The organism is Streptomyces mesophilus (genome assembly GCF_040300965.1).
In the GTDB taxonomy this organism is placed as follows: domain Bacteria; phylum Actinomycetota; class Actinomycetes; order Streptomycetales; family Streptomycetaceae; genus Streptomyces; species Streptomyces mesophilus_A.
The window spans coordinates 1-44343 of the sequence record NZ_JBEPEW010000063.1; the positions used below are offsets into that span (position 1 = coordinate 1).

Consider the following 44343-nt stretch of genomic DNA (forward strand, 5'->3'; position numbering starts at 1 on the left):
CTGCGCGGGCAGCGGTCCGAGCGCGAGCACGCGCTCGCCCTCGACGTTCAGCGGGCGGCGCCCCGCGGTGAGCACCGTGAGCCCGGGGGAGCGGCGCAGCAGTTCACGCACCAGAGGGCCGCAGGCGTCGGCGAGGTGCTCGAACCCGTCGAGGACGAGCAGCAGTTCACGGTCGGCGAGATGGTCGAGCAGGACGGACCGGGGTGGGCGCCCGGTGTGGTCGGTCAGACCGAACGTCTCGATGAGCGCATGCTCGACCAGATCCGCCTCGCGTACCGACGCCAGCTCCACCAGCCAGGCGCCGTCGGCCTGCCCGGGGCACATCCCCGCCGCCCGCAGCGCGAGACGGGACTTCCCGACACCGCCGGGGCCGACCACCGTGATCAGCCGCGCCGCGCCCATCAGGGCGGCGAGCTCGGTCAGTTCGGTCGTGCGTCCGACGAAGGTGTCGAGTTCCAGAGGGAGATTGCCCGGGGGCGGGCCCGGCAAAGGGCGCTGAGACCGTCGCATGGGGAACGCAGCGTACTCAGCCATGCGCACTCCGTACAATCGGATCCCGCAACTCCCCTCGTGGTGAGCGGGAATCCGGTACGGTCCGCCAAGCGCGGCGCGATAAGGTCTGACGACGACTTATCCAATGGCCGACAAGGCTCGCAAGCCCCCAGGAGCTCAGCGCTCCGGGCCCCGACAGCAGAGAGCGGTGCAGCGTGACCGGTGGAGAGGTGGCCGGGATTCTTGTGGCCGTCTTCTGGGCGATCCTGGTCTCGTTCCTCGCCGTCGCGCTGGCGAGGCTCGCGCAGACGCTCAAGGCGACCACCAAACTCGTGGCGGACGTGACCGAGCAGGCCGTGCCGCTGCTCTCCGACGCCTCGGCGACCGTGCGCTCCGCGCAGACCCAGCTCGACCGGGTCGACGCCATCGCCACGGACGTCCAGGAGGTCACCTCCAACGCCTCCGCCCTGTCCACCACGGTCGCCTCCACCTTCGGCGGCCCCCTCGTGAAGGTCGCGGCCTTCGGCTACGGGGTGCGGCGGGCCGTCGCCGGGCGCAAGGGCGACGCGGACGTGCCGCGCAAGGCACCCAGGCGTAACGTGATCGTGGGCCGGGCGGTCCCTGCCGCCCGCCGGGGCAAGCGGAACGACAGGAACGCGAGGGACTGACGCAGCCATGTTCCGCCGTACGTTCTGGTTCACCGCGGGCGCAGCCGCCGGTGTGTGGGCCACCACCAAGGTCAATCGCAAGCTGAAGCAGCTGACCCCCGAGAGCCTCGCGGCCCAGGCCGCCAACAAGGCGATCGACGCGGGCCACCGCCTCAAGGACTTCGCACTCGACGTCCGTGACGGCATGGCCCAGCGCGAGGCCGAACTCGGCGAGGCGCTCGGCCTCGAACACGACCCGGACGCCGAACTGCCCGCGCAGCGGCGCGTGGTCGCGGTCGAGAACCGCAAACTCCTCGCTGCCAAACGCCAGGACAACCCGAACTCGACGTACGAGAACGGCTCGTACACGTACAACCGGAATGAGGACCACTGATGGAGTCGGCTGAAATCCGCCGCCGCTGGCTGAGCTTCTTCGAGGAGCGTGGGCACAAGGTCGTGCCGTCGGCGTCGCTGATCGCAGACGACCCGACGCTGCTCCTCGTCCCTGCCGGAATGGTGCCGTTCAAGCCCTATTTCCTGGGCGAGACCAAGCCGCCGGCCCCGCGCGTGACCAGCGTGCAGAAGTGCGTGCGCACGCCGGACATCGAAGAGGTCGGCAAGACGACCCGGCACGGCACGTTCTTCCAGATGTGCGGCAACTTCTCCTTCGGCGACTACTTCAAGGAAGGCGCCATCAAGTACGCCTGGGAGCTGCTCACCAGCCCCCAGGACAAGGGTGGTTACGGCCTGGAGCCCGAGAAGCTCTGGATCACCGTCTACCTCGACGACGACGAGGCCGAGCGCATCTGGCACGAGGTCGTCGGTGTGCCGAAGGAGCGCATCCAGCGCCTGGGCAAGAAGGACAACTTCTGGTCCATGGGCGTCCCCGGACCCTGCGGCCCCTGCTCCGAGATCAACTACGACCGCGGCCCCGAGTTCGGCGAAGAGGGCGGCCCGGCGGTCAACGACGAGCGCTACGTGGAGATCTGGAACCTGGTCTTCATGCAGTACGAGCGCGGCCCGGGCACCGGCAAGGACGACTTCGAGATCCTCGGCGACCTGCCCTCGCAGAACATCGACACCGGTCTCGGTCTCGAGCGCCTCGCCATGATCCTGCAGGGCGTGCGGAACATGTACGAGACGGACACCCTCCGTGTCGTCATGGACAAGGCCACCGAGCTGACCGGCGTCCGCTACGGAGCCGAACAGGGCTCGGACGTCTCGCTGCGCGTGGTCGCCGACCACATGCGCACCTCCGCGATGCTCATCGGCGACGGCGTCACCCCCGGCAACGAGGGCCGCGGCTACGTGCTGCGCCGCATCATGCGCCGCGCGATCCGCAACATGCGTCTGATGGGCGCCACCGGACCGGTCGTCAACGACCTCATCGGTGTCGTGATCGACACGATGGGTCTGCAGTACCCGGAGCTCATCACCGACCGCAAGCGCATCGAGACGGTCGCGCTCGCCGAAGAGGCCGCCTTCCTCAAGGCCATCAAGGGCGGCACCAACATCCTCGACACCGCCGTCACCGAGACCAAGGCCGCCGGTGGCACGGTCCTCGCCGGCGACAAGGCGTTCCTGCTCCACGACACCTGGGGCTTCCCGATCGACCTCACCCTCGAGATGGCGGCCGAACAGGGCCTCTCGGTGGACGAGGACGGCTTCCGCCGTCTGATGAAGGAACAGCGCGACCGCGCCAAGGCCGACGCCCAGGCCAAGAAGACCGGTCACGCCGACATGTCCGGCTACCGCGAGATCGCGGACGAGGCCGGTGCCACCGACTTCATCGGCTACACGTCCCTGGAGGGCGAGTCCAAGGTCGTCGGCATCCTCGTCAACGGTGTGCCCTCGCCCGCCGCCGTCGAGGGCGATGAGGTCGAGATCGTGCTCGACCGCACCCCGTTCTACGCCGAGGGCGGCGGCCAGATCGGCGACACCGGAAAGATCCGGCTGCACTCCGGCGCCGTCGTCGAGGTCCGCGACTGCCAGAAGCCCGTGCCCGGTGTCTACGTGCACAAGGGCGTCGTCCAGGTCGGCGAGGTCACCCTCGGCGCCCCGGCCCAGGCCGTCATCGACGTGACCCGCCGCCGCGCCATCGCCCGCGCCCACTCGGCCACGCACCTCACCCACCAGGCGCTGCGCGACGCGCTGGGCCCGCAGGCCGCCCAGGCCGGCTCCGAGAACCAGCCCGGCCGCTTCCGCTTCGACTTCGGCTCCCCGTCCGCCGTACCGACGGCCGTCATGACCGACGTAGAGCAGAAGATCAACGAAGTCCTCTCGCGTGAACTCGACGTGCAGGCCGAGGTCATGAGCATCGACGAGGCGAAGAAGCAGGGCGCCATCGCCGAGTTCGGCGAGAAGTACGGCGAGCGCGTGCGCGTCGTCACCATCGGCGACTTCTCCAAGGAGCTCTGCGGCGGTACGCACGTCCACAACACCGCCCAGCTCGGCCTGGTCAAGCTGCTCGGCGAATCGTCGATCGGCTCCGGTGTGCGCCGTATCGAGGCCCTCGTCGGTGTCGACGCGTACAACTTCCTCGCCCGTGAGCACACGGTCGTCGCCCAGATCCAGGAACTGGTCAAGGGCCGCCCCGAGGAGCTCCCCGAGAAGATCTCCACCATGCTCGGCAAGCTGAAGGACGCCGAGAAGGAGATCGAGAAGTTCCGCGCCGAGAAGGTCCTGCAGGCCGCCGGCGGCCTCGCCCAGGGCGCCCAGGACGTACGCGGCGTCGCGCTGGTCACCGGTCAGGTGCCCGACGGCACCGGCGCCGACGACCTGCGCAAGCTGGTCCTCGACGTGCGCGGCCGCATCCCTGGCGACCGCCCGGCCGTCGTCGCCCTGTTCACCACGGTCAACGGCAAGCCGCTCACCGTCATCGCCACCAACGAGGCCGGCCGCGAGCGCGGCCTCAAGGCCGGCGACCTGGTGCGCACCGCCGCCAAGACCCTCGGCGGCGGCGGTGGCGGCAAGCCGGACGTCGCCCAGGGCGGCGGCCAGAACCCGGCCGCCATCGGCGAGGCCATGGCCGCCGTCGAACGCCTCGTGGCCGAGACCGCCTGATGACGCTGGTGCGACGAGGTCGCCGACTGGCGATCGATGTCGGGGACGCCCGGATCGGGGTCGCCTCGTGCGACCCCGACGGGATCCTCGCCACCCCGGTGGAGACCGTGCCGGGACGCGATGTCCCGGCCGCCCACCGTCGGCTGAAGCAACTCGTCGAGGAATACGAACCCATTGAGGTGGTAGTCGGACTTCCTCGCTCCCTCAACGGGGGCGAGGGGCCGGCCGCGGCCAAGGTGCGGGCCTTCGCCCAGGAGCTCGCGAAGGGGATCGCACCGATTCCCGTACGTCTGGTGGACGAGAGGATGACCACAGTGACGGCCAGTCAGGGACTGCGCGCCTCGGGCGTGAAGTCCAAAAAGGGTCGTTCTGTCATCGACCAGGCTGCCGCTGTGGTGATCCTCCAGAACGCTCTGGAGTCCGAACGGGCGTCAGGTAAAGCCGCGGGCGAGGGCGTCGAAGTGGTCATCTGATCGCGATACGGTAACGTTCCGCGCGATGCGCCGGTGTTCGAACAAGAGGCGTGTGCAGGAGAGGCGGAAACGGATCCGGGCGCACAGCGTCCGGCGGCCGCCTCGCGGCTTGTAGGGGATCGATGACTGAGTATGGCCGGGGCCAAGGTCCCGAACCGTGGCATCCCGAGGACCCGTTGTACGGGGACCAGGGATGGTCTGGACAGCAGGCCGCCGGTGGCCACAGTCCGTACGGCGGCCAGCCGCAGCAGCACTACCCGCAGCAACCGCAGCAGCACCAGCAGTACGACACGGGTCAGCACGGCTACCCGACGTATGACACCGGTCAGCAGTCCGCGTACGGCGGGGGTTCGAACCCGTCGTACGACACGGGGCAGCAGGCCTCTTACGGCGGCGGTGCGCAGGGCGGTTACCCGCAGCACGACTACAACGGCGGCTGGGACACGGGTCAGCAGCCCGCCTACGGCGCGGAGCCCGACCCCTACGGGCAGCCCGCGCAGTACGGCGGCGAGCGCCCCGATCACTACCGCACGCCCGAGGCCTATCCGCCGCCGAAGCCTCCGGGCCGCCGGCGTGCGGTGCCCGAGCAGAAGCCCGACTGGGACCCGGGTCCCGACCAGGGCGAGCACGCGTTCTTCGCCGGCGGCGGGGACGACGACGATGACGACGGCTACGACGACAGCGGTCGCGGCGGCCGTGGTGGCGGCGGCGGTCGTGGCGATCGCAGAGGCCGTGGCGGCAAGGGCGGCAAGAAGCGCCGCAGCGGCTGCGCCTGCCTGGTCGTGGCGGCGGTGTTCGCTGGCGGTATCGGCGGCGTCGGCTACTTCGGCTACCAGTTCTACCAAGACCGTTTCGGGGCGGCCGAGGACTACTCGGGCAGTGGCAACGGCGAGATGGTGTCCGTGACCATTCCCAAGGGCGCGGGCGGCAACCAGATCGGCTCGATCCTCAAGAACGCCGGAGTGGTCGCCAGCGTCGAGGCGTTCGCCACCGCCCAGGCGGACAACCCGAAGGGCCTCGGCATCCAGGAAGGCGCGTACACCCTCCAGAAGGAGATGTCCGCCGAGTCCGCGGTCGCGCTGATGCTCGACCCGAAGAGCCGCAACAACCTGATGGTCATCCCCGGTGACCGTAACTCCAAGATCTACAAAGAGATCGACAAGCGCACCGGGCAGAAGGCGGGCACCACGGCGGCCTACGCCAAGGAGCACTGGAAGGAGCTCGGCCTGCCCAAGTGGGCCGAGACCCCGAACAAGGACGTCAAGGACCCGCTCGAGGGCTACCTGCGCCCGGACACGTACGCGGTGTCCGAGGGCATGAAGTCCGAGGAAGTCCTCAAGAAGATGGTGGCGGGTACGACCTCGCTGCTCGAGGGCTACAACCTCGAGACCAAGTCGAAGGACCTGGGCCTGCGGAACCCGATCGACGTCCTCACTGCGGCGAGCATCGTGCAGAAGGAAGGCCACAAGCAGGACTTCGGCAAGATCGCCCGCGTCATCTACAACCGCATGGACCGTGCCAACCCGGAGACCTACGGACTCCTGGACATGGACTCCACGGTCAACTACGTCAAGGGCGAGTCCAAGCTCGGCACCGGTTCCGTCGACGATCTGCGCCAGATCAAGGACCCGTACAACACGTACTGGGCAGGCGCCAAGGGTCTGCCGCCGGGTCCGATCAGCACCTTCAGCAAGGATGCGCTGGAGGCGGCGGTCAACCCGGTCAAGGGCAAGTGGAACTACTTCGTCTCGATCAATGCGAACGAAACGCTGTTCGCCGTGACGAACGAGGAGCACAACCGCAACCGCGAGAAGTACCTCAAGGGACAGAACGACTGATGGCAGATGTGCGACGGCGGGCCGCGGTACTCGGCTCGCCCATCGCCCACTCGCTCTCGCCGGTGCTGCACCTTGCGGCGTACGAGCGGCTGGGCTTGCGTGACTGGTCGTACGAGCGCTTCGAAGTCGATGAGGCCGGGTTGCCCGGCTTCATCGACGGGCTCGGCGAGGAGTGGGCCGGGCTTTCGTTGACCATGCCGCTCAAGCGGGCCGTGCTGCCGCTGCTCGACGAGGTCAGTGAGACGGCCGCGTCGGTGGAGGCGGTCAACACGGTCGTGTTCACCGAGGACGGCCGGCGCGTCGGTGACAACACGGACATCCCCGGGATCGTCGAGGCGCTGCGTGAACACGGCGTCGAGCAGGTGGAGTCGGCGGCGATCCTCGGCGCCGGAGCCACCGCTTCCTCGGCGCTCGCGGCGCTGTCCCGTGTCTGTACGGGTGAGGTCGTCGCGTACGTACGCAGTGAGGCGCGCGCCCTGGAGATGAAGCAGTGGGGCGAGCGGCTTGATGTCGAGGTGCGTACGGCTTCCTGGAGTGACGCGGCCGAAGCGCTCCAGGCGCCGTTGGTGATCGCCACGACACCCGCCGGGGCGACGGACGAACTGGCGGAGTCCGTGCCCGAGCGGCCGGGCACGCTCTTCGACGTCCTCTACGAGCCCTGGCCCACCGAACTGGCCGCGCGCTGGTCGATGTTCGGCGGTGCGGTGGTCAGCGGTCTCGATCTGCTTGTGCACCAGGCGGTGCTGCAGGTGGAGCAGATGACGGGGCGTTCGCCCGCCCCGCTCGGCGCCATGCGGGCCGCGGGGGAGCGGGCGCTGGCGGAGCGCTAGGATCCCGGGGTTCGCGTTGTGATCCCGTGGGGGGACGTTCATGTATACAGGTGTGTCGCTGGCCTCGATCGGCGGCAGGATTTTCGACGGGTTGCTCGGGTTTCTGCCCGACTGGATCCAGATCACCGTGGTGGCGCTGATCCTGCTCGCCTTCGTCGCGAGCTGGGTCGTGAAGATCAAGCGGAAGATCGACCGTCGTCGTGCGCGGAGGCAGGGACTGCCGGCTCAGACGGTCCCGCAGACCGGGCAGCGGTCCGGAGCCGACTACCTCGGCCCTTATGCACCGGGTGCCCAGCAGAGCGCGCCGCCGCAGCAGAGCCAGGGCAGTGGCGCCGACTTCCTCGGCAGCTACGCCCCGCAGCAGGACTCCGCGCGGCGCGAGGGCTGAGACGGGCGTCCGCCTGCTGGACCGGCGGCCGGTGCAGGGTGCCGGTCGTGGGAGGATCTAGGCAGGCGGGCCAGGGCCGCGCACCCGGTCGCGCCGCCGCTGTACCAGGCGCGAGCATGAGGAGCACCGTTGAGCAGGTTGCGTTGGCTGACCGCGGGCGAGTCCCACGGCCCCGCACTCGTGGCGACCCTTGAGGGGCTGCCCGCGGGCGTCCCGATCACCACCGAGATGGTGGCGGACCACCTGGCGAGGCGGCGGCTCGGCTATGGACGCGGCGCGCGGATGAAGTTCGAGCAGGACGAGATCACGTTCCTCGGCGGCGTGCGCCACGGTCTGTCGATGGGCTCCCCGGTCGCGATCATGGTGGGCAACACCGAGTGGCCCAAGTGGGAGCAGGTCATGTCGGCCGACCCGGTCGACCCCGAGATCCTCGACGGTCTCGCGCGCAACGCCCCGCTGACCCGCCCGCGTCCCGGCCACGCCGACCTCGCGGGCATGCAGAAGTACGGCTTCGACGAGGCCCGTCCGATCCTGGAGCGCGCCTCGGCGCGTGAGACGGCGGCGCGGGTCGCGCTCGGTGCGGTCGCCCGGTCGTACCTCAAGGAGACCGCCGGCATCGAGATCGTCAGCCATGTCGTCGAACTGGCCGCGGCGAAGGCCCCGTACGGCGTCTACCCGACCCCGGCCGATGTCGAGAAGCTCGACGCCGACCCAGTGCGCTGCCTCGACGCCGACGCGTCGAAGGCGATGGTCGCGGAGATCGACCAGGCCCACAAGGACGGCGACACCCTCGGCGGTGTGGTCGAGGTGCTCGCGTACGGCGTGCCCGTCGGGCTCGGCTCGCATGTGCACTGGGACCGGCGGCTCGACGCGCGGCTCGCCGCGGCGCTCATGGGCATCCAGGCCATCAAGGGCGTCGAGGTCGGCGACGGCTTCGACCTCGCTCGCGTGCCCGGCTCCAAGGCGCACGACGAGATCGTGCGGACCGACGACGGTGTGAAGCGTTCCACCGGCCGCTCCGGCGGTACGGAGGGTGGTCTCACCACCGGTGAACTCCTTCGCGTACGGGCCGCGATGAAGCCCATCGCGACCGTGCCCCGCGCGCTCGCCACCATCGACGTCTCCACCGGCGAGGCCGCCAAGGCGCACCACCAGCGCTCCGACGTGTGCGCCGTGCCGGCCGCCGGCATCGTGGCCGAGGCCATGGTCGCGCTGGTGCTCGCGGACGCGGTGGCCGAGAAGTTCGGTGGCGACAGCGTCCCCGAGACGCGGCGCAATGTGCAGTCGTACCTCGACAACCTGCAGATCCGATGAGCCCGACGAGTCCCCGCATCGTCCTCGTCGGCCCCATGGGCGTGGGCAAGACGACCGTGGGTGAACTGCTCTCCGCGCGGCTCGGCTGCACCTTCCGTGACACCGACGCGGACATCGTGGCCGCCGAGGGCCGGGAGATCTCCGACATCTTCCTCGAGGAAGGTGAACCGCACTTCCGCGAGCTGGAGCGTGCGGCGGTACGCGATGCGCTCGCCGGTCACGCCGGGGTGCTCGCCCTGGGCGGCGGCGCCGTGCTCGACGAGGGCACCCGTGCGCTCCTCGGCGAGCACACGGTCGTCTACCTCTCGATGGACGTCGACGAAGCCGTCAAGCGCACCGGTCTGAACGCGGCCCGCCCGCTGCTCATGATCAATCCGCGCAAGCAGTGGCGTGAACTCATGGAAGCGCGCCGCCCCTTGTACCAGGAAGTCGCCCGCGTGGTGGTCGCCACCGACGGCCGGGCCCCCGAAGAGGTCGCCGAAGCAGTCCTCGAAGCACTGGAGTTGAAGCAGGCATGACCGAGCAGCAGGTGACCCGGATCCAGGTCGGCGCGACGGCCGGGAGCGAGGCGTACGAGGTGCTCGTGGGCCGCTCGCTGCTCGGTGAGCTCGGCGGTCTGATCGGCAAGAAGGCGCAGCGGGTCGCGGTCATCCACCCCGAGGCGCTCGCCGAGACCGGTGACGCCCTGCGGGCCGACCTCGCCGAGCAGGGCTACGAGGCCGTGGCCATCCAGGTGCCCAACGCCGAGGAGGCCAAGACCGCCGAGGTCGCCGCGTACTGCTGGAAGGCGCTCGGCCAGACCGGGTTCACGCGCACCGATGTGATCGTGGGCGTCGGCGGCGGCGCGACCACTGACCTCGCCGGGTTCGTGGCCGCCACCTGGCTGCGCGGGGTGCGCTGGATCGCCGTGCCGACGACCGTGCTGGGCATGGTGGACGCGGCGGTCGGCGGCAAGACCGGGATCAACACCGCCGAGGGCAAGAACCTCGTCGGCTCCTTCCACCCGCCGGCCGGGGTGCTCTGCGACCTGGCCGCGCTCGACTCGCTGCCGGTCAACGACTACGTGTCCGGTCTCGCCGAGATCATCAAGGCCGGCTTCATCGCCGACCCCGTGATCCTCGACCTGATCGAGCAGGACCCCGAGGCGGCCCGTACGCCCGCGGGACGGCACACCGCCGAACTGATCGAGCGGTCGATCCGCGTCAAGGCCGAGGTCGTCTCCAGCGACCTCAAGGAATCCGGGCTGCGCGAGATCCTCAACTACGGGCACACGCTGGCCCACGCGATCGAGAAGAACGAGCGCTACAAGTGGCGGCACGGCGCCGCGGTCTCCGTCGGCATGGCCTTCGCCGCCGAACTCGGCCGTCTCGCGGGCCGGTTGGACGACGCGACGGCCGACCGGCACCGCAGCGTCCTGGAGTCCGTCGGGCTGCCGCTGACGTACCGCTACGACCAGTGGCCCAAGCTGCTCGAGACGATGAAGGTGGACAAGAAGTCCCGCGGCAATCTGCTGCGTTTCATCGTTCTCGACGGGCTCGCCAAGCCCTCGGTCCTCGAAGGTCCCGACCCGGCGATTCTGCTCGCCGCGTACGGCGAAGTTTCTTCGTAATCAAGCGATTCGGGCACTTCTGTCCGCCCCCGGACGTTCACACAACGGCGGCCGGGGGCGGTACCGTTCCGTAGACCCAGTCGCCGGAAAAGCGTCCGGCGGCCGCGAGGAGACACCCTGGGACCCGACGCCGAGTTCCGCCCGACCAGCGCCGGTCGCAGTTACGAGACGGAGTGGCACCGGATGCAGCACGCAGTGGGCAACCCGCTGCCGCCGCCCCATCAGCCGGGGCATGGACCGGCCGGACCGCACCAGGTTCCGCCGGGGGCCGGATCGGTGCCCCAGGGTTCCGTGACCCCGCCGGGGCCGCCGCCACCTGGGTCCGTGCCTCCGCCCGGCCCTGTCGGACCGCCGCCGCCCGTGGTGGCTCCGCCTCCGGCCGGCCCGCCCGCGGCGAACTTCCACAACGGTCCCGCGCCGCAGCCCGCCCCGGTTCCGCAGCGCGCTCCCGCCCCGCACCAGCCCCTGCAGCCTGCGCCGCCTTCGCGTGACACGACCGGACATGTGCAGCTGCCGCCCGGCGGTCCCGTCGCCGTACCGAGTCCGCCGCAGGGCCAGGCACCGGTCGACACCGGGGCGACAACGTTGGCCGTGCTCCTGATCGGCCCCGCCGGCGCCGGCAAGACCTCCGTCGCCAAGTACTGGGCCGAACACCGCCGGGTGCCCACGGCGCACATCAGCCTCGACGACGTACGGGAATGGGTGCGCTCGGGGTTCGCCGACCCCCAGACCGGGTGGAACGACCACTCGGAGGCCCAGTACCGCCTCGCCCGCCGCACCTGCGGCTTCGCGGCGCGCAACTTCCTGGCCAACGGGATCTCCTGCATCCTCGACGACGCGGTCTTCCCCGACCGGCCGGTCGTCGGCCTCGGCGGCTGGAAGCGGCACGTGGGGCCCGGGCTGCTGCCCGTCGTCCTGCTGCCCGGCCTGGAGATCGTCCTGGAGCGCAACGCCCAGCGCAGCGGCAACCGGCGGCTCACGGACGAGGAAGTCGCCCGGATCCATGGCCGGATGGCCGGCTGGTACGGATCGGGGCTGCCCATCATCGACAACTCGCACTACGACGTGCCGACGACGGCGCGGGTCCTGGACGAGGTCCTCGCCCGGTCGATAGCGAGCCCGCCGCAGTGGTGAACACCTGAGCCGAGCGGTCCGCGGCGCCCGGTCGGACGCGCTGACCGGGCAGCCGTGCGCCATCGTTCGTACGCTCGGCTCATGTCAGAGGTGTACGCGGCTCGCAGGGAGCGGCTGAGGGAACAGTGCACGGCCGGCGGCAGCGCCGCGGCCGTCGTTTCCCAGCCCGCCAACGTCCGTTATCTCGCGGGCGCTTCGCCCCAGGGAGCCGTGCTGCTGCTCGGCCCCCGCGAGGATCTGCTGCTCTGCAGCAAGGTGCCGACCGGGGAGCCCGTGGAGGGCAGGCCGGACGAGCACCTGAGGCTGCAGGTCCTCGGGGCGCCGGACGGTGACGCGGCCGTCGCCGCCGCCGACCTCGCCGCGGCCGCGGGCGCCGAGTCGCTCGCCGTCGAGGAGCACCATCTGACGGTCGCCCGCCACCGAGCGCTCACCTCCGTCGCGCCCCGGCTGCGCCTGGCCGACCTGGGCTGCGCGGTGGAGCAGCTGCGGCTCGTCAAGGACGACGAGGAGATCTCGTACCTCCGTATCGCCTCGGAGATCACCGACCAGGCGCTCGGCGAACTCCTCGAATCGATCCTCGTCGGGCGCACCGAACGCCATCTCGCCCTCGAACTCGAGCGCCGCCTCGTCGACCACGGCGCCGACGGCCCGGCGTTCGCCACCTCCGTCGGCACCGGGCCGAACTCGGGTCGCGGCGGCCACCGGCCGACCGACCGCAGGGTCGAGGAGGGCGATTTCCTCTCGGTCTGCCTCGGTGCCAACTATCGAGGCTACCGTTGCGAGATCGGCCGCACTTTCGTGATCGGTACGTCTCCGGCCGACTGGCAGATCGAGTTGTACGACCTGGTTTTCGCTGCGCAGAGGGCCGGGCGCGAGGCCCTCGCGCCCGGTGTGGCCTACCGGGATGTGGACCATGCGGCCCGGCAGGTACTGGACTCCGCCGGGTACGCGGAACAGCTCCCCGCGCTCACCGGACACGGTGTCGGGCTCGAAATCGGAGAGGACCCGAAGTTGGCCCCCACGGCCATGGGTAAACTGGACGCTTGCGTGCCGGTCACCGTCGAACCAGGGGTACACCTCCCGGGACGGGGTGGTGTCCGGATCGATGACACGCTCGTCGTACGCCCCGAGGCGGACGGCGGACCCGAGCTACTCACCATCACGACCAAGGAGCTGCTCGCGCTGTAGCGCGGCGTGCCCTCGGTCCCATCCAGTCCAGTCCAGGAGATCCGCAACCGTGGCTTCCACGAACGACCTCAAGAACGGCATGGTGCTCAAGCTCGACGGGGGCCAGCTCTGGTCCGTCGTCGAGTTCCAGCACGTCAAGCCCGGCAAGGGCCCGGCCTTCGTGCGCACCAAGCTCAAGAACGTGATGTCCGGCAAGGTCGTCGACAAGACGTTCAACGCCGGCGTGAAGGTCGAGACGGCCACCATCGACAAGCGCGACATGCAGTTCTCCTACATGGACGGCGAGTACTTCGTCTTCATGGACATGGAGACCTACGACCAGCTGCACGTCGACAAGAAGGCTGTCGGCGACGCCGCCAACTTCCTGATCGAGGGCTTCACCGCCTCCGTCGCGCAGCACGAGGGCTCGGTGCTCTTCGTCGAGCTGCCGGCCGCCGTCGAGCTCGTCATCCAGGAGACCGAGCCGGGCGTCCAGGGCGACCGCTCCACCGGTGGCACCAAGCCGGCGACGCTGGAGACCGGTCACCAGATCCAGGTCCCGCTGTTCATCACCACGGGCGAGAAGATCAAGGTCGACACCCGTGACAGCGGCTACCTCGGCCGGGTGAACAGCTAACCGTGGCTGCCCGCAATACGGCTCGTAAGCGCGCCTTCCAGATCCTCTTCGAGGCCGACCAGCGCGATGCCTCCGTGCCCACGGTCCTCGCGGACTGGATCCGGCTCTCGCGGTCGGACACGCGGCAGCCGCCCGTCAGCGAGTACACGATGGAGCTCGTCGAGGGATACGTGCAGCACGCCGCGCGTATCGACGAGCTGATCGCCCAGTACTCCGTCGGCTGGACGCTCGACCGGATGCCCGCCGTGGACCGCAACATCCTGCGGCTGGGTGCCTATGAGCTGGTCTGGGTCGACGGGACGCCGGACGCCGTCGTGCTCGACGAGGCCGTGCAGCTCGCCAAGGAGTTCTCCACGGACGAGTCACCGTCCTTCATCAACGGCCTCCTGGGCCGCCTGAAGGACCTGAAGCCGTCTCTGCGCCGGGACGAGGCGTAAGTTTTCGTCGCATCGGTCGGCACCGCAATAGCCCGCAACGCGTTGTGCGTTGCGGGCTCTTGTCGTACGAGAGGGGCTCGGCGTATCCGTGGTGCGCCCTGCGTCAGGCAGGTGCTGATGCTCCGAACGCCACCCATAACAGATGCCTTGGCGTACCAAGCTCTGGCCAAGGGGGTGTGGGGGTGCCGGTGAGTTCAGGCCAAAGAAAAGCCGCCTGGGCGGGACCGGTTGGTCCCGCCCAGGCGGTACGTTTCTGCAGAGAGGCTCAGGCCTCTTCGTGGGCCACTGCGCGGCGGGCGTCGGCGTCCAGGACGCCCCAGCTGATGAGCTGCTCGGTGAGGACCGAGGGCGACTGGTCGTAGATCACGGCGAGGGTGCGCAGGTCGTCCTGGCGGATCGAGAGGACCTTGCCGTTGTAGTCGCCGCGCTGCGACTGGATGGTCGCGGCATAGCGCTGCAGCGGTCCGGCCTTCTCCTGCGGGACGTGCGCGAGGCGCTCCAGGTCGAGGACCAGCTTCGGCGGCGGCTCGGCGGCGCCACCGGGGGTCGTGCCCGGAAGGAGCTCCTGGACCGGCACCCCGTAGAAGTCGGCCAGCTCGGCCAGGCGCTGCACCGTCACGGCGCGGTCGCCGCGCTCGTAGGACCCGACCACGACCGCCTTCCAGCGTCCCTGGGACTTCTCTTCCACGCCGTGGAGGGAGAGGCCCTGCTGGGTGCGGATCGCTCGAAGCTTGGCCCCGAGCTGTTTGGCGTATTCGCTGGACATATAGCTCCCGGACACCGATTCGATCTGCGGCCGGTCCAAGCCTGCCGCATGGCTGGTAACTCACTGTGAGGTTACGCAGCGTTACGTCCATGCGTCAAGCCGAAAGGTCCGGACCGCCCCTTCGGAGGGGGTGTGATCTGGGCTGTTGCCAGGTGCTGGTAACGTGGTCGGCGCAATTAAGACGTCCTTTAAGGTCCGTCCCGTGAGGCGGAGAAGGAGGTCCTTTTCATGGACTCAAGCGCGCACTCCGATGCTGCCCGGCCCGTTCTCGAGGGCCCTGACATCGCGCGGGTACTGACCCGCATCGCCCACGAGATCGTCGAACGCGCCAAGGGCGCCGACGACGTGGTGCTTCTCGGCATTCCGACCCGCGGCGTCTTCCTCGCCCGGCGGCTTGCCGCCAAGCTCGAAGAGATCACCGGACGCAAGATCCCGGTCGGCTCCCTCGACATCACCATGTACCGCGACGACCTGCGGATGCACCCGCCGCGGGCCCTCGCGCGCACCGAGATCCCCTCCGACGGCCTCGACGGCCGGCTCGTCGTCCTCGTCGACGACGTGCTCTTCTCCGGCCGCACCATCCGCGCCGCCCTCGACGCCCTGAACGACATCGGCCGGCCGCGCGCCGTGCAGCTCGCCGTTCTGGTCGACCGCGGCCACCGCGAGCTGCCGATCCGCGCCGACTACGTCGGCAAGAACCTCCCGACGTCGCTGCGGGAGACGGTCAAGGTCCAGCTCGACGAGGAGGACGGCCGCGACGCCGTGCTGCTCGGCGAGAAGCAGACCTCCCCGGCAGGCGAGCGCTAGCACCCCGCGGTCCTTTTGCGGACCGATGTGTGCTTCCGCACGCCCGCATGCCCGTGAATCCGGGGAGACCCGGCCACTTCTGAACTGCCTTACGGAGCCTTCCAGATGATGCGTCACCTCATCTCGGCCGCCGATCTCACCCGCGACGAAGCCGTCCTGATCCTCGACACCGCCGAGGAGATGGCCCGCGTCGCGGACCGGCCGATCAAGAAGCTGCCCGCGCTGCGCGGACGGACGATCTGCAACCTGTTCTTCGAGGACTCGACCCGTACGCGGATCTCCTTCGAGGCCGCCGAGAAGCGCCTGTCCGCGGATGTCATCAACTTCGCGGCCAAGGGTTCGTCCGTGTCCAAGGGCGAGTCCCTCAAGGACACCGCCCAGACCCTCGAGGCGATGGGCGTGGACGCCGTCGTCATCCGGCACGGTGCCTCCGGTGCCCCGTACCGCCTGGCGAACTCCGGCTGGATCGACGCCCCCGTCATCAACGCCGGCGACGGCACTCACCAGCACCCCACCCAGGCGCTGCTCGACGCCTTCACCATGCGGCGCCGGCTGCTCGGCCCCGACGCGGGCATCGGCCAGGACCTGTCCGGCAAGCGGATCACGGTCGTCGGCGACATCCTGCACAGCCGTGTGGCCCGCTCCAACGTGGATCTGCTGCACACCCTGGGCGCCCACGTCACGCTGGTCGCGCCGCCCACGCTGCTGCCGGTCGGCATGGACTCCTGGCCCTGCGACGTCTCGTACGACCTGGACAGCACGCTGCCGAAGAGCGACGCCGTGATGATGCTGCGCGTGCAGCGCGAGCGGATGAACGCCGCCTTCTTCCCGACCGAGCGCGAGTACAGCCGCCGCTACGGCCTGGACGGCGACCGCATGGCGAAGATGCCGGAGCACGCGATCGTGATGCACCCCGGCCCGATGGTCCGCGGCATGGAGATCACCGCCGAGGTCGCGGACTCCCCGCGCTGCACCGTCATCGAACAGGTCGCCAACGGCGTGCACACGCGCATGGCGGTCCTCTATCTGCTTCTGGGCGGCAATGAGCCCGCCGTCTCACACGCCCGGCCCGTCGAATCGGAGAGCAAGTAACCATGAGCAAGATCCTTATCCGTGGCGCGAAGGTCCTGGGTGGCGAAGCGCAGGACGTCCTGATCGACGGCGAGACGATCGAGGCGGTCGGCACCGGCCTGAGCGCCGAGGGTGCGACCGTGATCGAGGCCGACGGCAAGGTGCTCCTGCCGGGTCTCGTCGACCTGCACACCCACCTGCGCGAGCCCGGCCGTGAGGACTCCGAGACGGTCCTGACCGGCACCAAGGCAGCCGCGCGCGGCGGCTGGACCGCCGTGCACGCGATGGCCAACACCTTCCCCGTCGCCGACACGGCCGGCGTCGTCGAGCAGGTCTGGCGGCTCGGCCGCGAGTCCGGCTACTGCGATGTGCAGCCGGTCGGCGCCGTCACCGTGGGCCTGGAGGGCAAGCAGCTCGCCGAGCTCGGCGCCATGCACGAGTCCGCAGCCGGTGTCGTGGTCTTCTCGGACGACGGCAAGTGCGTGGACGACGCCGTGATCATGCGGCGCGCCCTGGAGTACGTGAAGGCCTTCGACGGTGTCGTCGCGCAGCACGCCCAGGAGCCCCGCCTGACCGAGGGCGCCCAGATGAACGAGGGCGTCGTCTCCGCCGAGCTCGGTCTGGGCGGCTGGCCGGCCGTCGCGGAGGAGTCGATCATCGCCCGCGATGTGCTGCTCGCCGAGCACGTCGGCTCCCGCGTGCACATCTGCCACCTGTCGACCGCCGGGTCCGTCGAGATCGTCCGCTGGGCCAAGTCCCGCGGCATCGACGTCACCGCCGAGGTCACCCCGCACCACCTGCTCCTCACGGACGAGATGGTGCGTACGTACAACCCGGTCTACAAGGTCAACCCGCCGCTGCGCACCGAGAACGACGTGATGGCGCTGCGCGAGGCCCTGGCCGACGGCACGATCGACATCGTCGCCACCGACCACGCCCCGCACCCGCACGAGGACAAGGACTGCGAGTGGGCCGCGGCCGCCATGGGCATGGTGGGCCTGGAGACCGCGCTCTCCGTCATCCAGCACACGATGGTCGACACCGGTCTGCTCGACTGGGCGGGCGTCGCCCAGCGCATGTCCGTGAACCCGGCGAAGATCGGCCGCCTGGCCGGCCATGGACGTCCCGTCTCGGCAGGTGAGCCGGCCAACCTCACGCTGGTCGACCCGGCATACCGTGGTCCGGTGGACTCCGCGGAATTCGCCTCCCGCAGCCGCAACACCCCGTACGAGGGTCTCGAGCTGCCCGGGCGCGTCACCCACACCTTCCTGCGGGGCCGCGCGACGGTCATCGACGGGAAATTGGCGTGAGCACACTGATCACTTTTGCCGCTGAGCAGAAATCGGCCGAGGTCACGGACTGGGCGGCGCGGATCGGCTGGGTCGTAGGACTCCTCCTTTTCGTGGCCCTCGTCTACTGGCTGATGCGCCAGGGCTGGAAGTGGCGAGGCACGCTGCAGAGCGATCTGCCGCAGCTGCCCACCGCGCCCGAAACCGCGGGTCCGGCGAAACTTGAGCTGAGCGGCCGGTACCACGGGTCCACCACGGCCGGGCAGTGGCTCGACCGGATCGTGGCCCACGGTCTGGGCACGCGCAGCCGCGTCGAGCTCACGCTCACGGACGCCGGTCTGGATGTCGTACGCCCTGGGGCACAGGACTTCTTCATCCCGGCCGCGTCCCTGCGCGAGGCCCGGCTCGACAAGGGAATCGCGGGCAAGGTGCTCGCCGAGGGCGGCCTCCTGGTCGTCACCTGGGCGCACGGCGACAAGCTCCTCGACTCGGGCTTCCGCTCCGACCACGCCGCCGAGCACGCGGCCTGGGTCGAAGCCATCAACTCCATGACCACCACCAGCACGGAAGGCGCACGATGACGACCTCCACCAGGGGAGCCCGCACGCAGGCCGCTCCCGCCGTACTCGTCCTGGAGGACGGCCGGATCTTCCGCGGCCGTTCCTACGGGGCCGTGGGGGAGACCTTCGGCGAAGCCGTGTTCTCCACCGGCATGACCGGCTACCAGGAGACGCTGACCGACCCCTCGTACCACAAGCAGGTCGTCGTCATGACGGCCCCGCACGTCGGTAATACGGGTGTGAACGACGAAGACCCCGAGTCGGGCCAGATCTGGGTCGCCGGCTATGTCGTACGCGACCCCGCCCGCGTCCCGTCGAACTGGCGGGCCAAGCGCACGCTGGACGAGGAGCTGGCGAACCAGGGTGTTGTCGGGATCTCCGGCGTGGACACCCGGGCCCTGACCCGCCACCTGCGCGAGCGCGGCGCCATGCGCGTCGGCATCTTCTCCGGCGAGAAGGTCGCGGACGACGCGGCGCTGCTCGCCCGCGTCAAGGAAGCGCCGCAGATGAAGGGCGCCAACCTGTCCGCGGAGGTCGCCACCAAGGAGACGTACGTCGTCCCCGCGATCGGCACCAAGAAGTTCACGGTCGCCGCCGTGGACCTGGGCATCAAGGGCATGACGCCGCAGCGGATGGCCGAGCGCGGCATCGAGGTGCATGTGCTGCCCGCGACCGCCACGGTCGAAGACGTCTACGCGGTGAACCCCGACGGGGTGTTCTTCTCCAACGGCCCCGGTGACCCGGCCACGGCCGACGGTCCCGTCGCCGTGATGCAGGCCGTCCTCGAGCGCAAGACGCCGCTGTTCGGCATCTGCTTCGGGAATCAGATCCTGGGCCGCGCGCTCGGGTTCGGCACGTACAAGCTGAAGTACGGCCACCGCGGCATCAACCAGCCGGTGCAGGACCGTACGACCGGGAAGGTCGAGGTCACCGCGCACAACCACGGGTTCGCCGTGGACGCGCCGCTCGACAAGGTGAGCGACACCCCCTACGGCCGCGCCGAGGTCTCCCACGTCTGCCTGAACGACCAGGTCGTCGAAGGCCTGCAGCTGCTCGACCAGCCGGCGTTCTCCGTCCAGTACCACCCCGAGGCGGCGGCCGGTCCGCACGACGCCGCCTACCTGTTCGACCGTTTCGTATCGCTGATGGAGGCCGAGCGTGCCTAAGCGCACCGATATCCAGTCCGTCCTGGTCATCGGCTCCGGCCCGATCGTCATCGGCCAGGCCGCCGAGTTCGACTACTCCGGGACCCAGGCCTGCCGGGTCCTGAAGGCCGAAGGCCTGCGCGTCATCCTGGTCAACTCCAACCCGGCCACGATCATGACCGACCCGGAGATCGCCGACGCCACGTATGTCGAGCCGATCACCCCGGAGTTCGTCGAGAAGATCATCGCCAAGGAGCGGCCCGACGCGCTGCTGCCCACCCTCGGTGGCCAGACCGCGCTGAACACCGCGATCTCCATGCACGAGCAGGGCGTCCTCGAGAAGTACGGCGTCGAGCTCATCGGCGCCAACGTCGAGGCGATCAACAAGGGCGAGGACCGCGACCTGTTCAAGGAGGTCGTGGAGGAGGTCCGCAAGAAGATCGGGCACGGTGAGTCCGCCCGGTCCGTGATCTGCCACTCGATGGACGACGTCCTCAAGGGCGTTGAGGAGCTGGGCGGTTACCCGGTCGTCGTGCGCCCGTCCTTCACCATGGGCGGCGCCGGTTCCGGTTTCGCGCACGACGAGGAGGAGCTGCGCCGGATCGCCGGCCAGGGCCTCACGCTCTCGCCGACCACCGAGGTGCTCCTCGAGGAGTCGATCCTCGGATGGAAGGAGTACGAACTGGAGCTGATGCGCGACAAGAACGACAACGTCGTGGTTGTCTGCTCCATCGAGAACTTCGACCCGATGGGCGTGCACACCGGCGACTCCATCACCGTCGCGCCGGCGATGACGCTCACCGACCGTGAGTACCAGCGGCTGCGTGACGTCGGTATCGCGATCATCCGTGAGGTCGGTGTCGACACCGGCGGCTGCAACATCCAGTTCGCGATCGACCCGGTCGACGGCCGCGTCATCGTGATCGAGATGAACCCGCGTGTCTCCAGGTCCTCCGCGCTGGCGTCGAAGGCCACCGGCTTCCCGATCGCGAAGATCGCCGCGAAGCTGGCCGTCGGGTACACGCTGGACGAGATCCCGAACGACATCACGGAGAAGACCCCGGCCTCCTTCGAGCCGACGCTCGACTACGTGGTCGTGAAGGCTCCGCGGTTCGCGTTCGAGAAGTTCCCGTCCGCCGACTCCACGCTGACCACGACCATGAAGTCGGTCGGCGAGGCGATGGCCATCGGCCGTAACTTCACCGAAGCGCTGCAGAAGGCCCTGCGCTCCCTGGAGAAGAAGGGCTCGCAGTTCGCCTTCACGAGCCCGGCCGGTGACAAGGCCGCCCTCCTGGAGGAGGCTGTCCGTCCCACGGACGGTCGGATCAACACCGTCATGCAGGCGATTCGTGCCGGTGCCACCCAGGAGGAGGTCTTCGAGTCCACGAAGATCGACCCCTGGTTCGTGGACCAGCTCTTCCTCATCAAGGAGATCGCCGACGAGCTGGCCGAGGCCGAGCGTCTCGACGCCGATCTGCTCGCCCACGCCAAGCGCCACGGCTTCTCCGACGCGCAGATCGCCGAGATCCGCGGCCTGCGCGAGGACGTCGTCCGCGAGGTCCGGCACGCCCTGGGCGTCCGTCCGGTCTACAAGACGGTGGACACCTGCGCGGCCGAGTTCGCGGCCAAGACCCCGTACTTCTACTCCTCGTACGACGAGGAGACAGAGGTCGCCCAGCGCACCAAGCCCGCCGTGATCATCCTCGGCTCCGGTCCGAACCGCATCGGCCAGGGCATCGAGTTCGACTACTCCTGTGTCCACGCCTCCTTCGCGCTCAGCGACGCGGGCTACGAGACGGTGATGGTCAACTGCAACCCCGAGACCGTCTCCACGGACTACGACACCTCGGACCGTCTCTACTTCGAGCCGCTGACGCTCGAGGACGTCCTCGAGATCGTGCACGCCGAGCAGCAGGCCGGCCCGCTGGCCGGTGTCATCGTGCAGCTCGGCGGCCAGACGCCGCTGGGTCTGTCGCAGGCGCTCAAGGACAACGGCGTGCCGGTCGTGGGCACTTCGCCCGAGGCCATCCACGCAGCGGAGGACCGTGGCGCGTTCGGCCGCGTGCTCGCCGAGGCCGGTCTGCCCGCGCCGAAGCACGGCACGGCCACCACGTTCGCCGAGGCGAAGACGATCGCCGACGAGATCGGCTACCCGGTCCTCGTCCGCCCGTCCTACGTGCTCGGCGGGCGCGGCATGGAGATCGTGTACGACGAGGCCCGGCTCTCCTCGTACATCGAGGAGTCCACCGAGATCAGCCCGACCCGTCCCGTCCTGGTGGACCGCTTCCTCGACGACGCGATCGAGATCGACGTCGACGCGCTGTACGACGGCACCGAGCTCTACCTCGGCGGCGTCATGGAGCACATCGAGGAAGCCGGCATCCACTCCGGCGACTCCGCGTGCGCCCTGCCCCCGATCACGCTCGGCGGCTTCGACATCAAGCGGCTGAGGGCCTCGACCGAGGGCATCGCCAAGGGTGTCGGGGTCCGCGGACTGATCAACATCCAGTTCGCGATGGCCGGGGACATCCTCTACGTCCTCGAGGCCAACCCGCGTGCCTCGCGCACCGTCCCGTTCACGTCGAAGGCGACGGCGGTCCCGCTGGCGAAGGCCGCGGCCCGTATCTCGCTGGGCGCGACCATCGCCGAACTCCGCGCCGAGGGCCTGCTCCCGGCGACCGGCGACGGCGGCACGCTGCCGATGGACGCGCCGATCTCCGTCAAGGAGGCCGTGATGCCGTGGTCGCGCTTCCGCGACATCCACGGCCGCGGCGTGGACACCGTCCTCGGCCCGGAGATGCGCTCCACCGGCGAGGTCATGGGCATCGACTCGGTCTTCGGCACCGCGTACGCGAAGTCGCAGGCGGGTGCGTACGGTCCGCTGCCGACGAAGGGACGCGCGTTCATCTCGGTCGCCAACCGCGACAAGCGCTCCATGATCTTCCCGGCGCGTGAACTCGTCTCGCACGGCTTCGAGTTGATGGCCACCTCCGGTACGGCCGAGGTCCTGCGCCGTAACGGCATCAATGCCACGGTGGTGCGCAAGCTCAGCGAGGGCGAGGGCCCCAACGGTGAGAAGACGATCGTGCAGCTGATCCACGACGGTGAGGTCGATCTGATCGTCAACACCCCGTTCGGCACCGGCGGCCGCCTCGACGGCTACGAGATCCGTACCGCCGCCGTCGCGCGCAGCGTCCCCTGCCTGACCACGGTCCAGGCGCTCGCCGCCGCCGTCCAGGGCATCGACGCACTCAACCACGGTGATGTGGGCGTGCGTTCACTGCAGGAACACGCCGAGCATCTGACCGCGGCTCGCGACTAGCGGCCCAGGAGGGGGACACCGGAAACGGTGTCCCCCTCTTCATGCGGCCCCCATGCTTGCGACCAGACCTAGGACTTGCGACATGTACAAACTCTTCTTCGACCTCGTCTTCAAGCGGATGGACCCGGAGCAGGCCCACCACATGGCCTTCCGCTGGATCCGGCTCGCCGCCCGCATCCCCGTCCTGCGGACGTTCGTCGCGGCCGTGCTCGCCCCGCGCTTTCGCGAACTGCGCACCGAGGCGCTGGGCCTGCGGATGCACGGCCCCTTCGGGCTCGCGGCCGGCTTCGACAAGAACGCCGTCGCGATCGACGGCATGACCATGCTCGGCTTCGACCACATCGAGATCGGCACGGTCACCGGCGAAGCACAGCCCGGCAACCCCAAGAAGCGGCTGTTCCGGCTCATCCCCGACCGTGCGCTGATCAACCGGATGGGCTTCAACAACGAGGGCTCGGCGGCGGTCGCGGAGCGTCTCGGGGCCCGTAAGGCGGCCTTCAAGACCGTCGTCGGCGTCAACATCGGCAAGACCAAGGTCGTGCCGGAGGCCGAGGCCGTCGGCGACTACGTGAAGTCCACCGAGCGGCTCGCCGCCCACGCCGACTACCTCGTCGTGAACGTCTCGTCCCCCAACACCCCTGGACTGCGCAACCTCCAGGCCGTCGACCACCTCCGCCCGCTGCTCTCGGCGGTACGCGAGGCCGCGGACGCGGCGGTACGCGACCGTCGTGTCCCGCTCCTGGTGAAGATCGCCCCCGATCTCGCCGACGAGGACATCGACGCCGTGGCCGACCTGGCCGTGGAGCTCGGCCTCGACGGCATCATCGCCACGAACACCACGATCGGCCGCGAGGGTCTGCTCTCCGACCCCGCGCTGGCCAAGGAGACCGGTGGACTGTCCGGGGCGCCCCTCAAGGAGCGTTCCCTGGAGGTCCTGCGCCGTCTGTACGCCCGCGTGGGCGACCGGATCACGCTGATCGGCGTCGGCGGCATCGAGAACGCCGAGGACGCCTGGCAGCGCATCCTCGCCGGCGCGACGCTGGTGCAGGGCTACAGCGCCTTCATCTACGAGGGCCCGTTCTGGATGCGCGCCATGCACAAGGGACTTGCCGCCCGCCTGAACACCTCCCCGTACGCCACGCTCGCCGAAGCCGTCGGCGCCGACACGCGAAAGGTCTCCGCATGAGCATCGAATCGTTTGGCAGCCGCCTTCGGCGCGCGATGGACTCGCGCGGCCCGCTGTGCGTAGGCATCGACCCGCACGCCTCGCTGCTCGACTCGTGGGGCCTGCCCGACACGGTCGACGGCCTGGAGCGGTTCTCGCGCACGGTGGTCGAGGCGCTCGGTGAGACGGTCGCGGTGTTCAAGCCGCAGGCGGCGTTCTTCGAGCGGTTCGGGTCGAAGGGTGTGGCGGTGCTCGAGACCACCGTCGCCGAGGCGCGGGCCGCGGGGGCGCTGGTCTGCATGGACGCCAAGCGCGGGGACATCGGGTCCACGATGGCCGCATACGCGGAGGCCTTCCTGCGCAAGGATTCGCCGCTGTTCTCGGATGCGCTGACGGTGTCGCCGTATCTCGGGTACGGGTCGTTGAAGCCCGCCGTCGACCTCGCGCGCGAGAACGGTGCCGGTCTGTTCGTCCTGGCGCTCACCTCCAACCCCGAGGGCAGTGAGGTCCAGCACGCGGTGCGTGCGGACGGGCGCAACGTCGGGGCGACGATGCTCGGGCACCTGGCCGAGGAGAACGCCGGGGAGACGCCGCTCGGGTCGTTCGGGGCGGTGGTCGGGGCGACGCTCGGGGATCTGTCCTCGTACGAGCTGGACATCAACGGGCCGTTGCTGGCGCCGGGGATCGGGGCGCAAGGGGCCACGCCTGCGGATCTGCCCTCGGTGTTCGGCTCTGCTGTGCGGAACGTTGTGCCGAATGTCAGTCGGGGTGTGCTTCGGCATGGGCCGTCTGTTCAGGCGCTGCGTGCTTCGGCTTCTGAGTTCGCGGAGCAGGTTCGGGCCGCTGTGGCCGGGGCCTGATTTTTCTTCACCCCACCCCGCCCCTTCCCGAAACCGGGGCTCCGCCCCGGACCCGGGCATCCGAACTTCGTTCGGATCGCCTCAAGCGCCGGCGGGGCTGAAGTCGCCTCAAGCGCCGGCGGGGCTGAAGTCCGCCCCTGAGGCTGAGGGGAGGGGCCGGGTGGGGGAGGCGTTCGTCGTGGGTAGCGCGAGCTGTCCACAGGGGCGGGTCGCGCGGGGACCTTTGCCGGGCCGGCGAGGGACGTTGCCCGCACCGCGGGCGCGTCGGTGCGGGCGATCGTGGACATGGAGATTCAGCGACATGTCCAGGGCATGGCCCGAGCAGGGCCACCCGGAACGGAGAGCCCTTGTCCCCGCAGCCCAGACTGACGCCCGCGCAGTCATCGGCCGAGATCCTCGCTCTCGAGCCGGCGGGTGCGTATCACCGGCTCGTGCTCCACGCGGGCGGGGCCGCGGCCAGGGTGTCGCCCGGACACTTCGCCGCCCTCGCCCTCGGGGGCCGTGACTCCTCGATGCTGCTGCGGCGCGCGTTCTCCATCCATCGCGCCGATCCCGAAGCCGGCACCATCGAGGTGGTCTTCGCCGTGCACGGCAGAGGGACCAAGGCGCTGGCCGCGCACCACGTCGGCGACCGCGTCGATCTGATCGCGCCGCTCGGGACGCCGTTCCCGTTGCCCGACGGGCCCGTCGGCGCCGTGCTCGTCGCCGGCGGCTACGGGAGCGCGCCGATGTTCGCTCTCGCCGAGCAGATCCTCGACCGCGGCGGCCGCGTCGGGTTCGTCCTCGGGGCCGCCACCGCCGACAAGCTCTTCGGTGTCGGCCTGGCCCGAGCCCTCACCCCGCACGTCGCCGTGACGACCGAGGACGGGTCGTACGGTGCCGAGGGCCGCGTCACCGGCCAACTGCCGGGCATGATCCGCGAACTCGGCGCCACCGAGGTGCACTCCTGCGGACCGATGCCCATGCTGCGCGCCGTCACCGAGATCGCCACCGCGCGGGGCGCCACCAGCCACACCGCCGTCGAAGAGGCCATGGCCTGCGGTATCGGGATCTGCATGACCTGCGTGCTGCCGGTGGAGGGCGCGGACGGCGTGCCCCGCTTCCTGCGCTCCTGCACCTCGGGGCCGGTCTTCGACGGGACGAAAGTGCGCTGGGCGGACGCCGGGACGCTTCCGGCCGACCTCGAAGGCGCCGATGCCATGCGGCCACGGCACCAGGAGTGTGCGTGATGACGACACGTATCGACATGTCGGCACCGCTCGGTGCGAGCGTGACCCTGCCCAACCCCCTCAGCACCGCTTCCGGGTGCGCCGGATACGGGCGGGAGCTTGCTCAGTTCGTACCGCTGTCCGCGCTCGGCACGATCACCACCAAGACGGTCATGCCGTACGTGCGCTCCGGCCGGGCCACCCCGCGCATGGCCGAGACCCCGAGCGGCATGCTCAACTCCATCGGACTGCAGGGCTCGGGCATCGACCACTTCGTCGCCCATGAGCTGCCCTGGCTCGCGGAGCGCGGCGCCCGGGTCCTCGTGTCGATCGCGGGGGAGCGCACCGAGGAGTTCGCCGAAGCCGCGGCCCGGCTCGCAGGGCAGCCCGGTGTCGTCGGCATCGAGGCCAATATCTCCTGTCCCAACGTGGCCAACCGCGGCCTCGTCTTCGGCTGCGACGCCTCCACCTCGTACGAGACGATCCGCGCCGTCCGCGCGGCCGCCGATCCCGCGCACCCGGTCTACGCGAAGCTCACTCCGGATGTCACCTCGATCGTCGACATCGCCGCGGCGTGCACGGAGGCCGGCGCCGACGGCCTCTCGATGATCAACACGCTGCTCGGGATCGCCATCGACACCGACACTCTCCGTCCGTATCTCGCGGGCACGACGGGCGGTCTGTCCGGTCCGGCCATCCGGCCCGTCGCGGTCCGCTGCGTGTACCAGGTGTACGCGGCGATGCGGGCCGGAGCGGTGCGGCAGGTGCCGATCCTCGGCATGGGCGGGATCGCCTCCGGACGCGACGCGCTGGAGTTCGTGCTCGCCGGCGCCTCCGGTGTCGCGCTCGGTACCGTGCTCTTCAACGACCCCTCAGCGCCCGTACGCGTCCTGGGAGAGCTCGAATCGGCTCTGGCGGAGCGCGATTTCACATCGTTGCAGCAGGCAATCGGGCGCGCGCACCCAAGTAATTGACGTATCGGACCCCCAAATCCGGGGCGAATTGCCCGATATGTATAGTTCAGCAGAGGCTGACCTGGACTTTTCCGCTGTTCTCGCTGACTGGAGCGGTCCTGGCCGCTAGTCTCCGTCGGGAGTACACGGGTGACTGCGTCGCTCGTTGCTCCCCAGGTGCGGGGCTATTAGGTTCCTCACCGGTCCGTATCCGACAGTTCGACAACCGAGGTGACGTAGGCGTGGCTCTTCCGCCCCTTACCCCTGAACAGCGCGCAGCCGCGCTCGAAAAGGCCGCCGCGGCTCGCCGGGAGCGGGCCGAGGTCAAGAATCGACTCAAGCACTCCGGCGCCTCCCTTCACGAGGTCATCAAGCAGGGCCAGGAGAACGACGTCATCGGAAAGATGAAGGTCTCCGCCCTCCTCGAGTCGCTGCCGGGCGTGGGCAAGGTCCGCGCCAAGCAGATCATGGAGCGTCTCGGTATTTCCGAGAGCCGGCGTGTGCGGGGCCTTGGCTCCAACCAGATCGCGTCTTTGGAGCGTGAGTTCGGCGGCGGTGCCGCCTGAAGGTCTCAGGCACTCCTGAGAACCTGGATAATCGCTGCATGAGTGAACGTCCGCGGCTGACCGTGCTCTCCGGCCCCTCCGGGGTCGGCAAGAGCACGGTCGTCGCTCATATGCGCAAAGAACACCCCGAGGTCTGGCTCTCCGTCTCGGCGACGACTCGGAAGCCGCGTCCCGGGGAGAGGCACGGCGTCCAGTACTTCTTCGTCACCGATGAAGAGATGGACAAGCTGATCGCCAACGGCGAGCTGCTCGAGTGGGCCGAGTTCGCGGGCAACCGCTACGGCACACCGCGCGCCGCCGTACTGGAGCGTCTCGAGGCCGGTGAGCCGGTGCTGCTCGAGATCGATCTGCAGGGCGCCCGTCTCGTGCGCGAGTCGATGCCCGAGGCTCAGCTGGTGTTCCTCGCCCCGCCCAGCTGGGACGAGCTGGTGCGCCGGCTCACCGGCCGCGGCACCGAGGCGCCGGAGGTCATCGAGCGCCGGCTGGCGGCCGCACGTGTCGAGCTCGCCGCCGAGTCGGAGTTCGATACGACCCTTGTCAATACCTCCGTCGAGGACGTGGCCCGCGAGCTGCTAGCCTTGGTGAACGTTGTCTGATCAGGCGTTGTCTGATCATTTTCCATTCTTCGGAAGGTAGAGCGTGTCCTCTTCCATCACCGCGCCCGAGGGCATCATCAACCCGCCGATCGACGAGCTCCTCGAGGCCACGGACTCGAAGTACAGCCTCGTGATCTACGCGGCCAAGCGTGCCCGTCAGATCAACGCGTACTACTCGCAGCTCGGCGAGGGTCTCCTCGAGTACGTCGGTCCGCTGGTGGACACCCACGTCCACGAGAAGCCGCTCTCGATCGCACTGCGTGAGATCAACGCGGGTCTGCTGACCTCCGAGGCCATCGAGGCCCCGGCCACGTAGTCACGCCGGCATTCGGCGGTTTTTCCAGTACAGGCCCGGCAGAGCGACTGCCGGGCCTGTGGTGTGTCATGGGTACCGGACCGGTCGGTGAGCGGTCCATGTCGTACGGGAATGGGGAGTGGCAGTGGACAAGCCGAAGGTCGTCCTGGGGGTCAGCGGCGGGATCGCCGCCTACAAGGCGTGCGAGCTCCTTCGCCGGCTGACCGAGTCGGGTCATGACGTCCGGGTCGTACCGACCGAGTCGGCGCTGCACTTCGTCGGCGCGGCCACCTGGTCCGCGCTCTCCGGGCACCCCGTGTCGACCGAGGTCTGGTCCGATGTCCACGAGGTGCCGCACGTACGGATCGGCCAGCACGCCGATCTGGTGATCGTGGCGCCGGCCACGGCCGACATGCTTGCCAAGGCCGCGCACGGGCTTGCCGACGATCTGCTCACCAACACGCTGCTCACCGCGCGCTGTCCCGTGGTGTTCGCACCCGCGATGCACACCGAGATGTGGGAGCACCCGGCCACGCAGGAGAACGTGGCCACGCTGCGCCGCCGTGGAGCGATCGTCATCGAGCCCGCGGTCGGCCGCCTCACCGGCGTCGACACCGGCAAGGGGCGGCTGCCCGACCCCGGCGAGATCTTCGAGGTCTGCCGCAGGGTCCTCGCCCGCGGCACGGCCGACGCTGACCTCGCGGGCCGTCACGTCGTGGTGAGCGCCGGCGGCACCCGTGAGCCCATCGACCCCGTCCGCTTCCTCGGCAACCGGTCCTCCGGCAAGCAGGGCTACGCCCTCGCCCGTACGGCGGCGGCGCGCGGCGCCCGCGTCACGCTGGTCTCGGCGAACGCCGCGCTGCCCGACCCGGCCGGTGTCGATGTCGTGCACATCGGCACGGCGGTGCAGCTGCGCGAGGCCGTCCTGAAGGCGGCGGCCGACGCGGACGCCGTGGTCATGGCCGCGGCGGTCGCCGACTTCCGCCCCGCCGAGTACGCCACCGGAAAGATCAAGAAGAGGGACGACCGGGCGGACCCGACGATCACCCTGGTCCGCAACCCCGACATCCTCGCCGAGATCTCCGCGGACCGGGCCCGCCCGGGTCAGGTCGTCGTGGGCTTCGCCGCCGAGACGGACGACGTGCTGGCCAACGGGCGCACCAAGCTGGAGCGCAAGGGCTGCGATCTGCTGGTCGTCAACGAGGTCGGCGAGCGCAAGACCTTCGGCTCCGAGGAGAACGAAGCCGTCGTGCTCGGCGCCGACGGATCCGAGACGCCGGTGCCGTACGGGCCGAAGGAAGGCCTGGCGGACGTGGTGTGGGATCTGGTGCGGGAGCGGCTGGTCTGATCTCTGAGGTGCCCGGGAAACGAATTTCGCCCGACCGGGCGCCTCAAACCCCCGAAATTCGGACGTCAACGCCCTGGCGGAGACCGATCGTCGTATCGCAGAATGCAGTGCCGCAGGTCACAAGGCATCCATCAAGCGAGACGCGGCGCCCAGTGGCCGGAAGCGACCGATAAACTGGTCGACGAAGCATTGCCGGGCGCAGCTCCCGGTAGCCTCGCCAATGATCAGCCAGCAGCCGCTGCAACCCCAGGGAGCGTTGTGTCCCGTCGTCTCTTCACCTCGGAGTCCGTCACCGAGGGCCACCCCGACAAGATCGCTGACCAGATCAGCGACACCATTCTCGACGCGCTGCTCCGCGAGGACCCGACGTCCCGCGTCGCCGTCGAGACGCTGATCACCACTGGTCAGGTGCACGTCGCGGGTGAGGTCACCACCAAGGCGTACGCACCGATCGCGCAGCTGGTGCGCGAGAAGATCCTGGAGATCGGTTACGACTCCTCCAAGAAGGGCTTCGACGGCGCCTCCTGCGGTGTCTCGGTGTCCATCGGCGCGCAGTCCCCGGACATCGCGCAGGGTGTCGACACCGCGTACGAGAAGCGTGTCGAGGGCGACGAGGACGAGCTGGACAAGCAGGGCGCCGGCGACCAGGGCCTCATGTTCGGTTACGCGACCGACGAGACGCCCGAGCTGATGCCGCTGCCGATCCACCTCGCGCACCGTCTGTCGCGCCGCCTGTCCGACGTGCGCAAGAACGGGACCATCCCCTACCTGCGTCCCGACGGCAAGACCCAGGTCACCATCGAGTACGACGGTGACAAGGCCGTCCGCCTCGACACCGTGGTCGTCTCCTCGCAGCACGCCTCCGACATCGACCTCGAGTCGCTGCTCGCGCCCGACATTCGCGAGTTCGTCGTCGAGCCCGAGCTCAAGGCGCTGCTCGAGGACGGCATCAAGCTGGAGACCGAGGGCTACCGGCTGCTCGTCAACCCGACCGGCCGCTTCGAGATCGGCGGCCCGATGGGCGACGCCGGCCTGACCGGCCGCAAGATCATCATCGACACCTACGGCGGCATGGCCCGCCACGGTGGCGGCGCCTTCTCGGGCAAGGACCCGTCGAAGGTGGACCGTTCGGCCGCGTACGCCATGCGCTGGGTCGCCAAGAACGTGGTCGCCGCCCAGCTCGCCTCGCGCTGCGAGGTGCAGGTCGCGTACGCGATCGGCAAGGCCGAGCCGGTCGGTCTCTTCGTCGAGACCTTCGGTACGAACACGGTTCCGGTGGAGAAGATCGAAGAGGCCATCTCCGCGGTCTTCGACCTGCGTCCGGCCGCGATCATCCGCGACCTGGACCTGCTGCGCCCGATCTACTCCCAGACCGCCGCGTACGGCCACTTCGGCCGCGCGCTGCCGGACTTCACCTGGGAGCGCACGGACCGCGTGGACGCGCTGCGCACGGCTGCCGGTCTGTAGTCTCCTCCCGCTGTACGCGACGGCCCCGGACCTTGTGGTCCGGGGCCGTCGTCGTCGCGCGGGAAAAGGGGTGCGCGGGGCGGGAGTTGGTGCGTACGGTGGGGATCTCCCGGTGCGCAGGCCGCGGTTACTTCGATGGAGTCCATCTGTTTCGGCAGGTGTGCGTTGAAATCTCGGCCCCCGGGCCGTGCAGGTCCGCTGCCGCTTCGATCTCGGGAGACCCCAAGACACTGATTCCGGGTGTGCCCGGTGCGCAGGCTGCGGATACTTCTCCGGGTTATCCCTTTACGGGTTCGAATCCCGTCGCCGTGACCTTCGGTCGCGGTGTGGCGGAACTGGCAGACGCAGAGGCTCATCGTCCGCCGCCGACTGGATCTCGGGCGCGCCCGGTGTCAGTGCCATCTGGTTAAGTTGGGGCTGTGAGCAGCGAGAACGAGCAGCCCGGCAGCGACGCGCAGGACGCGGCGCCGGAGCAGCTCGCGCTCATCCGGGAGACCGTGCGCCAGGCGAAGGTGCCGCGCGCCAAGCCGCGTACGTGGCGTGGCGCGGAGCTCGCCCCTGAACTTCCGGTGGCGCGGGTCCTCGTCGACAAGGGTGTGCTGCATCTCGACCGCTACTTCGACTACGCCGTGCCCGCGGACCTCGACGCCGACGCCCAGCCGGGCGTGCGGGTGCGGGTGAGGTTCGGGGCCGGGCGGGGACGCGTGCAAGGGGGTCGGCGTGAAGGCGGCGGGCTCATCAGCGGGTATCTGATCGAGCGCATCGCCGAGTCCGACTACTCCGGGCCGCTGGCAGCCCTCGCTCAAGTCGTGTCGCCCGAACCCGTGTTGAGCCCCGAGCTGCTCGGGCTCGCGCGGGCCGTCGCCGACCGGTATGCGGGCAGCCTCGCCGACGTACTGACGCTGGCCATTCCGCCGCGCAATGCCCGTGCGGAGAGCAAGGCATCGCCGCCGGCGCCGCCCGCGCCTGCGAAGCCCGAGGCGGGCACATGGGTGCGGTACGGGCAGGGGCCCGCATTCCTGGAGTCGCTGGCGTCCGGCGGGGCGCCACGGGCCGTATGGAACGCGCTGCCCGGGCCGCACTGGAGCGAGGAGCTCGCGCGGGCCGTCGCGGCCACGCTCGCCTCAGGACGCGGCGCGCTGGTCGTCGTACCCGACGGCAAGACCGCCAGCCGGGTGGACGCCGCGCTGACCGCGGTGCTCGGCGAGGGACGCCATGCGCTGCTCACGGCGGACGCGGGACCGCAGAAGCGGTACGCGGAGTGGCTGGCCGTGCGCCGCGGCTCCGTGCGGGCCGTGGTGGGCACGCGGGCCGCGATGTTCGCGCCGGTGCAGAACCTGGGCCTGGTGGCGATCTGGGACGACGGGGACGGCAACCACAGCGAACTGCACGCACCGCAGCCGCATGCCCGCGATGTGCTGCTGCTTCGGGCCGCCCATGACAAGTGCGCGTTTCTCCTGGGCAGTTGGAGCTGCACCGTGGAGGCGGCGCAGCTGGTCGAGAGCGGCTGGGCCAAGCCGCTCGTCGCCGACCGCGAGCAGGTGCGGATTGCCGCGCCACTGGTACGGACCGTCGGGGACACGGAGGTCGCGCGGGACGGGGCGGCCCGTGCGGCGCGGCTTCCGTCGCTCGCGTGGCAGGTCGCCAAGGAGGGGCTCACGCGCGGCCCCGTGCTCGTACAGGTGCCCCGGCGGGGCTATGTGCCCCGCCTCGCCTGCGAACGGTGCCGTGAGCCGGCCCGCTGCAAGGAGTGCGCCGGGCCGCTCGAGGCGCAGGACGCGGGGCCGCTGCACTGCGCGTGGTGCGGGCGGACCGAGGGCGAGTGGCACTGTCCGGAGTGCGGGTCGTTCAAGCTGCGGGCGCAGATCGTTGGGGCGCGGCGTACTGCCGAGGAGCTGGGGCGGGCCTTTCCCTCCGTGCCGGTGCGGACGTCGGGGCGTGAGCACATCCTGGAGTCCGTCCCGGACCAGCCGTCCCTTGTCGTCTCGACGCCCGGCGCCGAGCCGGTCGCCGAGGGCGGTTACGCGGCGGCCCTGCTGCTCGACGGGTGGACCATGCTCGGGCGGCCCGATCTGAGGGCCGCCGAGGACGCGCTGCGCCGGTGGATCGGGGCCTCTTCGCTCGTACGGGGGCAGGGCGACGGCGGCACGGTCGTGGTCGTCGGCGAGCCGACGCAGCGGCCGGTGCAGGCGCTGGTGCGGTGGGACCCGGTCGGGCATGCGGTGCGTGAGCTGGCCGAGCGGGCCGAGCTCGGCTTCCCGCCGGTGTCGCGGATGGCCGCGGTATCGGGGCGGCCCGAGGCGGTGGCCGAGTTTCTTGCGGGGGCCGAACTGCCCGCCGACGCCGAGGTGTTGGGTCCCGTACCGCTCCCGGTGACGGATCCGTCGCGGCCCAAGCGCACGGGGGCGGCACCGGTGGGGGAGCAGTGGGAGCGGGCTCTGGTCCGGGTGCGTCCCGGCAGCGGTGCGGCCCTGGCCGCCGCCCTGAAGGCTGCTCAGGCCGGGCGGATGGCTCGCGGGGCCGGGGTTTCGGGCGGCGAGTCCGGGGTGCGGATCCGGATCGATCCGCCGGATATCGGCTGAGGTTGGGCGGCCGGGTTGTGGGGCGGGCGGCGGGTCTGGGGCCTGCGGGGCGCTGAATACGGGTCCGCCTAATTTGTGCCGGGAGGGTTGGTGCCCGCTGCTTCCTGGGCAGCCATCACTTCATCACCGTGGGCGAAGGCCCAGGCGCCGACGGCGTCGATCGGAGCCAGCAAGGTCCGTCCCAGGGCGGTGAGTTCATACGCGACGTGCGGCGGTGCTCCTGGGTGTTCCCGCCGCTCGACAAGACCGTTGAACTGCAGCCGCCGCAAGGTCTCGGTGAGGACCTTCGAGCTGATCCCCCCCGATCTGTTCCCGCAGCGCGACCGGGCGCTTCGGGCCGTCGCGCAGGGCCCAGAGCACCACGGCGTTCCAGGTGTTGGCGAACAGGTCGAAGGCGAGCCGGGCACGGCAGTCGGCGAGGAAGGCATCGGTGGTCACGTACCAAATGGTGCCTGAGCCGCTCTCTAGCGTCGGTACGGAAGGTCGAATCCGGCGGCGAGAGGGAAAGTGTGATGAGAATCGGCGTGCTGGGGACGGGGAACATGGCTGACGCGCTCGCCACTCAATGGGCGCGCGCCGGGCATGAAGTCACCCTCGGGGGACGCGACCCGGTCAAGGCGCGACGGCTTGCCGAGCGCATCGGAGGCGGCGCGCAGGCCGGCGGTCTGCGCGGGGCCGCCCAGTTCGGTGACGTGTGGCTTGCCGCGCTGCCCTTCGGCGCAGGGGCAGAGGTCGTACGGACCGTGCGGGCGGAGTTGGCGGGCAAGGTCCTTGTCGACTGCTCCAACCCCGTCGGCCCGGGCTTCCGGCTGCGGACGGAACGCGGGCCGTCAGCCGCACAGTTGCTGGCCGAGGCGGCGCCGGGAGCCCGTGTGGTCAAGGCCTTCAACCTGTGCCACGAGGACGTGTGGCGGATGCGGCCGCCGGTCTTCGACGGTCGTCCGCTGGCCGTACCGGTGTGCGGCGACGACGAGGAGGCGCTCACGTCCGTACGCGCGTTGGTGCGGGACGTGGGCTGCGCGCCCGTGGCCGGTGGCGGTCTCGAGCGGGCCGGGCTCCTGGAGGCGGCCGCGGCGCTGTTCATCGGCCTGTGGGTTGGGGAGGGGGCGGACGTCCAGGCGATCGCGCCTCCGCTGGCGTACGCGGCTGGATGAGGGCGTACGCGGTTGGGCGAGGCGTACGTGGCTGAATGCGGCGCAGGCGGCCGGGTGACGCGTACGTGGCCGGGTGACGCGGACGTGGCCGGATGAGGCGTACGTGGCCGGGTGATGGGCTGAGCGGTGGGCTGACACCTATGCGGCCGGATGACGGCCGCGCCCTCCGCCGAGCAGCAGAAATGCCCCCGCTCCGGGCGCGGGGCGCCAGGAGCGGGGGCATTTCAACTCGGCTTTCGTACAAGGCAGCAGTGTCGGCGTACCGCTGCCGTGGCGTCAGCCGTTGCGCGGGCCCGGGAAGGCGCCCGGGCGGGGGTCCTCGCGCAGCACCGGACCCGCGGGGGTCTCCCGCAGGACAGGGCTGCCCGCCGTCGGCTGGGTCGGCATGGAACGGGCGGCGGGTACGGACGGCAGGCCCGCACCGATGCCCACCGGGCGCGCCCCGGTGTCCGTGGCGCGCTCGGCCTCGGCGGCGGCCTGTGCCGTGGCCCGCCGGGCTCCGTAACGGCGGTGCACCGCCTGCTTGGTGACCCCGAGCGCGGAGCCCACCGCGTCCCAGGAGAATCCGAGCGAGCGGTCGAAGTCCACCGCCGCCGTGACCAGGGTCTCGACGCTGTCGCGCAGCTCCTGGGCGAGGCGGACGGTGGGGGCGGGGGCACGCCCGTACACGACGAAGCCCGTGGAAGGACCGGAGCGGCGCGGGCGGTAGACGTTCCCCAACTGGGCGGTGAGGGTGCGCAGTGCGTCCACCTGCCGGCGGACCCGCTCGATGTCCCGCACCAGGAGGTGCAGGCTGGCCCGTGCCTGGGCGTCGTGGGTTGCGTGGTCGGCCATGAACAAGCCTCTCGAACCGGCGATGAAAAGGGTCGGGCCGCGCTCGCGGCCCCTGTCTGGTCAACTCTTTCTTGACCAACGCGTCAGCCGGGGATGTGGTCACGGTGGAGGGGCGTATGCGCATATGCGAGGGGCGCGCAGCTGTGCGCACGCCCCGGGGTGTCCGGCCGCGCCGCGACTCCTGGAGCCGGACACCGCACCCGGGGCGTACGCCGGACGCCCGCCGCCTCATAGACTGGTGCGCTGCTCTTCACGTCCCCGCTCGAGAGGCCCTCAGCCACCGATGAAGCTGGTCTTCGCAGGCACCCCCGAGGTCGCCGTCCCCGCTCTTGACGCCCTGATCGCCTCCGGACGGCATGAGGTGGCCGCCGTCGTCACCAGGCCGGACGCCCCCGCGGGGCGCGGCCGCCGGCTCGTCGCGAGTCCCGTCGCGGAACGCGCCGAAGAGGCGGGCATCGAGGTGCTGAAGCCGAACCGGCCGCGGGACGAGGAGTTCCTCGCCCGGCTGCGCGAGATCGGCCCCGACTGCTGCCCGGTCGTGGCCTACGGCGCGCTGCTGCCCAAGGCCGCCCTGGACGTGCCCACCCGCGGCTGGGTCAATCTGCACTTCTCGCTGCTGCCCGCCTGGCGCGGTGCCGCACCCGTGCAGCACGCGATCATGGCGGGGGACCAGATCACCGGCGCCTCGACCTTCCTGATCGAGGAGGGACTCGACTCGGGTCCGGTGTTCGGCACGATCACCGAGGAGGTCCGGCACACCGACACCAGCGGCGACCTGCTGACCCGGCTCGCCTTCGCGGGCGCCGGGCTGCTCGAGGCGACCATGGACGGCATCGAGGACGGCACACTCAAGGCCGTGCCCCAGCCCGCCGACGGCATCTCGCTCGCGCCGAAGATCACCGTCGAGGACGCGCAGATCGACTGGTCCACCCCCGCGATGCGGGTCGACCGCGTGGTGCGCGGCTGCACGCCCGCCCCCGGTGCCTGGACCGTCTTCCGCGGCGAGCGCCTCAAGCTGATCGCCGCCACCCTCGTGCCCGACCGCACCGAGCTCGCGCCCGGCGTCCTCGAAGCCGGCAAGAACAACGTGTACGTCGGCACCGGCTCGCACGCCGTCGAGCTCCTGTGGGTCCAGCCGCAGGGCAAGAAGCCGATGAAGGCGGCGGACTGGGCGCGCGGCGTGCGGATCGCGGCCGGGGAGCGTCTGGGCGCGTAGCCGTCCCGTATGCCCATAGGGGTCCTCGGGCGTCGGGCCGTGTCGTGGCACGGCCCGTACGCTGGTAGGGCCTGTCCACCCGCTGCCTCGCAGGTCCGCACCGGCTCACCTGCTCTTCAGGCGAGGGTCCGGGGGCTGCCCCCGGGAAAACACAGCATCCAGAATCCGGAGCACCTTTTCGTGAACGACCAGCCCCGCCGTCACCCCCCGCGCAAGCACCGCAGGCCCCAGAAGGACCCGGTGCGGATCCTCGCGTTCGAGGCGCTGCGGGCGGTGGACGAGCGGGATGCGTACGCGAACCTCGTCCTGCCGCCGCTGCTTCGCAAGGCGCGCGAGAAGAACGCGGACTTCGACGCACGGGACGCCGCGCTCGCCACCGAGCTGGTGTACGGGACGCTGCGCCGGCAGGGGACGTACGACGCGATCATCGCGACCTGCGTGGACCGGCCGCTGCGCGAGGTCGACCCGCCGGTGCTCGATGTGCTGAGTCTCGGCGCGCATCAGCTGCTCGGGACCCGTATCCCCACGCATGCCGCGGTGTCGGCGACCGTGGAGCTGGCGCGTGTCGTGCTCGGCGACGGGCGGGCGAAGTTCGTCAACGCCGTCCTGCGCAAGGTCGCGGCCGACGACCTCGACGGCTGGGTGGCCAAGGTCGCCCCGCCCTATGACGAGGATCCCGAGGACCACCTGGCGATCGTCCACTCGCATCCGCGCTGGGTGGTCGGCGCGCTGTGGGACGCGCTCGGCGGCGGCCGCGCGGGCATCGAGGACCTCCTCGAAGCCGACAACGAGCGGCCCGAGGTGACCCTCGTGGCGCGCCCCGGCCGTATCACCGGCACCGAGCTGCTCGACGCGCTGCCCGCCGACTCGGCGCTGCCCGGCCGCTGGTCTCCGTACGCCGTACGTCTCACCGAAGGCGGCGAGCCGGGGGCGCTCGATCCCGTACGCGAAGGGCGGGCCGGAGTCCAGGACGAGGGCAGCCAGTTGGTGGCGCTCGCGCTGGCCAACGCGCCCGTCGAAGGCTCCGACAAGCGCTGGCTCGACGGGTGCGCGGGGCCCGGCGGCAAGGCCGCGATGCTGGCGGGCCTGGCGTCCGAGCGCGGCGCGTTCCTGCTCGCGTCCGAGAAGCAGCCGCACCGCGCCGGACTCGTCGCCCAGGCACTGGCCGGCAACCCCGGCCCGTACCAGGTGATCGCCGCGGACGGCACCCGTCCGCCGTGGAAGCCCGGCACGTTCGACCGGGTCCTGATGGACGTCCCCTGTACGGGACTCGGTGCCCTGCGCCGCCGTCCCGAGGCCCGCTGGCGCCGCCGTCCCGAGGACCTCGACGGGTTCGCCCCGCTCCAACGCGGGCTGCTGACCGAGGCGTTGGCGGCGGTCCGCGTCGGCGGCGTCGTCGGCTACGCGACCTGCTCCCCGCATATCGCCGAGACCCGCGCGGTCGTCGACGACGTCCTCAAGCGCGTCCCGGGCACCGAACTCATCGACGCCCGCCCGCTGTTGCCGGACGTCCCGGCCCTGGGCGAGGGCCCGGACATCCAGCTGTGGCCCCACCTCCACGGCACGGACGCGATGTATCTGGCGCTGATCCGGCGTACGGCCTGAGGCCGTGAGGCGGCGGGTGCGCGCGGGTCACGCACCCGCCGCGTTGTCAGTGGCAGCACCTACGTTGCCTGCATGGCGAACTCGTACACGACCGTGTGGACCAACGACCTGTGCCGCGAGCTTCAGCGCGACGGGTACGCGGGGGAGCGGCTCTCCTTGCTGTTCGGCGGGCCGCATCAGTCGCTGCCCAGCTTCCGCAGCGCGGGCGTGCAGCCAGGGGACCGGATCCATCCGATACGGCTCTTCCGGCGAAAGCTGTACGTGCTCGGCGCTCTCGAGGTCGCGCGGCTCATGCCGTACGAGGACACCGGCTCGCTTCTGGACGACGACGACTACGCCAAGGTGATGCGCTGGCGGCCGCTGAAGGCGGGCTGCGTCAGCGAGGTCGTGTTCGGGCCGCCGGGCGCGCCGTTGAGCTTCGGCACGGCGATACCCGGCGACCTCCTGGAACGGCTGACGTACACCTCCCGACGCGGCGAGCGGGCGCTGCGCCACGTCGTGGACGGCGAGCTGCTGCACGCCATCGGCGTGCACGGCATCTACCGCCTGGCGCCGGAGTCGGCGCGCGCCCTCGACCGGCTGGTGCGAGCCGCTGACGACTTCACCGTGGCGGCCTGAATCCCGGTCCGGCAGGGCGTCAACTGTCAGTCCCGCAAGGCCGGTTCCCCCTGAGGTGCGGGGACGGCAGGTTCCTCGCGGGCCAGCCGGTGCGGCCACCACACCTTCGGGCCCACGTCCAGGAACAGGGACGTGACCAGGATCGACCGTACGACGAAGGTGTCCAGGAGGACGCCGAGGGCGACCGCGAAGCCGATCTCGGCGAAGGCCACCATCGGAAGCGTCGCCAGGGCCGCGAACGTGCCGGCCAGGACCAGGCCCGCCGAGGTGATGACCGCGCCGGTCGCGGACAGGCCCGTCAACACGCCCCGACGGGTGCCCTTGCGCAGCGCTTCCTCGCGGATGCGGGTGGTCAGGAAGATGTTGTAGTCGATGCCGAGGGCCACCAGGAACACGAAGACGAAGAGCGGGAAGTCCGTGGTCTCACCCGCGTAGTCGAAGAGGTGGCGGAAGGCGAGCGCGCTGATGCCGAGCGCCGCCGCGAAGGACAGGACGACCGTCGCGATCAGGATCAGCGGGGCGATCAGGGCCCGCAGCAGGACGATCAGGACCAGGAAGACGACGAGCAGGACCAGCGGGATGATCAGGATGTTGTCGTGCGTGGTCGCCTCGTCCATGTCGAGCAGCGCCGCCGTGTTGCCGCCGACCTTCGCGTCCGCGTCGGGTACGGCGTGCACGGCCTCGCGGACGCGTTCCACCGTGTCCTTGGCCTCGGGGCTGTCGGACGGCGAGTCCATGGTGGCTTCCAGCAGGATGCGGCCCTCGTGTTCGGCCTTGGCGCCTGCCGCGGGGCGGATGGACTGATCGACGACGCCGTCGGTGCCGGCGATCGCGCGGCCCACGGCCTCGCCCTGCTCGGCGGACGCCACGATGTACAGCGGGTCGCCGGATCCGGCCGCGAAGTGTTCCTCCAGGACGCGCTGGCCGACGATGGAGCTCGGGGTGTCCGTGAACGCGTCCGCGTTGCTGAGGCCCTCGGCGCGCAGCTGCGTCAGGCCGAGCGAGAGCGCCGCGAGGACCACGGCAGTCGCGGCCCAGATCGCCCGGGGGCGTACGGCGATACGGCGGCCGATGCGGGCCCACAGGCCGGTCTCGGTCGGTTCGGCGGTGTCGTAGTGCGGGACGACCGGCCAGAAGATCCAGCGTCCGAAGATCACGAGCAGTGCGGGGAACAGCGTCAGCATGGCCAGCAGCGCGACCGCGACGCCGATCGCGGCGACCGGGCCGAGGCCGCTGGTCGAGTTCATGTCGGCGAAGAGCAGCACCAGCATGCCGAGCATGACGGTCGCGCCGGAGGCGAGCACGGCGGGCCCCGCGCGGTGCAGGGCAAGCGCCATGGCCTCATGGCGGTCCTCGTGCCGGTGGAGCTCCTCGCGGTAGCGGGCGACCAGGAGCAGGGCGTAGTCCGTGCCCGCGCCGAAGACGAGGACCGTGAGGATGCCCGCGCTCTGGCCGTTGACCGTCAGGCCCGCGTTCTCCGCGAGGAGATAGACGATCGCCTGCGCCGTGAACAGCGCGCCCACGACGGACAGGAGTGGGACGAGCAGAAGGGACGGGCTGCGGTACGTGATCAGGAGCATCACGATCACCACGGCCATCGCGGAGAACAGGAGCGTGGAGTCGATGCCTTCGAAGGCCTCGGAGAAGTCGGCGGTGGTGCCGCCCGGACCGGTCAGATAGATCTCGAGGCCGTCCGAGCCCTCACCCGCGACCTCGCGCAGCTCGTCGACCGCCGGCGCGATCCGCTCCCAGCCCTTCTCGTCCATCGTGATGGGGACGAAGACCTGCGCGGCCGCCTTGTCCTCGGAGTCGACCGGGCCCTGGGTCTCCGCACCGCGGATCCCGTGCGCGGTCAGCTCCTTGAACGCCGCCACATCGTCGGCGATCTTCGCCCGGTCGGCTTCGGTGAGCCCTCCCTCGCGCACGTAGAGGACCACCGTCGGCAGCTGCTCCGGCCGGAAGTCCTCGGAGAGCTGGAGGACTTGGGTGGATTCGGCGTCGCCGGGCAGCCAGGACGCGTTGTCGTTGTCCTGGGCGTCGGTGAGCTTCTGGGCCAGCGAGGACATCAGGACGATGGCCACCAGCCAGAGCACGAGGACGACCCACTTCGAGCGTTTGCCGCACACGAGCCAGGCGACGCCCCGTCGTTCGCCTGTGCCCTTCGGGGCTTCCCCTGAGCCCTTCGGTACTTCCCCGGTGGTGCCCGCTGTCTCTGCGTCCGGCACGACGCACCCCCCAAATAGGTGCCCACCCCACATAACGACCACGGTCGCCGGGCGCCAGAATGGCACGTCCCTCCGTGATCCCGGGAGGAATTCGGGGCTACGGGTCCAAGGCCCCGTACCGCGGAGGGCAACGCTCCTTGGGCATGGCAGTCTTGGGGCATGGCCGTTCAGATCAGTCCCAGCATCCTGTCCGCCGACTTCGCGCGCCTTGCCGACGAGGCGAAGGCCGTCGAAGGGGCCGACTGGCTCCATGTCGACGTCATGGACAACCACTTCGTCCCGAACCTCACGCTCGGCGTCCCGATCGTAGAATCCCTGAGCCGGGCGACGGACACCCCGCTGGACTGCCACCTGATGATCGAGGACCCCGATCGCTGGGCGCCCCAGTACGTAGAAGCGGGGGCCTCCTCCGTCACGTTCCACGTCGAGGCCGCCGCGGCTCCGGTACGGCTCGCGCGCGAGATCCGGGCCAAGGGGGCCCGCGCCTCGATGGCGCTCAAGCCGGCCACGCCCATCGAGCCGTACGAGGATCTGCTGCCCGAGCTGGACATGCTGCTGATCATGACCGTGGAGCCGGGCTTCGGCGGTCAGGCATTCCTCGACATCATGCTGCCGAAGATCCGCCGCACCCGTGAGCTGATCGCGAAGCACGGTCTGGAGCTGTGGCTGCAGGTCGACGGCGGCGTCGCCGAGTCCACCATCGAGCGGTGCGCCGAGGCCGGTGCGGACGTGTTCGTGGCAGGGTCGGCCGTGTACGGCAAAGAGGATCCGGCCGCCGCGGTGGCCGCCCTGCGCGCCAAGGCCGAGGGATCCGTCGCTTCGGCGGCCTGGGCCTGCGGTCACTGAATCGACGGGTATCGCCCGGACCATCAGGAGATGAACGGGCGGGTTCGGTGGCGAACGGGGCCCTTCAGGACTGATCAAGCACCGCCGGATCTGCAAGGATGAACGGCGAGTCGCCCAGTTGAACGTGTGAACAGCAGTGAGGAGATCGCCGTGACGGGCATGTCAGCGGGGAGGCCAGCCCTGCGGATGGGACCCGCTGAGCTGGTGCAGGCGGCGGCCATGGCCCGCCGCTTCTACCTGGAGGGCAAATCCAAGATCCAGATCGCGGAGGAGTTCGGCGTCAGCCGCTTCAAGGTCGCGCGGGTTCTGGAGACCGCTCTGGAAAGGGATCTCGTACGGATCGAGATCAGGGTTCCGGCGGAGCTGGACGCCGAGCGCTCCGACAAGCTGCGGGCCCGCTACGGCCTGCGGCACGCGGTCGTCGTCGAGTCGCCCGCCGAGTCGGAGGAGCAGTCGCCCGACCCGGAGAACCTCGGGGAGGTCGCCGCCGATCTGCTCGGTGAGCTGGTGAACGAGGGGGATGTGCTCGGTCTCGCCTGGGGCCGGTCCACCATCAACATGGCCGCCGCGCTCGACCGGCTGCCGCCGTGCACGGTGGTGCAGCTGACCGGTGTGTACGACGCCGGGACCGCCGAGCGCGGCTCCGTCGAGGCGGTCAGACGTGCCGCGCAGGTCTCCGGTGGCGACGCCCACCCGATCTACGCGCCGATGCTGCTGCCGGACGCGGCCACCGCCGCCGCGCTGCGCAACCAGACGGGGATCGCGCGGGCCTTCGAGTACTTCGACAAGGTCACCGTCGCGTGTGTGTCCATCGGCTCCTGGGAGCCGGGGATCTCCACGGTGCACGACATGCTCAGCGACGAGGAGCGCGCGCACTACGCGTCGCTCGGTGTCGCCGCCGAGATGTCCGCGCATCTCTTCGACGTCGACGGCCGCCGCGTGGGGCGTGACCTGGGAGAGCGCTGCATCACGGTCGAGGCCGACCGGCTGCGCCGTATCCCCGAGGTCGTGGCGATCGCGGGCGGTCAGCGCAAGGGCGCGGCCATCGACGCGGTGCTCCGCTCCGGCCTGGTGACCAGCCTGGTCACGGACACGGCCGCGGCCGACTACCTGCTGTCCGCGGGCTCCGCGCCCAAGCCCGCGCTCGACCGCGCGGACCCGGACGGCGAGTAGGTGCTGGGGCGTCACGAGCAGGACTCGGGGCGCCACGAGCAGGTCTTGGGCGCCACGAGCTGATGCGGTGGCGCTCCGCGCGGATCCTGCGGCGCTATGAGTAGATTCTGCGCGCGTTCCCGGCGCCGACCAGGTCCCTGACCCGGTCGGCGTCGGCGTCCGCCCAGGCGCCGCGCTCCACCCAGCCGCCGAGCACCTCGGCGGCCGCCTCGCAAAACAGTCGCGCGCCGACGAGATACAGCTCGGGCAGCCCGTAGGCGTCCGTCGAGAACAGCAGCTTTCCGAACGGCGTGAGCTCCAGCATCTCCGCGAGGACCGCCGCAGCACGTGCTCCGGTGTGGCTGAGGGTGAGTCCCAGGTCCGCGTACACGTGCGGATAGACCTGTGCCAGATAGCCCGCCTGCCGGTGGTACGGGTAGCAGTGCAGCAGCACGAGCGTGCACCTGGTCGGGCGTACCGCCTCGATAAACTCCGTGAGCAGCAGGGGATCCGCGCGATGCAGGCGCAGATCGGGGTCGCCGAAACCGGTGTGCAGCTGGAGCGGGCGGCCGGTGCGGGCCGCCGACCAGAGCAGATGCCGCAGGAGGACGGGGTCGGTGACCCGGGCCCCGCCCGTGGGCAGCCAGCGGGCGAGCGCGTCCTC

Annotated in this window: 41 protein-coding genes and 1 pseudogene; 36 read left to right on the forward strand and 6 right to left on the reverse strand. The window is 70.4% G+C overall.

Going from position 1 to position 44343, the window contains the following annotated elements:
- Positions 1-534, reverse strand: a 534-nt coding sequence (locus ABT367_RS22005) for an nSTAND1 domain-containing NTPase (protein WP_352254778.1), incomplete at its 3' end; no start/stop codon positions are given.
- A gap of 173 nt (positions 535-707) precedes the next feature.
- Between ABT367_RS22005 and ABT367_RS22010 the strand changes: the two genes are divergently transcribed.
- The 14 genes from ABT367_RS22010 to nusB all read left to right on the forward strand — a co-directional run bounded on the left by ABT367_RS22010 (position 708) and on the right by nusB (position 14029).
- On the forward strand, positions 708-1160 hold the full coding sequence (locus tag ABT367_RS22010; protein WP_352254779.1) for a DUF948 domain-containing protein: 453 nt from the start codon (positions 708-710) through the stop codon (positions 1158-1160).
- Between the two features lie 7 nt (positions 1161-1167).
- The gene (locus tag ABT367_RS22015; protein ID WP_352254780.1) at positions 1168-1533 is read left to right on the forward strand and encodes a DUF6167 family protein; all 366 of its coding nucleotides are present in this window, start codon (positions 1168-1170) and stop codon (positions 1531-1533) included.
- Positions 1533-4202, forward strand: a complete 2670-nt coding sequence (alaS, locus tag ABT367_RS22020) for an alanine--tRNA ligase (RefSeq protein WP_352254781.1) — start codon at positions 1533-1535, stop codon at positions 4200-4202. Before ABT367_RS22015 ends, alaS begins: the two co-directional genes overlap by 1 nt.
- Positions 4202-4675 carry a Holliday junction resolvase RuvX gene (ruvX, locus tag ABT367_RS22025; protein WP_352254782.1) on the forward strand — a complete coding sequence of 158 codons (474 nt, stop codon included), beginning with the start codon at positions 4202-4204 and terminating at the stop codon, positions 4673-4675. Before alaS ends, ruvX begins: the two co-directional genes overlap by 1 nt.
- 122 nt (positions 4676-4797) lie before the next feature.
- Positions 4798-6513, forward strand: coding sequence for an endolytic transglycosylase MltG (gene mltG / locus ABT367_RS22030; protein ID WP_352254783.1), 1716 nt, complete (start codon positions 4798-4800; stop codon positions 6511-6513).
- Complete coding sequence (locus ABT367_RS22035) at positions 6513-7343, forward strand: shikimate dehydrogenase (RefSeq protein ID WP_352254784.1); 831 nt, start codon at positions 6513-6515, stop codon at positions 7341-7343. Before mltG ends, ABT367_RS22035 begins: the two co-directional genes overlap by 1 nt.
- A gap of 40 nt (positions 7344-7383) precedes the next feature.
- Positions 7384-7731: a hypothetical protein gene (locus tag ABT367_RS22040; RefSeq protein ID WP_352254785.1), complete on the forward strand. Its 348-nt coding sequence runs from the start codon at positions 7384-7386 to the stop codon at positions 7729-7731.
- A 129-nt stretch (positions 7732-7860) separates the two neighbouring features.
- A complete protein-coding gene (gene aroC, locus ABT367_RS22045; protein ID WP_352254786.1) occupies positions 7861-9045 on the forward strand; it encodes a chorismate synthase in 1185 nt (394 codons plus the stop codon).
- Positions 9042-9563: a shikimate kinase gene (locus ABT367_RS22050; protein ID WP_352254787.1), complete on the forward strand. Its 522-nt coding sequence runs from the start codon at positions 9042-9044 to the stop codon at positions 9561-9563. Before aroC ends, ABT367_RS22050 begins: the two co-directional genes overlap by 4 nt.
- Positions 9560-10654 (forward strand): 3-dehydroquinate synthase, encoded by a 1095-nt coding sequence (gene aroB, locus ABT367_RS22055; RefSeq protein ID WP_352254788.1) that lies wholly within the window; start codon positions 9560-9562, stop codon positions 10652-10654. The genes ABT367_RS22050 and aroB overlap by 4 nt, the downstream gene beginning before the upstream one ends.
- A gap of 183 nt (positions 10655-10837) precedes the next feature.
- Positions 10838-11788, forward strand: a complete 951-nt coding sequence (locus ABT367_RS22060) for a Pro-rich N-terminal domain-containing protein (RefSeq protein ID WP_352254789.1) — start codon at positions 10838-10840, stop codon at positions 11786-11788.
- Between the two features lie 81 nt (positions 11789-11869).
- Positions 11870-12976 carry an aminopeptidase P family protein gene (locus ABT367_RS22065; RefSeq protein WP_352254790.1) on the forward strand — a complete coding sequence of 369 codons (1107 nt, stop codon included), beginning with the start codon at positions 11870-11872 and terminating at the stop codon, positions 12974-12976.
- A gap of 49 nt (positions 12977-13025) precedes the next feature.
- A complete protein-coding gene (gene efp / locus ABT367_RS22070) occupies positions 13026-13592 on the forward strand; it encodes an elongation factor P (RefSeq protein ID WP_165330561.1) in 567 nt (188 codons plus the stop codon).
- Between the two features lie 2 nt (positions 13593-13594).
- Entirely contained in the window at positions 13595-14029 is a 435-nt protein-coding gene (nusB, locus tag ABT367_RS22075) for a transcription antitermination factor NusB (RefSeq protein WP_199549772.1), read from the forward strand.
- 265 nt (positions 14030-14294) lie between these two features.
- Here nusB and bldD read toward each other — a convergent pair whose 3' ends face one another.
- Entirely contained in the window at positions 14295-14795 is a 501-nt protein-coding gene (gene bldD / locus ABT367_RS22080) for a transcriptional regulator BldD (RefSeq protein WP_093608484.1), read from the reverse strand.
- Between the two features lie 228 nt (positions 14796-15023).
- On the opposite strand from bldD, the gene pyrR reads away from it, so the two are divergent.
- From pyrR to ABT367_RS22160, 16 genes are all read left to right on the forward strand, one after another.
- On the forward strand, positions 15024-15602 hold the full coding sequence (gene pyrR, locus ABT367_RS22085; RefSeq protein WP_187816103.1) for a bifunctional pyr operon transcriptional regulator/uracil phosphoribosyltransferase PyrR: 579 nt from the start codon (positions 15024-15026) through the stop codon (positions 15600-15602).
- 105 nt (positions 15603-15707) lie between these two features.
- Entirely contained in the window at positions 15708-16694 is a 987-nt protein-coding gene (locus ABT367_RS22090) for an aspartate carbamoyltransferase catalytic subunit (protein ID WP_352254791.1), read from the forward strand.
- Positions 16695-16696: 2 nt separating this feature from the next.
- Complete coding sequence (locus ABT367_RS22095; RefSeq protein ID WP_352254792.1) at positions 16697-17983, forward strand: dihydroorotase; 1287 nt, start codon at positions 16697-16699, stop codon at positions 17981-17983.
- Positions 17980-18543, forward strand: a complete 564-nt coding sequence (locus tag ABT367_RS22100; protein WP_352254793.1) for a hypothetical protein — start codon at positions 17980-17982, stop codon at positions 18541-18543. Before ABT367_RS22095 ends, ABT367_RS22100 begins: the two co-directional genes overlap by 4 nt.
- Positions 18540-19688, forward strand: a complete 1149-nt coding sequence (gene carA / locus ABT367_RS22105; RefSeq protein ID WP_352254794.1) for a glutamine-hydrolyzing carbamoyl-phosphate synthase small subunit — start codon at positions 18540-18542, stop codon at positions 19686-19688. The genes ABT367_RS22100 and carA overlap by 4 nt, the downstream gene beginning before the upstream one ends.
- Positions 19681-22989 (forward strand): carbamoyl-phosphate synthase large subunit, encoded by a 3309-nt coding sequence (carB, locus tag ABT367_RS22110; protein ID WP_352254795.1) that lies wholly within the window; start codon positions 19681-19683, stop codon positions 22987-22989. The genes carA and carB overlap by 8 nt, the downstream gene beginning before the upstream one ends.
- A gap of 82 nt (positions 22990-23071) precedes the next feature.
- The gene (locus ABT367_RS22115; protein ID WP_352254796.1) at positions 23072-24175 is read left to right on the forward strand and encodes a quinone-dependent dihydroorotate dehydrogenase; all 1104 of its coding nucleotides are present in this window, start codon (positions 23072-23074) and stop codon (positions 24173-24175) included.
- The gene (gene pyrF, locus ABT367_RS22120) at positions 24172-25014 is read left to right on the forward strand and encodes an orotidine-5'-phosphate decarboxylase (protein WP_352254797.1); all 843 of its coding nucleotides are present in this window, start codon (positions 24172-24174) and stop codon (positions 25012-25014) included. Before ABT367_RS22115 ends, pyrF begins: the two co-directional genes overlap by 4 nt.
- A gap of 347 nt (positions 25015-25361) precedes the next feature.
- Positions 25362-26243 carry a dihydroorotate dehydrogenase electron transfer subunit gene (locus tag ABT367_RS22125; RefSeq protein WP_352254798.1) on the forward strand — a complete coding sequence of 294 codons (882 nt, stop codon included), beginning with the start codon at positions 25362-25364 and terminating at the stop codon, positions 26241-26243.
- Positions 26243-27196: a dihydroorotate dehydrogenase gene (locus ABT367_RS22130; protein ID WP_352254799.1), complete on the forward strand. Its 954-nt coding sequence runs from the start codon at positions 26243-26245 to the stop codon at positions 27194-27196. Before ABT367_RS22125 ends, ABT367_RS22130 begins: the two co-directional genes overlap by 1 nt.
- A gap of 221 nt (positions 27197-27417) precedes the next feature.
- The gene (locus ABT367_RS22135) at positions 27418-27741 is read left to right on the forward strand and encodes an integration host factor (protein WP_005319887.1); all 324 of its coding nucleotides are present in this window, start codon (positions 27418-27420) and stop codon (positions 27739-27741) included.
- A gap of 38 nt (positions 27742-27779) precedes the next feature.
- On the forward strand, positions 27780-28337 hold the full coding sequence (gmk, locus tag ABT367_RS22140; RefSeq protein WP_352254800.1) for a guanylate kinase: 558 nt from the start codon (positions 27780-27782) through the stop codon (positions 28335-28337).
- Positions 28338-28380: 43 nt separating this feature from the next.
- Positions 28381-28653: a DNA-directed RNA polymerase subunit omega gene (gene rpoZ / locus ABT367_RS22145; RefSeq protein WP_052577452.1), complete on the forward strand. Its 273-nt coding sequence runs from the start codon at positions 28381-28383 to the stop codon at positions 28651-28653.
- Positions 28654-28777: 124 nt separating this feature from the next.
- Complete coding sequence (gene coaBC, locus ABT367_RS22150; protein WP_352254801.1) at positions 28778-29980, forward strand: bifunctional phosphopantothenoylcysteine decarboxylase/phosphopantothenate--cysteine ligase CoaBC; 1203 nt, start codon at positions 28778-28780, stop codon at positions 29978-29980.
- 258 nt (positions 29981-30238) lie between these two features.
- Entirely contained in the window at positions 30239-31447 is a 1209-nt protein-coding gene (gene metK / locus ABT367_RS22155; RefSeq protein ID WP_352254802.1) for a methionine adenosyltransferase, read from the forward strand.
- Positions 31448-31866: 419 nt separating this feature from the next.
- The gene (locus ABT367_RS22160; RefSeq protein ID WP_352254803.1) at positions 31867-34029 is read left to right on the forward strand and encodes a primosomal protein N'; all 2163 of its coding nucleotides are present in this window, start codon (positions 31867-31869) and stop codon (positions 34027-34029) included.
- A gap of 68 nt (positions 34030-34097) precedes the next feature.
- Here the strand turns inward: ABT367_RS22160 and ABT367_RS22165 are convergent.
- Positions 34098-34467 (reverse strand): annotated as a pseudogene (locus tag ABT367_RS22165) (winged helix-turn-helix transcriptional regulator).
- A 74-nt stretch (positions 34468-34541) separates the two neighbouring features.
- Between ABT367_RS22165 and ABT367_RS22170 the strand changes: the two are divergent.
- A complete protein-coding gene (locus ABT367_RS22170; protein ID WP_352254804.1) occupies positions 34542-35183 on the forward strand; it encodes an NADPH-dependent F420 reductase in 642 nt (213 codons plus the stop codon).
- Between the two features lie 276 nt (positions 35184-35459).
- On the opposite strand, the gene ABT367_RS22175 is transcribed toward ABT367_RS22170, so the two are convergent.
- Entirely contained in the window at positions 35460-36017 is a 558-nt protein-coding gene (locus ABT367_RS22175) for a hypothetical protein (protein WP_352254805.1), read from the reverse strand.
- 283 nt (positions 36018-36300) lie between these two features.
- Here ABT367_RS22175 and fmt point away from each other — a divergent pair, with 283 nt between their 5' ends.
- From fmt to ABT367_RS22190, 3 genes are all read left to right on the forward strand, one after another.
- Positions 36301-37233: a methionyl-tRNA formyltransferase gene (gene fmt, locus ABT367_RS22180; RefSeq protein ID WP_352254806.1), complete on the forward strand. Its 933-nt coding sequence runs from the start codon at positions 36301-36303 to the stop codon at positions 37231-37233.
- 180 nt (positions 37234-37413) lie between these two features.
- Positions 37414-38838 carry an RsmB/NOP family class I SAM-dependent RNA methyltransferase gene (locus ABT367_RS22185; RefSeq protein WP_352254807.1) on the forward strand — a complete coding sequence of 475 codons (1425 nt, stop codon included), beginning with the start codon at positions 37414-37416 and terminating at the stop codon, positions 38836-38838.
- A 72-nt stretch (positions 38839-38910) separates the two neighbouring features.
- Entirely contained in the window at positions 38911-39456 is a 546-nt protein-coding gene (locus ABT367_RS22190; RefSeq protein ID WP_352254808.1) for a hypothetical protein, read from the forward strand.
- 26 nt (positions 39457-39482) lie between these two features.
- On the opposite strand, the gene ABT367_RS22195 is transcribed toward ABT367_RS22190, so the two are convergent.
- On the reverse strand, positions 39483-41582 hold the full coding sequence (locus ABT367_RS22195) for an MMPL family transporter (protein ID WP_352254811.1): 2100 nt from the start codon (positions 41580-41582) through the stop codon (positions 39483-39485).
- A gap of 258 nt (positions 41583-41840) precedes the next feature.
- Between ABT367_RS22195 and rpe the strand changes: the two genes are divergently transcribed.
- Positions 41841-42527, forward strand: a complete 687-nt coding sequence (gene rpe / locus ABT367_RS22200) for a ribulose-phosphate 3-epimerase (RefSeq protein WP_352254809.1) — start codon at positions 41841-41843, stop codon at positions 42525-42527.
- A gap of 126 nt (positions 42528-42653) precedes the next feature.
- Entirely contained in the window at positions 42654-43700 is a 1047-nt protein-coding gene (locus ABT367_RS22205) for a sugar-binding transcriptional regulator (RefSeq protein WP_165334074.1), read from the forward strand.
- Positions 43701-43794: 94 nt separating this feature from the next.
- Here ABT367_RS22205 and ABT367_RS22210 read toward each other — a convergent pair.
- Positions 43795-44343 (reverse strand): amidohydrolase family protein (locus ABT367_RS22210; RefSeq protein ID WP_352254810.1); only part of this gene is annotated, 549 nt, incomplete at its 5' end.

Excerpts from the sequence above, each read along its gene's own strand:
- ABT367_RS22040 (WP_352254785.1), top strand. The coding sequence starts at position 7,384 with ATGTATACAGGTGTGTCGCTGGCCTCGATCGGCGGCAGGATTTTCGAC.
- ABT367_RS22090 (WP_352254791.1), top strand. The coding sequence starts at position 15,708 with ATGATGCGTCACCTCATCTCGGCCGCCGATCTCACCCGCGACGAAGCC.
- fmt (WP_352254806.1), top strand. The coding sequence starts at position 36,301 with ATGAAGCTGGTCTTCGCAGGCACCCCCGAGGTCGCCGTCCCCGCTCTT.
- ABT367_RS22130 (WP_352254799.1), top strand. The coding sequence starts at position 26,243 with ATGACGACACGTATCGACATGTCGGCACCGCTCGGTGCGAGCGTGACC.
- ABT367_RS22015 (WP_352254780.1), top strand. The coding sequence starts at position 1,168 with ATGTTCCGCCGTACGTTCTGGTTCACCGCGGGCGCAGCCGCCGGTGTG.
- gmk (WP_352254800.1), top strand. The coding sequence starts at position 27,780 with ATGAGTGAACGTCCGCGGCTGACCGTGCTCTCCGGCCCCTCCGGGGTC.
- ABT367_RS22170 (WP_352254804.1), top strand. The coding sequence starts at position 34,542 with ATGAGAATCGGCGTGCTGGGGACGGGGAACATGGCTGACGCGCTCGCC.
- ruvX (WP_352254782.1), top strand. The coding sequence starts at position 4,202 with ATGACGCTGGTGCGACGAGGTCGCCGACTGGCGATCGATGTCGGGGAC.
- ABT367_RS22095 (WP_352254792.1), top strand. The coding sequence starts at position 16,697 with ATGAGCAAGATCCTTATCCGTGGCGCGAAGGTCCTGGGTGGCGAAGCG.
- ABT367_RS22050 (WP_352254787.1), top strand. The coding sequence starts at position 9,042 with ATGAGCCCGACGAGTCCCCGCATCGTCCTCGTCGGCCCCATGGGCGTG.
- ABT367_RS22035 (WP_352254784.1), top strand. The coding sequence starts at position 6,513 with ATGGCAGATGTGCGACGGCGGGCCGCGGTACTCGGCTCGCCCATCGCC.
- ABT367_RS22065 (WP_352254790.1), top strand. The coding sequence starts at position 11,870 with ATGTCAGAGGTGTACGCGGCTCGCAGGGAGCGGCTGAGGGAACAGTGC.
- ABT367_RS22175 (WP_352254805.1), bottom strand. The coding sequence starts at position 36,017 with ATGGCCGACCACGCAACCCACGACGCCCAGGCACGGGCCAGCCTGCAC.
- alaS (WP_352254781.1), top strand. The coding sequence starts at position 1,533 with ATGGAGTCGGCTGAAATCCGCCGCCGCTGGCTGAGCTTCTTCGAGGAG.
- mltG (WP_352254783.1), top strand. The coding sequence starts at position 4,798 with ATGACTGAGTATGGCCGGGGCCAAGGTCCCGAACCGTGGCATCCCGAG.
- ABT367_RS22190 (WP_352254808.1), top strand. The coding sequence starts at position 38,911 with ATGGCGAACTCGTACACGACCGTGTGGACCAACGACCTGTGCCGCGAG.
- bldD (WP_093608484.1), bottom strand. The coding sequence starts at position 14,795 with ATGTCCAGCGAATACGCCAAACAGCTCGGGGCCAAGCTTCGAGCGATC.
- ABT367_RS22060 (WP_352254789.1), top strand. The coding sequence starts at position 10,838 with ATGCAGCACGCAGTGGGCAACCCGCTGCCGCCGCCCCATCAGCCGGGG.
- ABT367_RS22115 (WP_352254796.1), top strand. The coding sequence starts at position 23,072 with ATGTACAAACTCTTCTTCGACCTCGTCTTCAAGCGGATGGACCCGGAG.
- aroB (WP_352254788.1), top strand. The coding sequence starts at position 9,560 with ATGACCGAGCAGCAGGTGACCCGGATCCAGGTCGGCGCGACGGCCGGG.
- pyrR (WP_187816103.1), top strand. The coding sequence starts at position 15,024 with ATGGACTCAAGCGCGCACTCCGATGCTGCCCGGCCCGTTCTCGAGGGC.
- rpe (WP_352254809.1), top strand. The coding sequence starts at position 41,841 with ATGGCCGTTCAGATCAGTCCCAGCATCCTGTCCGCCGACTTCGCGCGC.
- carA (WP_352254794.1), top strand. The coding sequence starts at position 18,540 with ATGACGACCTCCACCAGGGGAGCCCGCACGCAGGCCGCTCCCGCCGTA.
- pyrF (WP_352254797.1), top strand. The coding sequence starts at position 24,172 with ATGAGCATCGAATCGTTTGGCAGCCGCCTTCGGCGCGCGATGGACTCG.